The organism is Roseibium aquae (assembly GCF_008711285.1).
In the GTDB taxonomy this organism is placed as follows: domain Bacteria; phylum Pseudomonadota; class Alphaproteobacteria; order Rhizobiales; family Stappiaceae; genus Roseibium; species Roseibium aquae.
Map to the genome: position 1 here is coordinate 57672 of NZ_VXDC01000010.1, position 56967 is coordinate 114638.

55 protein-coding genes and 2 pseudogenes (2 of these 57 running past the window's edge) are annotated in these 56967 nt (G+C 62.7%); 20 read left to right on the forward strand and 37 right to left on the reverse strand.

Annotation, left to right across the window (positions count from 1 at the left end; translation table 11 throughout):
- The 3 genes from F0184_RS15975 to F0184_RS15985 form a co-directional block, all read right to left on the reverse strand.
- On the reverse strand, positions 1–2907 hold the 5' portion of the coding sequence (locus F0184_RS15975) for an alpha-2-macroglobulin family protein (protein WP_150497210.1). It extends 2616 nt beyond the left edge of the window; the window shows 2907 of its 5523 coding nt (coding positions 1–2907); its start codon is at positions 2905–2907; the stop codon falls past the left edge of the window.
- A gap of 116 nt (positions 2908–3023) precedes the next feature.
- Positions 3024–3665 carry a ParA family partition ATPase gene (gene parA, locus F0184_RS15980; protein ID WP_150497211.1) on the reverse strand — a complete coding sequence of 214 codons (642 nt, stop codon included), beginning with the start codon at positions 3663–3665 and terminating at the stop codon, positions 3024–3026.
- Between the two features lie 91 nt (positions 3666–3756).
- Entirely contained in the window at positions 3757–4416 is a 660-nt protein-coding gene (locus F0184_RS15985) for a TetR/AcrR family transcriptional regulator (RefSeq protein ID WP_150497212.1), read from the reverse strand.
- Positions 4417–4539: 123 nt separating this feature from the next.
- Between F0184_RS15985 and F0184_RS15990 the strand changes: the two genes are divergently transcribed.
- Together F0184_RS15990 and F0184_RS15995 are read left to right on the forward strand one after the other, a co-directional pair.
- Positions 4540–4809: a hypothetical protein gene (locus tag F0184_RS15990; RefSeq protein WP_150497213.1), complete on the forward strand. Its 270-nt coding sequence runs from the start codon at positions 4540–4542 to the stop codon at positions 4807–4809.
- Positions 4810–4819: 10 nt separating this feature from the next.
- On the forward strand, positions 4820–5131 hold the full coding sequence (locus F0184_RS15995) for a hypothetical protein (protein ID WP_150497214.1): 312 nt from the start codon (positions 4820–4822) through the stop codon (positions 5129–5131).
- Positions 5132–5244: 113 nt separating this feature from the next.
- Here the strand turns inward: F0184_RS15995 and F0184_RS16000 are convergent, their stop codons facing one another.
- The 13 genes from F0184_RS16000 to F0184_RS16060 form a co-directional block, all read right to left on the reverse strand.
- Positions 5245–6426, reverse strand: coding sequence for a lytic murein transglycosylase (locus F0184_RS16000; protein WP_150497294.1), 1182 nt, complete (start codon positions 6424–6426; stop codon positions 5245–5247).
- A 248-nt stretch (positions 6427–6674) separates the two neighbouring features.
- Entirely contained in the window at positions 6675–8012 is a 1338-nt protein-coding gene (gene phnE, locus F0184_RS16005; RefSeq protein ID WP_150497215.1) for a phosphonate ABC transporter, permease protein PhnE, read from the reverse strand.
- A gap of 12 nt (positions 8013–8024) precedes the next feature.
- The gene (gene phnE, locus F0184_RS16010) at positions 8025–8873 is read right to left on the reverse strand and encodes a phosphonate ABC transporter, permease protein PhnE (RefSeq protein ID WP_150497216.1); all 849 of its coding nucleotides are present in this window, start codon (positions 8871–8873) and stop codon (positions 8025–8027) included.
- An 80-nt stretch (positions 8874–8953) separates the two neighbouring features.
- The gene (phnD, locus tag F0184_RS16015) at positions 8954–9868 is read right to left on the reverse strand and encodes a phosphonate ABC transporter substrate-binding protein (RefSeq protein ID WP_150497217.1); all 915 of its coding nucleotides are present in this window, start codon (positions 9866–9868) and stop codon (positions 8954–8956) included.
- A 57-nt stretch (positions 9869–9925) separates the two neighbouring features.
- Entirely contained in the window at positions 9926–10756 is an 831-nt protein-coding gene (gene phnC / locus F0184_RS16020; RefSeq protein ID WP_150497218.1) for a phosphonate ABC transporter ATP-binding protein, read from the reverse strand.
- Positions 10757–11348: 592 nt separating this feature from the next.
- Positions 11349–11759, reverse strand: coding sequence for a DUF4345 domain-containing protein (locus tag F0184_RS16025; RefSeq protein ID WP_150497219.1), 411 nt, complete (start codon positions 11757–11759; stop codon positions 11349–11351).
- Positions 11760–11812: 53 nt separating this feature from the next.
- Positions 11813–12739 carry a formylglycine-generating enzyme family protein gene (locus F0184_RS16030; protein WP_244299247.1) on the reverse strand — a complete coding sequence of 309 codons (927 nt, stop codon included), beginning with the start codon at positions 12737–12739 and terminating at the stop codon, positions 11813–11815.
- Positions 12729–13565: a type 1 glutamine amidotransferase domain-containing protein gene (locus F0184_RS16035; RefSeq protein ID WP_150497221.1), complete on the reverse strand. Its 837-nt coding sequence runs from the start codon at positions 13563–13565 to the stop codon at positions 12729–12731. The genes F0184_RS16030 and F0184_RS16035 overlap by 11 nt, the downstream gene beginning before the upstream one ends.
- 99 nt (positions 13566–13664) lie before the next feature.
- Positions 13665–14171 (reverse strand): hypothetical protein, encoded by a 507-nt coding sequence (locus F0184_RS16040; protein ID WP_150497222.1) that lies wholly within the window; start codon positions 14169–14171, stop codon positions 13665–13667.
- A 39-nt stretch (positions 14172–14210) separates the two neighbouring features.
- Entirely contained in the window at positions 14211–15044 is an 834-nt protein-coding gene (locus tag F0184_RS16045) for a type 1 glutamine amidotransferase domain-containing protein (protein WP_150497223.1), read from the reverse strand.
- Between the two features lie 62 nt (positions 15045–15106).
- The gene (locus F0184_RS16050) at positions 15107–16882 is read right to left on the reverse strand and encodes an arylsulfatase (RefSeq protein ID WP_150497224.1); all 1776 of its coding nucleotides are present in this window, start codon (positions 16880–16882) and stop codon (positions 15107–15109) included.
- 56 nt (positions 16883–16938) lie between these two features.
- Positions 16939–17910 carry a hypothetical protein gene (locus F0184_RS16055; RefSeq protein ID WP_150497225.1) on the reverse strand — a complete coding sequence of 324 codons (972 nt, stop codon included), beginning with the start codon at positions 17908–17910 and terminating at the stop codon, positions 16939–16941.
- A gap of 114 nt (positions 17911–18024) precedes the next feature.
- Complete coding sequence (locus F0184_RS16060) at positions 18025–19089, reverse strand: AraC family transcriptional regulator (RefSeq protein WP_150497226.1); 1065 nt, start codon at positions 19087–19089, stop codon at positions 18025–18027.
- Positions 19090–19923: 834 nt separating this feature from the next.
- Between F0184_RS16060 and F0184_RS16065 the strand changes: the two genes are divergently transcribed.
- Positions 19924–20550 carry an LbetaH domain-containing protein gene (locus F0184_RS16065; protein ID WP_150497227.1) on the forward strand — a complete coding sequence of 209 codons (627 nt, stop codon included), beginning with the start codon at positions 19924–19926 and terminating at the stop codon, positions 20548–20550.
- 94 nt (positions 20551–20644) lie between these two features.
- On the opposite strand, the gene F0184_RS16070 is transcribed toward F0184_RS16065, so the two are convergent.
- Together F0184_RS16070 and F0184_RS16075 are read right to left on the reverse strand one after the other, a co-directional pair.
- Positions 20645–21484 (reverse strand): class II glutamine amidotransferase, encoded by an 840-nt coding sequence (locus F0184_RS16070; protein WP_244299248.1) that lies wholly within the window; start codon positions 21482–21484, stop codon positions 20645–20647.
- Entirely contained in the window at positions 21427–22908 is a 1482-nt protein-coding gene (locus F0184_RS16075) for an aminotransferase class V-fold PLP-dependent enzyme (protein ID WP_150497228.1), read from the reverse strand. The genes F0184_RS16070 and F0184_RS16075 overlap by 58 nt, the downstream gene beginning before the upstream one ends.
- A gap of 105 nt (positions 22909–23013) precedes the next feature.
- On the opposite strand from F0184_RS16075, the gene F0184_RS16080 reads away from it, so the two are divergent.
- Both F0184_RS16080 and F0184_RS16085 read left to right on the forward strand, forming a co-directional pair.
- Entirely contained in the window at positions 23014–23475 is a 462-nt protein-coding gene (locus F0184_RS16080) for an Lrp/AsnC family transcriptional regulator (protein ID WP_150497229.1), read from the forward strand.
- Positions 23476–23725: 250 nt separating this feature from the next.
- Positions 23726–24565, forward strand: coding sequence for a response regulator (locus F0184_RS16085; RefSeq protein WP_150497230.1), 840 nt, complete (start codon positions 23726–23728; stop codon positions 24563–24565).
- Positions 24566–24628: 63 nt separating this feature from the next.
- Here F0184_RS16085 and F0184_RS16090 read toward each other — a convergent pair whose 3' ends face one another.
- Both F0184_RS16090 and F0184_RS16095 read right to left on the reverse strand, forming a co-directional pair.
- Positions 24629–25750 carry a Gfo/Idh/MocA family protein gene (locus F0184_RS16090; RefSeq protein ID WP_150497231.1) on the reverse strand — a complete coding sequence of 374 codons (1122 nt, stop codon included), beginning with the start codon at positions 25748–25750 and terminating at the stop codon, positions 24629–24631.
- A gap of 10 nt (positions 25751–25760) precedes the next feature.
- Positions 25761–26498 (reverse strand): GntR family transcriptional regulator, encoded by a 738-nt coding sequence (locus F0184_RS16095; protein ID WP_150497232.1) that lies wholly within the window; start codon positions 26496–26498, stop codon positions 25761–25763.
- Between the two features lie 103 nt (positions 26499–26601).
- Between F0184_RS16095 and F0184_RS16100 the strand changes: the two genes are divergently transcribed.
- From F0184_RS16100 to metG, 5 genes and pseudogenes are all read left to right on the forward strand, one after another.
- The gene (locus tag F0184_RS16100) at positions 26602–27756 is read left to right on the forward strand and encodes an LLM class flavin-dependent oxidoreductase (protein ID WP_150497233.1); all 1155 of its coding nucleotides are present in this window, start codon (positions 26602–26604) and stop codon (positions 27754–27756) included.
- Entirely contained in the window at positions 27756–28646 is an 891-nt protein-coding gene (locus F0184_RS16105; protein WP_150497234.1) for an aldo/keto reductase, read from the forward strand. Before F0184_RS16100 ends, F0184_RS16105 begins: the two co-directional genes overlap by 1 nt.
- Positions 28646–29161 carry a flavin reductase family protein gene (locus F0184_RS16110; protein ID WP_150497235.1) on the forward strand — a complete coding sequence of 172 codons (516 nt, stop codon included), beginning with the start codon at positions 28646–28648 and terminating at the stop codon, positions 29159–29161. Before F0184_RS16105 ends, F0184_RS16110 begins: the two co-directional genes overlap by 1 nt.
- A gap of 106 nt (positions 29162–29267) precedes the next feature.
- Entirely contained in the window at positions 29268–30263 is a 996-nt protein-coding gene (locus tag F0184_RS16115) for a YeiH family protein (protein WP_150497236.1), read from the forward strand.
- A 176-nt stretch (positions 30264–30439) separates the two neighbouring features.
- Positions 30440–31978 (forward strand): annotated as a pseudogene (gene metG, locus F0184_RS16120) (methionine--tRNA ligase); the annotation flags it as partial.
- Positions 31979–32098: 120 nt separating this feature from the next.
- Here metG and F0184_RS20690 read toward each other — a convergent pair.
- From F0184_RS20690 to F0184_RS16135, 3 genes and pseudogenes are all read right to left on the reverse strand, one after another.
- A pseudogene (locus F0184_RS20690) lies at positions 32099–32266 on the reverse strand (alkaline phosphatase PhoX); the annotation flags it as partial.
- Positions 32267–32418: 152 nt separating this feature from the next.
- Positions 32419–32700 (reverse strand): c-type cytochrome, encoded by a 282-nt coding sequence (locus F0184_RS16130; RefSeq protein ID WP_150497238.1) that lies wholly within the window; start codon positions 32698–32700, stop codon positions 32419–32421.
- Between the two features lie 127 nt (positions 32701–32827).
- Positions 32828–34885, reverse strand: a complete 2058-nt coding sequence (locus tag F0184_RS16135) for a PhoX family protein (RefSeq protein WP_150497239.1) — start codon at positions 34883–34885, stop codon at positions 32828–32830.
- A 480-nt stretch (positions 34886–35365) separates the two neighbouring features.
- Between F0184_RS16135 and F0184_RS16140 the strand changes: the two genes are divergently transcribed.
- A complete protein-coding gene (locus tag F0184_RS16140; RefSeq protein WP_150497296.1) occupies positions 35366–35803 on the forward strand; it encodes a glyoxalase superfamily protein in 438 nt (145 codons plus the stop codon).
- Positions 35804–35985: 182 nt separating this feature from the next.
- Here F0184_RS16140 and F0184_RS16145 read toward each other — a convergent pair whose 3' ends face one another.
- The 7 genes from F0184_RS16145 to F0184_RS16175 all read right to left on the reverse strand — a co-directional run bounded on the left by F0184_RS16145 (position 35986) and on the right by F0184_RS16175 (position 42559).
- Positions 35986–36612, reverse strand: coding sequence for a LysE family translocator (locus F0184_RS16145; RefSeq protein ID WP_150497240.1), 627 nt, complete (start codon positions 36610–36612; stop codon positions 35986–35988).
- A 131-nt stretch (positions 36613–36743) separates the two neighbouring features.
- Entirely contained in the window at positions 36744–37703 is a 960-nt protein-coding gene (locus F0184_RS16150; protein ID WP_172972133.1) for a serine hydrolase domain-containing protein, read from the reverse strand.
- An 88-nt stretch (positions 37704–37791) separates the two neighbouring features.
- A complete protein-coding gene (locus tag F0184_RS16155; RefSeq protein WP_150497242.1) occupies positions 37792–38415 on the reverse strand; it encodes an ATP-binding cassette domain-containing protein in 624 nt (207 codons plus the stop codon).
- Positions 38409–39140, reverse strand: coding sequence for an ATP-binding cassette domain-containing protein (locus F0184_RS16160; RefSeq protein ID WP_150497243.1), 732 nt, complete (start codon positions 39138–39140; stop codon positions 38409–38411). The genes F0184_RS16155 and F0184_RS16160 overlap by 7 nt, the downstream gene beginning before the upstream one ends.
- Complete coding sequence (locus F0184_RS16165) at positions 39140–40009, reverse strand: ABC transporter permease (RefSeq protein WP_208998518.1); 870 nt, start codon at positions 40007–40009, stop codon at positions 39140–39142. Before F0184_RS16165 ends, F0184_RS16160 begins: the two co-directional genes overlap by 1 nt.
- Entirely contained in the window at positions 40002–40994 is a 993-nt protein-coding gene (locus F0184_RS16170; RefSeq protein WP_206668359.1) for an ABC transporter permease, read from the reverse strand. Before F0184_RS16170 ends, F0184_RS16165 begins: the two co-directional genes overlap by 8 nt.
- Positions 40991–42559 carry an ABC transporter substrate-binding protein gene (locus F0184_RS16175; RefSeq protein ID WP_150497244.1) on the reverse strand — a complete coding sequence of 523 codons (1569 nt, stop codon included), beginning with the start codon at positions 42557–42559 and terminating at the stop codon, positions 40991–40993. The genes F0184_RS16170 and F0184_RS16175 overlap by 4 nt, the downstream gene beginning before the upstream one ends.
- Positions 42560–42681: 122 nt before the next feature.
- Here F0184_RS16175 and nikR point away from each other — a divergent pair, with 122 nt between their 5' ends.
- The gene (gene nikR / locus F0184_RS16180) at positions 42682–43143 is read left to right on the forward strand and encodes a nickel-responsive transcriptional regulator NikR (protein ID WP_150497245.1); all 462 of its coding nucleotides are present in this window, start codon (positions 42682–42684) and stop codon (positions 43141–43143) included.
- An 84-nt stretch (positions 43144–43227) separates the two neighbouring features.
- Here nikR and F0184_RS16185 read toward each other — a convergent pair whose 3' ends face one another.
- Positions 43228–44391: a GntR family transcriptional regulator gene (locus F0184_RS16185; protein ID WP_206668360.1), complete on the reverse strand. Its 1164-nt coding sequence runs from the start codon at positions 44389–44391 to the stop codon at positions 43228–43230.
- A 107-nt stretch (positions 44392–44498) separates the two neighbouring features.
- Here F0184_RS16185 and F0184_RS16190 point away from each other — a divergent pair, with 107 nt between their 5' ends.
- From F0184_RS16190 to F0184_RS16215, 6 genes are read left to right on the forward strand one after another with little or no spacing between them, the layout of a single operon-like run.
- Positions 44499–45242: an SDR family oxidoreductase gene (locus F0184_RS16190; protein ID WP_150497246.1), complete on the forward strand. Its 744-nt coding sequence runs from the start codon at positions 44499–44501 to the stop codon at positions 45240–45242.
- Positions 45243–45244: 2 nt separating this feature from the next.
- Positions 45245–46327: an Ldh family oxidoreductase gene (locus F0184_RS16195; protein WP_172972142.1), complete on the forward strand. Its 1083-nt coding sequence runs from the start codon at positions 45245–45247 to the stop codon at positions 46325–46327.
- A 53-nt stretch (positions 46328–46380) separates the two neighbouring features.
- Positions 46381–47370 (forward strand): C4-dicarboxylate TRAP transporter substrate-binding protein, encoded by a 990-nt coding sequence (locus F0184_RS16200; protein WP_150497247.1) that lies wholly within the window; start codon positions 46381–46383, stop codon positions 47368–47370.
- Between the two features lie 18 nt (positions 47371–47388).
- Positions 47389–47883 (forward strand): TRAP transporter small permease, encoded by a 495-nt coding sequence (locus F0184_RS16205; protein ID WP_150497248.1) that lies wholly within the window; start codon positions 47389–47391, stop codon positions 47881–47883.
- Between the two features lie 4 nt (positions 47884–47887).
- On the forward strand, positions 47888–49171 hold the full coding sequence (locus F0184_RS16210; RefSeq protein WP_150497249.1) for a TRAP transporter large permease: 1284 nt from the start codon (positions 47888–47890) through the stop codon (positions 49169–49171).
- Between the two features lie 60 nt (positions 49172–49231).
- Positions 49232–49414 carry a hypothetical protein gene (locus F0184_RS16215; RefSeq protein WP_150497250.1) on the forward strand — a complete coding sequence of 61 codons (183 nt, stop codon included), beginning with the start codon at positions 49232–49234 and terminating at the stop codon, positions 49412–49414.
- 107 nt (positions 49415–49521) lie between these two features.
- Here the strand turns inward: F0184_RS16215 and F0184_RS16220 are convergent, their stop codons facing one another.
- Positions 49522–50103, reverse strand: a complete 582-nt coding sequence (locus F0184_RS16220) for a hypothetical protein (protein ID WP_188656279.1) — start codon at positions 50101–50103, stop codon at positions 49522–49524.
- A gap of 66 nt (positions 50104–50169) precedes the next feature.
- Between F0184_RS16220 and F0184_RS16225 the strand changes: the two genes are divergently transcribed.
- Together F0184_RS16225 and F0184_RS16230 are read left to right on the forward strand one after the other, a co-directional pair.
- Positions 50170–50706, forward strand: a complete 537-nt coding sequence (locus F0184_RS16225) for a Crp/Fnr family transcriptional regulator (protein WP_172972134.1) — start codon at positions 50170–50172, stop codon at positions 50704–50706.
- Entirely contained in the window at positions 50703–51023 is a 321-nt protein-coding gene (locus tag F0184_RS16230) for a YnfA family protein (RefSeq protein ID WP_150497252.1), read from the forward strand. The genes F0184_RS16225 and F0184_RS16230 overlap by 4 nt, the downstream gene beginning before the upstream one ends.
- 154 nt (positions 51024–51177) lie before the next feature.
- Here the strand turns inward: F0184_RS16230 and atzF are convergent, their stop codons facing one another.
- The 5 genes in view from atzF to F0184_RS20595 are tightly spaced (at most 10 nt apart) and all read right to left on the reverse strand, a layout consistent with a single transcriptional unit that may run on beyond the window.
- Positions 51178–53001, reverse strand: coding sequence for an allophanate hydrolase (gene atzF, locus F0184_RS16235; RefSeq protein WP_150497253.1), 1824 nt, complete (start codon positions 52999–53001; stop codon positions 51178–51180).
- Between the two features lie 10 nt (positions 53002–53011).
- Entirely contained in the window at positions 53012–54664 is a 1653-nt protein-coding gene (locus tag F0184_RS16240) for a dipeptide ABC transporter ATP-binding protein (protein WP_150497254.1), read from the reverse strand.
- Between the two features lies 1 nt (position 54665).
- Complete coding sequence (locus F0184_RS16245; protein ID WP_150497255.1) at positions 54666–55544, reverse strand: ABC transporter permease; 879 nt, start codon at positions 55542–55544, stop codon at positions 54666–54668.
- A complete protein-coding gene (locus tag F0184_RS20590) occupies positions 55541–56566 on the reverse strand; it encodes an ABC transporter permease (RefSeq protein WP_172972135.1) in 1026 nt (341 codons plus the stop codon). Before F0184_RS20590 ends, F0184_RS16245 begins: the two co-directional genes overlap by 4 nt.
- A gap of 3 nt (positions 56567–56569) precedes the next feature.
- Positions 56570–56967, reverse strand: the final stretch of a protein-coding gene (locus tag F0184_RS20595; RefSeq protein ID WP_172972136.1) for an ABC transporter substrate-binding protein. 1210 nt of this gene lie beyond the right edge of the window; the window shows 398 of its 1608 coding nt (coding positions 1211–1608); the start codon falls outside the window, past its right edge — the gene reads right to left on this strand; the stop codon is at positions 56570–56572.

The following is a 56967-nucleotide window of genomic DNA, read 5'->3' on the forward strand; positions in this document are numbered from 1 at the left end:
ATAGTCCGGCGTCTCCGATGTTGCGCTGGCGCCGTACCAACCGGCCGAAAACTCAACTTGGGTGATGGCGCCGAACGCTTCCGACATCACCTCAAGCCGATACTCGCCCCAGTCGACCGGGACACTGAGGGTCGCGGGGCCCTCCGCCGAGACGGTCAAGGTTCCGCTGTCGACGCGGCGCGCGCTGGTGACCGGTTCATACCGCCATTCTCCGCCCGTGCGGTACCATTGATAGCGGCGGTCGAGCCGTGACAAGGACCAGGACAACCCCTCGGCCGCGCGCCGCGCGCCATCCGGTGTGACTGCGATGATCTGGAACGACGCGGGGCCGCCCTCGTCGACACCGCCCTCAAAGGCCGGCTTCACGCCAATACGGGGGCCATCCGCCTTGACCGGGATGTCAAGGCTCCGCTCGACATAGCGGCCTCCGGCCTCCACCAGACGGGTCACAATGACGGCGTCATAAAGCGCGGTCGTCTCCAGAAGACCGGGAACGGGAACGGAAAACGCCAGGTTTCCGGCGGCATCGGTCCGCAGGTCTCCAGGTAGGGCCGCCCGGATCGGGTAGGTGTCATCGCCAAGCAATCCGACCTGATAACCGGGATGGCCGGGAAGCTGCCGGGTTGGGTTTACGAGCACCTCGCCCTCCAGCCGCTGATCGCCAGCCGGCGACCCGTACAAAAACCGGGCTGACAACGACACCTCGACCGGTGGCGAGGCGGTCAGGCGGTCAGAATCGGCTTCGAGCGCATAGTCGACCCGCTCGGGCTGATAGTCCTCGACGAGGAAGGTCTCTTGCGCCAGCGGCGGTGTATCGGGGTCGGTGTGGACGGCAAAGGACCAGATCCCTTGCTGAGCGCCGGGCTCCAGGTCCAGATCGTGGAAGTGACTGCCGAGCCCGCCATCCTGGACCGTGACCCGGGCATGCTCCACGCCATCCGGACGGGTGATGAGCAAGGTCAGCGGCAGGTTCTCTTGGGCAACCGCCTTGTCGGTGCGCAAAAGCGCCTGGATGTGCACGGTGTCTCCGGCCTTGTAGATCCCCCTGTCCGTCCATGCGAAGACATCGAGCGGACCTGGAGCGGGACGCCCGTCGACGCCGCGGTCGGAGAGATCGAAGGCCGGTTTGCCAAGATCGAGAAAACTGTAATCGCCCTCCCCGGTTTCGGCCACGAGCAGCGAAGGCGCCATGCCTCCGCCCCCCCGGGTCAGCCCGCGAGCAAAGACCGCGGTTCCCTGATCATCCGTCCGCTGCTCGCCCAGGATTTCATTGTTCAACGCCACAAGGCGGACCGTCACACCCGGAACGGCGGCCGCCGTGGTCAGCGACCGGACATTGGCCGTCAAACCGTCTTGGGCCGAGATCGCCGATAGCCCAAGATCGGACACCAGGAACCATTGGGTGGCCTGCGGCCCCCAGCGGTTTTCGGTGTCGAGCTTCGACCGGGCAGTCATGGCATAAATACCGGGTCTAAGATCAAACCCCATGCCGGAAACAGGAATCGCGGTCGTGATGTCCTCATTCAGCCGGTTCCCGGTCTCGATTACGCCCGACCAGACCTTTTCACCGAGGCTCTCATCGATCTGATCCGCCTCGTAGCTCCTCAATTGGCTCAAAAACCGGTTGTCCCGGACCGCGTCCGCCAGCGACCGGTCGCCGATGCGATAGACGCCGAGATCGACCTCATTGGTGTTGACCGTCCGGATCGGGATCGTCGGCTCGCCGCCGGCCGGCAGGACATAGGCCCGGCCAATGAACTGGGCAGCGGGCGCGCGATCGCGCACGTAGATCGACAACCGGGCCGAGTTTTCCAGGCGCTCGCCATCGGCTGCAGGCAGACCGCTGCGGGCCGTCACACTGTACCGCGCCCCGTGAACCACTCCATCAATGCAGATTTGCGCGTCCTCGGATTCGATCGACAGACTGCCCTGCCCGACAGCGGTCACATAGGCGCTCAGATCCGTCCCGCGCGGCAATTCCTGCGAAAACACCAGACAGATCCGCGGTGCGGCGGCATCCGAATCCACCTGATGATCGACGATCCGGAAGCCATGTTCGGCGATCATCCGGCCGTAACGCCGCCGACGCTCCGGATCCTCCTGCAGCGCAAGAGAGGCCCGTAGCGCTTTGATCGCCGGCTTCCAGTTTTCCTGAACCGCAAGGCTTTCGGAAATCCGGTCAAGGCCAATCGCCCGCTCATTTTCAGAAATCGCACGCAGATAGGCCGAAATCGACGCCAGTACCGTCTCATCGCGTTTGGTTTGACGGTCCATCCAATCGTTCGGATTCTGGGCCTGCAGGCTACTGGTCAGTTGGAGCCATGCGGCAAAATCATTCGGAACGAGCACGATCAGACGGCGGAAATCGGTCTCCGCCAAGGCCGCATTCCCCGCGCGCAGCGCCTGCATTCCTGCTTCGCGCAATTGGCCGGCCGTTTCCGCACCGATTTGCGTGGTCTGCTGGATCCGGGCCGCGAAGGTCTTTGCCTGATCGATCAGACCGGGTTCTAGAAACGCCAGTTCGGCTTGACGGTCGGCTTCAGCGGTCACACGCGGCGCCTGAACCTCGACAACCCGACCGGCAATCGCCCCCTGAAAGCTTTGAAGCTGCCCGAAGTCGGACTTCAGAAAACACCATCCGGCGGAGGTGTTGTAGGTGAAGGCCCGGCATTGGCTGTCTTCCAGGCAAACCGCCTTGCATGAGTCGAGATCAACATCCTGAACGGTCCGGTAGTCGGAGCCGAAATAATCGGCATTCTCGATGGTCACGATCCGCCGGTCTTGCGCACCCGCGCCAGCTGTTGCGCCAAGAGCGAACGCGGCGGCAAGGCCTGCGCGCAAAAGAGCGCGTGGTGCCCTCAGCCAAAGGGTTTCGGCGCAGCTTTTCAGGGTAAAACCGCCGGGCATGACCTTGTCCTCCACTTCGTACCATGCAGCACCCGCTCAGCGGAACATGCAACCATGACACAGACAAGGCAATATTCGGCAATCGTCAGACCGGCGTGTTTCTACGTAGGGCTGATCTATCCGATCCGGCGTGTCAGTTCCTCGATCAGGGTGGCCATTTCGGCGGCCGCCTTGCTGGAAGGCGCCGCCTCCATCACTGTTTGGCCATTGCCCATGGAGGCCGCGTAGCCGGTGCGATTGCCCAGGCGGGCGGTGAGCGCATCATACCCGGACTGTGCGATGGCTGCGGCCATTTCCTGGGTCAGGGACGCGCGGGGCGGCACCCTGTTCAAAACCAAAAGGGCCGGTGTGCTTTCGCGGGCGGCCAGATCGATGGTTTGTTTGGTTGCCCACAGATCGACCGGGGTCGGCTGGATCGGCACGATGACATAGTCGGCCGCGTCAATCGCGGGTTTGGCATCGGTGTCCGTCTTTGGCGGGGTGTCCACCACCACGAAACCGTGGTCGCGCGCCAGTGACCGGGCCTCCCGGCGCGACCCCCAGCCCGAGGCGGTTCTGAAGGCAAGACCGGTCGCGTCTTCCCCCAGGCTGTCTTCGCGCGCTTCGAACCAGGTCCCGAGCGATCCTTGGGGGTCGACGTCGAGGATCGCGACCGGCAGGCCGCTCATCCGGCCGAGGGCGACCGCGATATGCGCGGCGAGCGTGGTCTTTCCCGAACCGCCCTTTTGTTGCGCCACTGTCAGTATACGCCCGGCCATCCCGTCCCCCTCGCATTTTGGTCTTTCAATCGCGACATCGATATTGCGACGCAGCAAGATGAATGACAACCGAAGTTTTTCGAACCGGTGTCTAACCGGAGGATGACGCGTGTGACCCGATGTCCGCCAGCGTGTCCGCGTCCGCCAGGCGCAGAAAGCTGCGTTCCACAAGGTCGGACAGATCCCGCCCGAAACACGAGTCCTCCAGAATTTCCGGCGCGGTCAAGACGGAAACGCGGATCGCCCCGGACAGTCCGGCGCTGACGATGTGAAGCTGGGAATCCGTCAGCTTTCGATACCGGTCCGGTTCCCTTGCCGCCAACATGTCCTGAAGCAGGCGCAAGAGCCGCACCTGACCGCGTTGGGCTCGAACGATCAGTTTCGTCGCATCCCGGTCATTGATCATATTGAGGATCATCCGCCGCCGGGTCCGGCTGCGGCCGCCAAAGGCGTTCAAGTGGAAGTCAATGAGCTGGCGGACGAGTTCCCGGCCGGTCGTGCCCTCCGACGCCTCGAGCATGGCAAGGGCAGCTGCCTCCTGACGCTCCATTTCCCGCATCGCCAATCCATGCAGGATTGCCCGCTTGTTCGGGAAATACCTGTAGAGCGTGCCAATCGAAAATCCGGCCCGGTCGGCGATGTGGTTGGTCGTGACCGTGTTGGATTCGCCCGACTGCAAAAGCTGAGCTGTCGCCTCGTAGAAGTGGTCGAGGGTTTGCCGGGCACGCTGTTGCTTCGGCTGTTTTCTCATGATCTTCAATACTTTGGCGGCGAGAGCCTTGAACAGGAAGCAAATCTGGAAAGCGAGTTGATCGCTCAGCCTCTGATCGTCAGTCTCAGAGTCTACTGTTTTTTTGGTCCGGAGACAATTTCGATGAGACTACCCGTGATTTCCCTAGCCGTTCTGCTGCCCGCCGCCGCTTTCGCCGGACCGCCCGAGGCCGAGACCTGTGCAGCCAAACTCACGCCGGACGGCCAGAAGATCTATGCCGTCACGGCGCCGCGGGTGGCGCCGGGCGTGGACCTCAGAGAAGTCATGACCGCCGAGGTCAGAAAACTTGTCATGTCGGGTGAAATGAGCCGGGACACGGCAAAAAAGAACGCTCCGGCAGCCGGCAGCTGTTTGCAACACCTCAACCAGTGAGGAGGCATTGATGGGACATCCCTTTCGTTTAGGCCTTGTCCGCATTCTGGCCGGTTTCGGCATTCTTGGGGCATCCCTTGGCATCGTGCCCGCTCCGGCGGAGGCGACGGTGATCTACTGCACCGGGGGACCCGGTGTGCCAAAAGGGTGTGTGGTGCGCCCGACGGCAACCGTGATCTACTGCACCCGGCCCGGCTTTCCGGCCGGTTGCGTGGTCAGACCGGCCGCGGGCCCGGTCGTGGTCGCACCGGGCGCCCCCGCGGCAACCAGCACGCCGACCAACCGCAATGGCGGCGTCAACCGGCTCGGCGTGCGCCGCTGACGTGAACACAACGCACTCGGGCGTCCAGACCCAAGGCCGGCTTGGCGCCCGGATTCTGAAGTGCTGGCCGGCGGCTTCACCATCGCGGCGCTCCCGCCCCTCACGGTCGAACGTTACCGCCCGCCGAGCGCATAATAAACGTTCCAGGACGGGCGGCCTGTCACCGGCATGCCGAACTTTTCTTCCGCAGCCCGGATCCCCGCGCGCGTCATCGGACCGACCTTGCCGTCCGGCTCCCCGACATTGAAGCCGTTCTGGTTCAGAAGCTTCTGCAGTTCGAAGCGCTGCGCGCGGGACAGTCCCGGATTGTCGGTCGGCCAGGGCGTTACGAAGGGCCCGCGGCCGGCGACAAGTTCCGACAGAAGTACGATGGCAAGCGCATAGGACGTGGAGGCATTGTAGGTCCGGATGGCGTGAAAGTTCCGCGTAACCAGAAAAGCCGGTCCATTAGCGCCGGCCGGCCGGATCAATCCGGCCTCCAGAGCGCCGGAAAGACGGGAGCCGTCGATCTTCGCAAGGCCCCGCCGGTTCCAGGTATCCAGGGACGCATAGTCACGGCGGCCTTCCGGGCCGGAATACCCGTCTGGCACCTTGACCTCCATGCCCCAAGGGCGCGTGTTCCGCCATCCGGCATCCTTCAGGAAATTAGCCGTGGACCCAAGCGCATCGGGGATCGAGTTGACCAGGTCCTTGCGGCCATCCCCGTCGAAGTCGACCGCGAGTGCTGCATAGGTCGTTGGCATGAACTGGGTCTGGCCAAAGGCCCCGGCCCAGGACCCTTGGAATGCCTCAACAGGGACATCCCCGCGCGATGCGATTTGGAGGGTCTTGATCAGTTCGCCGCGGAAATAGTTGGAACGCCGTCCCCCGGCGCACACAAGATTTGCCAGCGCATGGGGAGTGTAGAAATCGCCGCGGACCTGTCCGAAGTCGCTTTCGATTCCCCAGACAGCGAGCACCACATGTTTGTCGACGCCATATCTCTGTTCGACCGCGCTCAAGGTGCGTGCGTGTTGCCGCATCAATTGCCGTCCATCCTCGATGCGCTTGGGATCAACAAGAAAAGCCATGTAGTCCCAGATCGGTATCTGGTACTCGGGCTGGCTGGTCGAGAACCGGATCACCTTTTCGTCATACCTAGCCCCGTCGAGCATCCGGCTGGCGACGGATGGGTTCACGCCGGCCGAAACTGCCTCCTGCTTGAGCCGGGACACGCAGCTTTCGATGGCGAGGGCCGGGAGCGGCAGAAGGGCAATGCAAACGCTGACCCATGCCATCAGAACGGTCCGGTTCATCCCAAGTCCAACCATGCGCATCATCAGCCCCCCAAAGACGAATCTCAAGTTCGAGACTTTGCCATCGTAGACCGGCTGAATTGCGGCAAAAAGGCCGCGCCCCCCGATATCAAACGGAAACGGAGCGTCCGCCTTGCCCGTTGACCAGATAGACAGATGGACCACGAAAACAGCCGACATTTTCCCTGAGAAAAAACCCCGGAGGCGCCGCCCCCGGGGTTTTTGCAAGGCTTTTCAAAATGAACCGGTTACTTGCCTTCAATCAACTTGCGGCGCAGCCAGCTCGACAGTTGGTCCATCGCGATCACGACCACGATGGTCATGATGATGATGTAGGTCGTGTTTTCCCAGTCCCTGGAGGTCTTCATCGTTTCGACCAGAACAAGGCCGATCCCCCCCGCGCCCAGTGCGCCGATCACGGTGGCCGAGCGGGTGTTCGATTCCAGGAAGTAGAGCACCTGGGAGACAAAGACCGGCAGGATCTGGGGAATGACGCCAAACCGGTAGCGCTGCAACTGGCTGGCCCCGGTTGCCCGGACCCCTTCCACCTGCTTGTTGTCGATGTTTTCCAGGGCCTCGGAAAACAGCTTGCCGAGGGAGCCTGTGTCGGTGAAGGCGATCGCCAATGCGCCGGTCAGCGGTCCAAGACCAAAGGCGCGGATGAAGATCAGCGACCAGATCAGCATGTCGATGCCGCGCAGGAAGTCGAACAGACGCCGGGTGGTGAACCGCAGGATCAGGGAGGGCGTGAAATTCTTGGCCGCCAGAAACGCCAGCGGCAAGCCGAAAGCAGCCGCTGTGATCGTGCCGAGCACCGCCATCATGATGGTTTCGAACAGCGCGACGAAGACATGGCCATGCTGCCAATCCGGGTTCTCGAGAAACTCGTTCACGATGAACCAGAGATTGGAGGTCTGCGGATCCAGCCGATCCCCGCTCAACGCCAGGGCGTAAAGCTGGCCGATCGACATGCCATGGAGCTGCGAATTAAACGGAAACCAGAAATTCTCCCAGCCGCCGAAGTAGTTATGCACCTCGATCTTGGTTCGGGTCACCTGAACCCGCCGGTCGAGAGAGGGCCGCGCATCCAGCTTCCGCGGATCATCGCGCAGCCATTCCGGCACCGGACCGGGTGGCAACTGCGTTTCAACGCCGTCGGCCACCGCCGTGGACACGATGGTGCCATAGCCGGGAACGGTGAAGCGCGCGGTTTGCCCGGCGATTTCGACCAGATAGCCCTGACCCAGATCGACTTCGATCCGCTCGCCATCAACCACCACCCAGTCGGGATAGTCATCGGGGGCGTAGGTCGCCGTGCGTTCCCCCTCGATCGCGACATCAACTTCGTCGCGGCGGAAATCCTTGACCACGTGAACCTTATAGGCGACCGAGTCCGTGGCCAGAATAACAGCCCGGTCGGGTTGGGCCCGCTCAAGAAGCTCCGGCACCCCAAAGGCGAACCACGTGTAAGTGAGATAAGCAATCACGGCCAGCGGTGCGGCAATGGTGATCCATGCCCGGCGCTGAACACGCTCAAAGACGCGCTCGTGGTCGATGACGGGGGCATCAAGTGTGTCGATCGCCATGTCGGAAGCTCCTCAATGCGCCCGGTCGGATCCGACCAGCTTGCCCCGCAGATAGGACGAGACTTGATCGATGATCATGATGGTTATGAACAAGAGGACGAAAATAGCGGCGGTTTCATCGCCCGCGCCCTGCCCCCAGCCGATGGTCCTGCGCAATTCCTGACCGATGCCGCCGGCCCCAACGAACCCCAGAATGGCCGAGGCACGCACGTTGATCTCAAGCCGGAGCAGGAAATAACTCAGATAATTGGGAGCGACCTGCGGCATCACCCCGTAGCGGATCCGCTGCAACCAGTTGGCACCGCACGCGCTCAAACCCTCGATGGGCTTGCGATCAATGTTCTCGTTGACTTCCGAGAACAGCTTGCCGAGCGCCCCGGCGGTGTGAAGCGCCACCGCGATCATGGCCGGCACCGGGCTCGACCCGAGAATGAAGATGAGAAACAGCGCGATGATCAGTTCGGGAAAGGCCCTCGTGATATCCATCAGGCGCCGGGTGACCGGGATCAGAGGCCCCCAGCTGTCGACATTGCGCGACGAGGCCATGGCCAGGACAACGGCCAGCGCGCCGCCGATCAGTGTCGCCACCGCGGCGATGTTCAAGGTTTCCAGCATGGCGGGAAGGAACCCGGCCATGATGCCGAAAAACGCCGGCCCGGACTGCCACGCCTCGACGACGATTTCACTGGGATAATCGAAAAACTGGGAAAGTCCCTGGAAGAAGCCGCCGGAATTCATTGAGTTGGATTTCGAATATCCCGAAACCACGACACCAATGACGAGCAGCACGCCGATCAGCGAATAGAGCTGACGGCGCTTGCGCAAGGACATGATCTCTTGCTCGAGGGCAGCAACGGCCATGAAAACAACCTTTAAGGATTTGCCGAGGCATCAAAAACGCGGGCCGGTCGCCCGGCCCGCGCCTATTTCAACACTTAAGCTCAGTTCTTGGCTTTACGTGCCGCGATGATGCTCTCGTATTCGCTGTGGTTGATCGGCGCCAGACCGAGCACTTCGCCAGCCATGAAGCTGTAGGCGCATTCCTTGTCCATGAAGCCGAGCGAAGCCAGCATGGCGGTCATGTCGAGCTTCACGCGCTCCGGCAGGGTCTTGGACAGAACAATCGGGCCTTCCGGGATCACCGGGGACTTCCAGATTTCGACCAGCTCGGTCATGTCGACCAGACCGGCATCGGAGGCCTTGCGCAGGGCACCGGAATTGTAGCCGTCTTCCCAGGCGCCCAGACCATCGGCCCAGGTCACGCCGGCGTCGATGTCGCCATTGGCGACAGCGATGATCGTTTGCTCGTGACCGCCGGTGAACACCACGTCGCCGAAATACTCACCCGGTGTCATGGAATAGCCGAGTTTCGGGATTTCGATGGACGGGATCAGGTAGCCGGACGTGGAATTGGGGTCGCCGAAGCCGAAAACCTTGCCTTTCATGTCTTCCAGCGAGTTGATTTCGCGGTCAACGCGGGCAAAACCGATCGAGTGGTAGCCGTAGCTGCCATCGACATTGATCTTGACCAGAACCGGCTCAACAGCGTCCGGGTTGGTCATGTAGACCTTGGCATAGGCCGAAGCGCCGAGCCAGGCCATGTCCAGGTTGCCGCCGAGCAGACCTTCGATCACGCCGTTATAGTCGGCCGGGGCGAAAAGCTTGGTCGGAACGCCGAGGAGCTTTTCCGTCTTTTCGCGCAGGCACTCGTTGGAGCGCAGACGGTCGGAGGCATTTTCGCCGCCCAGAATGCCGATCCGGAATTCGGTGATGTCTTGCGCCTGGACGCCGGATGCGGCACCGAGAGCGATCATGCTAACGGCTGTCAGCGCAGCCAGCTTGGATACAACGTTCATTGGGACACTCCCCATGTGTTCACTAGGATGGACAGAGCTAAAGAGCGGCACCGGCGATCAGCCGGATACCGCGGCCGCTGGTGCCATCACACCGGCGGGATTCGTTTGGCCATTGCCTTCGATGGACGTCGAGGTCGCGGCTTCGTTGAAACTTTCGTCAGCGCCATAGATCTCGCGCGCGACGTCCGTCGAAAGCTCGGAGGGCGGACCATCGAACACGATCAGTCCGTCGCGCATGCCGATGACGCGGTCGCAATAGGTGCGCGCGGTGTCGAGCGTATGAAGGTTGCAAAGCACGATCTTGTTGTCGCGCTCGTGAATTTCCCGAAGCGAATCCATCACGATTTTGGCGTTCATCGGATCGAGCGAGGCGATCGGCTCATCGGCCAGGATCATGTGCGGGTCTTGCATCAGCGCCCGGGCGATGGCGACGCGCTGCTGCTGACCGCCTGACAATTCCTCCGCCCGCTTGGTCGCTTCTTGCGCAATTCCGAGACGGTCGAGCGCTGAAAGCGCGGCCGCGACATCGTCCTTGCTGAAAATGTTGAAGAGGCTCTTCAACGTGCCGTGCCCGTTCAGGCGGCCGAGCATCACATTGGTGACGACATCCAGCCTGGGGACAAGATTGAACTGCTGGAAGACCATCGCGCAGTCGCGCTGCCACCGGCGCTTGGTCGCCCCCTTCAGCGCCAGGATATCCTCACCCTTGAAGATGATCCGGCCGGAGGTTGCGGGCGTGAGACGGTTGATCATCCGCAAAAGCGTGGATTTGCCAGCCCCCGAGCGTCCGATCACGCCAACCATCTGCGGCTGCTCGACCGTGAAACTCACTTTGTTAACGGCTGTACGCGCGCCAAAAGTTTTTGTGACCTTGTCAAATTGAATCACAAGCCGACCCTGTCAGTTGTTGTGCTTAGTTGGCCGACAGGAGCCACGGATTTGTTACAGGTGCATGACAAGCGGCCGGAAAGCTTTTGACAGTTTGATGACTAATTGATATCAAAACAAATAAATATATGAATTTATTAGATTTATTGTTTTGCCAGCTAATCTATAAATCAACTCATCCAATTTCAATTGTGTGGCGCGCAAAAACGGATGGCCCAACGCGCAGGAACGGATGGCACCGGTTCAAACCGTATTTGAAGGATGGTTAAAACCGATCCGGCCTCTCAACTTCTTCAAAGCCGCGGGATATAGAACCAATTAAATGCGACGTGCTCTAAAACTGCGGACAAAGTTTGAGGACGGATCGAAATCAAAAACAGAACTGGCTCAAAGCCTTATATTCAAAGGCCCGAAACGCGGGATCCCAGTTCCCACCACAGGACGGATAAAACCCTGACCTCCGGTGATTTCGCCACGAAAACCCGCCAGGAACTGGCCCCAGGGAACGAGTGACCTGCCCCCCCAGCCCTGTTCCCCGGCTTGAAGCCGCATAAGGGCTGTCTTGAAAGCGCTTTTCGTCTGGCCAGGCGGATCAGGTCGGGGCTTCGCTTTTCCGGCCGCGCGCGAGAACGATGAGCAACAGCGCCGCCACTGCCAGCACAATTTCAGCGGGAAGATACAAAAGCAGCAATGGCCCGGGCCAACCGTCAAGTATGAGGCTCAGCACCCGGCCTAAGGCAATGCCAGTCACAAAAACGAACACGGTCCATAGGGCCGCGGTCCGCAGGCTGGGCCACAGGACGCCCGCCAGCCAGAAGCATATCATGCCAAGATAGAGGCCCATGACAGCCCTGAAAACATGCCGCGTGGCAAGGTCAGGATCGCTGATACCGTAGAGCCAGGGCAGACTTTTCCCGGGAACCGCGCCATAGGTCAAGGCAATCGGCACAAGGCCGATGCCCATGGCCATAAGGAATATTCTCTGCGCCTGATCAATCGACATCAGCCTAGTCCTTTTCCCTGGTTTCACACGCGGGTATTTGCCGAACGGTGAAGTCAGCCCGGTTCATCGGTGCCCTCTTTGCTGCGCACAATGCGAAACCCGATATGCGCGGTGCTGAAATCCACCTCGAGGCTTTCGCGGGCCGCCGCACGGTATCTGCGGCAGTAATCTTCACTGCAAAGATACGACCCGCCCTTGATGGTGAACCGCGGCACGGCCTGCGCGAACGGCGTGTCTGTCCACTCCCAGACATTCCCGATCATGTCGTAGGCGCCGGTCAGCCCCGGCTCGAAGCAGCCGACGGGCGCGGTTCCGTCGAAACCGTCGCGGCGCGAGTTGAAGACCGGGAAGAAGCCGGTCCAGATGTTGGCGCGCATCCCGCCGTCGGGGGCGCGGACACCCGATTCCGGGTCCATGGGATCGAAGAGGCCGAGGCTGGCGGCGTATTCCCACTCGACCTCCGTCGGGATGCGTCCCCCCGCCCATTCGGCATAGGCCTTCGCATCGTTCAGGGTCACATGCACCACCGGATGCAGCGCGCGTCCTTCGAGGTCGGAGCCCGCGCCGTCGGGCGTGCGCCAGGTCGCCCCGGCGTCGAGGGACCACCAGGACAGGAAGACCTCGGGCGTATCGCTTTCGCTGAACCGGGCCGAGCCGCCATTTCGCTCCGCTTCGGTGACATAGCCCGTGTCCGCGACGAAGGCCGCGAACTGGCTGTTGGTCACCTCATGGGCCTGAAGCTGGAAGGGCGAGACAAGGACCTTCCTGGGAGGTCCTTCTTCGGGAAAGACCGGATCGACCCCCATCATGAACCCGCCGCCGGGAATGTCGACGAAGCCGCCAAGCCGGCTTTCGTCCAAAGCGCAAGCCCGGTCTGTTGTCGACGCCGGCACGACATAGGGCCAAAGGAAAGCAGAGGTGGCAGCAAAAAAAGCTGCCGCCACGCCGCCGCCCAGCAGGAGTTTGATCCTAGTTCGCACTTTGCCTGTCCGCGAGGAGTTCAAGTATCCGATGGGCGGTCTCATAACCGCTGTTCTGGTTCTGGCCGGTCACGAGGTTGCCGTCGACCACCGTATGTGTCGCAAAGAAGTCCCGCCATCCAGTCTCGGCTTCAAACACGGCGTTCGCCGCCCGCATCTCGGTTTCGGGATGCTTTGGCGTGATCTCTATGCCGAGCTCCGCGACCTGCTTGTCTGTCACCCCCGTGACCCGGCGCCCTTCAATCAGCGGTGAGCCGTCAACGTCCTCAGCGTTCACCAAGCCAAGCGCGCCATGGCAGACCGAGCCAAGAATGGCGCCATTGGCATTGGCGCGGGTGACCACCTCGGCCAGTGCCGCGCTCTGCGCCAGGTCATAGGCAGCCCCCCAGCCACCGGCCATGAAGATGACGTCATAGGCGTCCGGGTCGACTTCAGTGATGGCAAGAGAGTCCCGCAACATCTGCATGGCCGCGGGATCGTCCTTGAAACGCAAGTCCTCGGGCGTTGCCAGCGGCCAACTCATCGACCACGGCTCGACCGGGATCTCGCCCCCCTTTATCGAGGCGATATCGACGTCAAGTCCCGCTTCGCGGAAGACGTAGTAGGGAACACTCATTTCCGAACCGAACACACCGGTGGCCCGGCCCGTCTCCCCCAGCGTGCCGTGACTTGTCGTAACAATCAGGGCCCGATGGCCGGCAAGACCGAACTCCGGCACGTCATAATGCGGGTGGAACCCCATTGCGTTCAGCGCAGGCGGCAAGCCGAAATAGACGGCGGCGGCCAATACCGCGAGCGTGCCCACCGTGTATTTAATCCAGGACATCTTGGCGTTCCTTCAAATGGATGATCCGACTGAAGTCGGCCATAAAAAAGCTCCGGCCGCCTTGATCACTGTCACGAAACCTGATTGTTTCGCGGCCTTTCAATGAAGGGCGTATTTCATCGCTGCCAGTCCGATACCGACACCCCCCGCGAAAAGAGCCCCGCCGATCGGCAGCCACCAACTGTGCCGGATCACCCATCCGACCCGGGCGCCGACCAAAATCAGGATCGCAATGCAGAACGCCTGGGACAGCAGGGTCGCAGTGTTCATGGTCAGCCACCCGAGCCCTCCGGCGATGAAGAGTGCCGTTGGCACATTCGCGACGATCAGCGTGGGGTGGCTGTGCTGCCAGGCGCCCTGAAAGGCCGTCAGGGTCAACATGCGCTCGCCTGTCTCTATGGCATGAGACAGAAGCGCCGCGAAGGCCCTGGCGAGCGTTACCGCCAGAACCGATCCGAACAACACCAAGGCCGGCTCGAAAGGAGCCTCGGGCGGGTCGCCCAAGGCCATCAACAGGCTCAGCACCAGAATCGATCCGTAGATCAGGCCGAAAGCCGCTCTTTCCACCGTCGGCCAGGCAATACAGGTCGGGTATGGGATGTTCATCCTCAGGCTCCTCCGGTGGTCCGAAGCGTCACCACTGGATCAGAGGTTTCGTTGCGTTGCCATTTTCTCCAGGATGCGGTGCGCGGTTTCATAGCCGCTGTTCTGGTTCTGGCCGGTGATCAGATTGCCGTCGATCGTGGTGTGCGTTGCGAACGGATCCCGGAAGGCATGCTGGCATTCGAACAGGGCGCCGAGCTTGCGCAATTCCTCTTCCGGGTGCTTGGGCGTGATCGCAATGCCGAACGTGTTGATCTGGTTGTTGGTCACGCCGGTCACGCGGCGTCCCTTGACCAACGGATCGCCATCAAGGCCCTTTGCGCCGCACAGGCCCAAAGCACCGTGACAGACCGAGCCCAGGATCTTGCCGGCCGCATTCGCCCGGGTGACGAAATCGGCCAGCTCGTCGCTCTGCATCAGGTCGTAGGCCGCGCCCCAGCCGCCGGCCATGAAAATCACGTCATAATCGTTCGGATCGAGGTCGGCGATAGCTTTGGAGTGCTTGAGGTCGTGCATCGCTTTCTCGTCGGCCATGAAGCGCTTGTCGTCATCGGACGCCAGCGGCCAGGACCAGGACCCGGGCTGGATCGGGATTTCACCGCCTTTGGGGGAGGCCATATCCACTTGGAGCCCCGCGTTGACGAAGGCGTAATAGGGCACCGTGAACTCCGACCCGAAGGCACCTGTCGCCTTGTTGGACGGGTCGAGGCGGTTGTGGTTTGTGCACACCACCAGGGCGCGGCGCCCCTTCAGGTCAAAATCGGGGATGGTGTAATGCCGGTGAATGCCCAACAGGCGCAAGAAGGCCGGCAAGTAGAGGTAAGTGAGAAGGGCCAGGCCGGCCAGAATGAGAAGGGTGATGATGATCCAGGTCATGACATGTCTCCGGGTCTAGGTTTTCAGGCAATGCCCTCTGCCGGGTGTGTGAAATCTCAAGGTCAGTGGGCCGGGCGGCGCAAGAGCATGCGGATGATGCGGACCAGCGCGTAAAGACCGATCACCAGCAACAGGACCAGACCGGCCGCATAGGGCCAATAGGCGCCGATGGATCGCTCCAGAAGGTTCGCAAAGAGCTGCTTTTCGGCGTAGTCTTCACGGCCGAGTTCGAACACGCCGGTCTCTTCGGTGTAAGCCGCGTATTCGGCCCGCATGTCTGCGAAAAGGTCCGGGTTTTCACTGGAAAGATCCTTGGTCTCACCCGGATCGACCGACAGATCGTAAAGCCGCCAGGTGAAGTCGCCACGGGGCAGCGCGGTGCGCACCAGCTTCCAGTTTCCACGGTAGAGCGCCGCATTGCCGCTCACCTCGAAACCGAAGCTTTCGTCCGGGCTGCGGATCTCGTCCGCTTCACCTGCGAGTACAGGCAGGATGCTTTGCCCGTAAAACGCGCCCGGGTCGTAGGTCACGCCGGCCGCGTCCAGCAAAGTCGGCATCAGATCGGCGACGTGAACCGGGGCGTGCTGGACGCCGGTGGCATTGACACCCGGGCCGGCGATGACCAGCGGCACGCGTAAGCCGCCTTCACTGGAATAGAATTTGTAGAGGTTGAACGGCGACGCGGAAACCGAAGCCCATTCCGGACCGATGGCGGTGAGGCTGCCGGGCAAGCCCAAGTTTTCGGGCGAGGTGTCATAGCCCTCCAGACCGCGAACCGTGTCTAGCAAGAGGTTCACAAGCGGATTGTCGAGCGACGTTACACCGGATTCCGGACCGTTGTCGGACGTCACGACGACAATCGTGTTCTCAAGCCGGCCGGTTGCCTGAAGATGATCAAGAAGGCGTCCGATATGGAAATCGGCCGCTTCGGTCATGCCGGCGTTCACCTGCATCTTCCGCGCTTCCACCGCCTTTTCTTCCGGCGATAGATCGTCCCAGGCGCGGTGGTCCGGGTGCACAGGAGCCAAGGTCGTGGACGGGGGCACAAGACCGAGCTCGATGGTGCGTTGCAAGCGCTCTTGGCGCATCACGTCCCACCCGGCATCGAAGACACCATTGTACTTGTCGATGAATTCGGCGGGCACCTGAACCGGAATGTGGATGGCCTGAAGCGACAGGAACCCGAAGAACGGCTGATCCGCATCGCCCTCGTCGATGTACCGGATCATCTGGTCGACCAGATTGCGCGAGGAGTAAAAATCCTCGGGCAAACGGACCGGTTCTCCGTTCTCATACCAAGAGACTTCCGGGTAACCCGGCAGATAATGCGAGTGATCGTAGTTGCTGCCGCCGGTGGAATCCATCACATAGGAGCGGTCGAACCCAAACCGGTCGGGCAAATTCGCGCCTTTTGCACCAATGCCCCATTTGCCCGTGACATAGGTATGGTATCCCGCGTCCGACAACAGCGTTGCGAGCGTCGCTTGATCGTCATCCCACACCATGGAGTAGCCGGGCAGCGCGCGCTGGTCGGGCGTCACCGTTTCCACCAGCGTGCCCATTCCCACTTGATGGTTGTCCATACCGGTCATCAGCATGGCGCGGCTTGGCCCGCAGAAGGGAGACGAATAGTACCGGGAGAAAAGCGTGCCCGATTGCGCAAGAGCGTCGATGCGAGGTGTGCGGGCATCGGCACCGTAGGCCCCGAAGCCGGTGAAGCCGACATCGTCGAACAGCACCACCAAGATGTTTGGGCGGGCATCCTGCGCCTGCGCCGGAAGCACCATCAACGCTGTCATCGCAAACGCGCCAAGCGCGGTCCGGACCGATCCGATCATGTCTGATACCTTCTGTTCTTCATGGTTTCAAAACGCGCCTGCGCATTCGAGAAACACTATTTTTTCGGAAAGACCGCGATCCTCGTCGCAGGATTAAGGTCGCCGTTCGGGTCGATGAAGATCCCATCTGGAAACGAGACGGAAATGGGCGTGTCGGCGGTGTCGAGACACAAGAGATGGTTGTTGTCACCATCCCCCAGATCGGCGAGCGCGGTGGGCGTGATCTCGCGTTGCGCTCCCTCCGTGCCGCCTACGGTCACGCTGTAGAGATTGCGCTCTGCTTCGCCGGGCTCTTCGCCGTTTTCCAGCGTGACGCCGCCTGCCCAGACCACCCGCACGGCCTGCTGGATGCCCTCCGACGGACAGTCAGTGCCGTCGGTGCGGCGCAGGCCTAACCCTTGATCCTGAGCAGCCGGATTTACGATTTCTGCCATTACCAAGCTGGGACCTGCTGCAAGGGGGGTCACGTCAACCGCAGCGCCTTTGAAGTCCAATGCTCCATCGATGGAATGAATGTGTCCGACAATCTCGACCCGGACCGGTGGATCCTTGTCCGCGTCGCCAAATTCTCCAATCAGAAGCACCGTGCGCAACTCACCAGCGTCGGTTGCAGGCAGGAGTGTCACGCAGTGCATTGTCCCCGTTGCACCGGAAGCGGTCGTGACCCGGAAGTCGCCACCCTGCAAGGTCGAGTGGTCAATTTCCGTTGAGAAAATCACAGGCATCCCGTCTTTACCGGGAGCGCCGCGGCAAATGAGCCTGGATAGAAACGGCAAGGCGTTGTCGAGCCCGAAGAAAGCCGACAGAAGCTCAGCCGATTGGCCATCAGTCTGCCGAGGCAGTGCCATGTCCGCCGTGGTATCGGTCAGATCCGTGCTGGTCACGTCAGCCAAGACCTGAGGTACGCCGAGAAAAGGGGCGCAGACGACGAGCGCGGTCAGCTTCCAAAAGGCCTGGCCGCGGCTGGGCCCGCTCAAGGCGCCTTTGCTTGCGCCGTCCTCCAATGGAATGCCCGAAATGCCTGACATGAGTGTTCCACACGCTTTACCCGGCGGTTCAATCCGCAAGTTTTTCATGCGCTTTGTAGCGCGCTTATGTGGAACTACGGACGCTGTTCGGGATCACCTGCGGCCAGAGGGCATTCATTTTCGGTCAGAGCTGGTCTTGGCCTGTACCGCGTCCCGGAAGCCTTTCGGCGTGTTCCCGGTCCAGCGTTTAAAACTGCGGGCAAAGTTCGAAGAGGACTCGAATCCGAGTGCCCCCGCTATCGCCTTAATGGGTTGCATGGTGCCTGAAAGGAGGTGCCGCGCGCGTTGCTCGCGGACCTGATCCAGGAGTTTTCGATAGGAGGTGCCGGACCGCTCCAGCTGCCGGCGTAAACCGCGCTCGGAATACCCCAACTCTGCCGCAACATCCGAGAGCGGTACCGTCAAGGACGGCGTGCCCTCCAGGATCGCCATGACCTGAGTGACGGGTGTCGCCTGGAAGGCCATTTCCTGCGCGAATGCTTCGCAAAGGCCAAGAAACCGCGCATGATTGATTGGGTCGGAACCTGGGAGAGACAGATCCAACAGGGCCTCTGGAAAGATGATCCTGTTTTCGGCGGTCTCGAAGCGGATAGGGAAGCCGATCTTCGCTTCCATGCCTGTCCAGCCATCGGGCGCGTTCACCGCCATCTCGGCACGGATCGCAGCGTGGTCGGCCCGCAGCATTGCCTTGAGCAATCCGTTGATCGCGACGATGGCACTGCCGATCCCGAAATACTCGATGTCTTCGAACGAAAACTTTGATCGCAGGCGAATGGTTGCTTCGCCCGTTTGGAGACCTGTTTCACCTGTCAACAAGCACACTTCGAATGCCGGGAAGTTTAGGAAAAAAAACCTGACCAGAATATCGAGTCCGTCTTTGAAACGTGCCGCATTCATGGCTGTGTAGGCGGGAATTCCGATGTAGGTGGGCTGGAACTGCAGAGCCAGTTTGATCCCTAGATGGGGGTCACCGGTCTGTTCGATCGCATTCAGAAAAAGCCGGCGCAAAGGCTGAAAGCCGCATCGGAAGTGCGGATCGCTCAGACGCGTCTCTTCAAGGCCCGTTTCCGCGAGCAATGCATGCGCCGGGTACCCTTCTTCGCGAAGCGTTCGGAAGACGAAGCCCGGGTAGTTCATCGGCAGGGCCGGCTCTTCCGGGGTAAAGGATTTAGGCGGCATTCAAGATCGCTCCGTCCTATGAAAGCTGAGTTTGACGGTATTCGTGGTCTCGGACAGAGGCCCAGCATATGAATTGTATCGGCCAGCTGGCTTCTAAAAATCGCGGCTCCACCCGAACTTTATACCAACGCTTCATTCCTCGCTCGACAGAAAACCTGCTCCACCGGATCTTTGAGACCGCTGGTTTTGAGATCAAGATCATGGACAGATTTGGGTGTCCCCCGCGAATGTGTCTTGGTGCCCTTGCTCGCCATGACGGAAGCCGGCGAACGGATCAAGGACGGGTCCAACTCGAATAACATCTAAGACCCCGGGGCAGCAGCACGGAAGGAACTGGCCTGACAACACTGGACCGGTTGAGAGCCCGGATTCGTGTAAATTGAGGTATGGAACACGGTCCCTCGGTTCCCACCACGGAACGTGGTGGAACCCCAGCTTCCATTGGGTTTACATTGAAAAGCCGCAAGAAACGCGGCCCAGGGAACCGGGGCCCAACTCCCCTGCCCTGTTTCCGGCTTTAAGCCGCATAAGGGCTGTCTTGAAAGCGCTTTTTCATCCGGCCAGGCGACAATCAGGCACGCGGTGCCAACCGAACCTGCGCAAGGAGTATTTCAACGGCGCGTTAAATACCCCTCAAATCCGCACAAAACCGCCAACTCCCGAAAATTCCCGGATAATCCCGCTTAAGCCTTAAGGCCAGTCGTTCCTGCGCGTTACAACGCCGCCGAAAAGCGCTCCGGACCGGTGTCATGGAACTGTCATCCCGCCGCCATGATTCCAGAGCCGGAAAAGGTTAAGACGGCGCTTTCAATCCACATGACACGAGCAAGGCGCATGAAATCTCCGTCCGAAAAACCCGCCCTTTCCGAAACGCCTTCGATCCACCCCGACGCGCTCGTCCTGGACTGCGAGCTTGGCCGATGGACCGAGGTCGGGGCCTTCACCGAAATGCGCCAGTCCTCGATGGACGACTACTCCTACATCGTGCAGGGGGGAGACGTGGTCTGGACGACCATCGGGAAGTTTTGCTCGATCGCCCGGAATGTGCGGCTCAATCCCGGCAATCATCCGACCTGGCGCGCCTCGCAGCATCATTTCACCTACCGGGCTGCAGCCTATGATCTGGGCGAGGACGACGATGCGTTCTTCAACTGGCGGAAGAAGGACTGGGTCACGCTCGGCCACGATGTGTGGGTTGGCCATGGGGTGACGGTTCTGGCCGGGGTCACGGTCGGCACCGGCGCGATCCTTGCCGCAGGCGCTGTCGTCGCGAAGGATGTCGCGCCCTATACGATCGTGGGCGGCGTGGCGGCGCGGGAAATCAAACGCAGGTTCACCCGGCAGCAGGCCGACGCCCTCCTGAAAATGGCCTGGTGGAACTGGAGCCATGGCGAGTTGAAGGAACGTTTGCCGGATTTCCGCACCCTCGGCATTGACGCCTTCATTGAAAAATACGCGTGATCCCGCGGCGCAGGGGGCACTGTCGGCCTATAAGACCCGGCCAATGCGAGGCGGGGTGTTGCCCGCCGTGCAGGCCAAGGCGGGGCTTTCCCGGTCAGGCCGGACAGAGCCCGAGGTCGAGCCCGAGCATGTCCACCCCTGTCGCCGTGACCCGGATGGCCGTTCCGGGCGGCACTTCGCACCAGGCATCGCGAACCTCGTCAAAGGGCTCGGAAACGATACAGATGCCGTCGTCGAAGGTTCGGTAGAACAGCGTTGGCGCGAGGTGGTCCGAGGCGTAGCGGGCCGCAAAGATCTCGTGGCCGTTGGACCAGCAGGCCGCAAAACGCATCGCGGGCAAACCGCCGGCCTGTTCGGCCAGCCTCTGGGCTTTGGCAACGGCCCGCACCATTCCTCCGACCGGGTCGTCCTGCAAACCCTGGCTGAGCGCGATCAGGAACAGAGCCTCGCTGTCCGTGTTGCCCACCCGGTGGCGATACAGCGCATCCGGGATTTCCGCATCCAGCTTCTTGCGGATCCGCTCATATCCGCCGATCTGGCCATTGTGCATGAACGACCAGGGACCAACCGCGAAGGGATGGCAGTTGTCCTGGGTCGTGGCGGTGCCCGTCGAGGCCCGCACATGGGCCAGGAACAACCGCGCGCGCACATGATGCGCGATCTGGCGGAGATTCGCATCCGACCAGGCCGGCCGTATATCCTTGTAGATGCAGGGCGCCTCCCGTTCGCCATACCAGGCGACGCCAAAGCCGTCCGCGTTGATCGCCGTCTTGCAGGCAAGTGCGTTCCGGCTCTGATCGATCAGGGAATGCACCGGATCGAGGATCAGTTCCTCGAGATATCTCGGCCTGCCGAGCCAGGCTGCCCAGCGGCATATCAGGCAGCCTGCCCGAGTGGCTTGAAGCGGGCCGTCGCATGGTCGCAGGCGTACCACTCACACATCGGATAGGGATTTGCGGCGAGTTCATCAACGGCTTGAATGATGTGCCCGGCCTTCTCATCCGTCAAAAGCACACTCAGGTTCAGCCGGGTCCAGCCCGGCTTTTGTGTTTCTTCTCCCGACAGGATCGCCGTCCGCAACTGGCTGGACATTCCGCGGTCGAGACCCAGCAACCGGTGAGCATAGGGACCGGCGCAGGCGCATCCGCCGCGCGCCTGGATCCCGTAGAGGTCGGATAACATGCGGGTCACAAGCTGCTGGTGAATGTATCCGCCGGTCCGCGGATCGCGAAGGCGCAAGGAAAAGACCGGAACGGTGACCGGGGCCGCCGGGTTGCCGAGAATCTCGATACTCGGATTGCCCCGCCACCGGTCCAGCGCGCGGGTGCGCAACTCGGTGTGGCGCCGATCCATTTCCGGCTGACCGATGACATCCTTGACCAGAAAACAAAGCGCCGCCCGAATATCGCCAATGACATTCGGCGTTCCCGCTTCCTCACGCGCGCAAAGACTGTCCGTGTAGTCATGCCCCCAGGGCGACACGAAACGCACGGTTCCACCCCCAGGCTGGACCGGAGTTTCCCGCTCGACCGCAGCCTTGCGGACGATCAGGATGCCCGATGCGCCCGGCCCGCCAATAAACTTGTGCGGGGATACGATCACCGCGTCTTTCTGCGCATCGGTGCCGGCTTTCATCTCGATCGGCTGATAGGGCCCGCTGCCCGCACAGTCCCAGACGCTTTTGGCGCCGTACCGGTTCAAAAGCCGGGTCACCGCGTCGGCATCCGTTATAATGCCGGTAACGTTCGACATCAGCGAGAACGCGCCAACGACCAGCCGGCCGCGCGCGGCACCCGCAAGGTGGGCTTCCAGTTCGGCAAGATCCGGGCCACCACTTGCGGCCTCACCGATCTCGATCACTTCGGCGCCGCTTTCCCGCCAGGGCAGAATGTTGGAGTGGTGCTCGTAGGGACCGATCAGTACCAGCGGTTTGCCACCGCGTGCGGCTTCCCCGCTCACCCCCAGCAAGTGCACCAGACGGTTGATGCCCGCCGTTGCTCCCGATCCGCCAAAGATCGTAGCATAGCCGGCATCCGCACCCGTCAATCGGGCAATCACCGCGCGGGCCGCAGCCCGCATCCGCGTCATTTTTCCCCCGACATACGAGGCTTCGGTGTGGCTGTTGGCATAAAAGGGCAGGACCTGGCTCATGACGAAGTCCTCGACCTGCCGCAAAGCCCTGCCGGATGCCACATAATCGGCATAAACAAGCGGTTTGGGACCGAAGGCCCCATCGACCATGACCCCCTCCCCGATCAGACCCTGGCGCAGATCGTTCAAGAGATCCCCACGGTCGAGATTTCGTTGAAACTGCTCAAAAACCGCAAGTGTATTGTCGTCGACAGCGTGGTCTATCATTAACCGCCCTTTCCCATTGATATGGCAATGATATGACCCACGACTGTCAACAATCTTCACTTAATTCCTTCACATACACCTATGTTTTGTGTCATTTGATCGTAAATGAAACAGAAACTAGATCAAATAGACCGCGCCCTTGTCAGGGCGCTCCAGCGGGATTCGCGGCTCTCCCAACGGGAGCTGGCGGATAAGGTCGGGTTATCGCAAAATGCGTGCTGGCGCCGGTTGAAGGCCCTCGACGCGCTTGGCGTGATCAAATCCCACACGATCCGGCTCGATCCGGCCGAGTTCGGCCTTGATCTCACCGTGTTCATGATGGTCCGCACGAGGCATCATTCCAAGGAGTGGCTGGACCGATTCCGCGGCGAAATCCTTGCGATCCCGAACATCATCGATTTCTACCGGATCACCGGCGACTATGACTACATGCTCAAGGTCGTCGCCGAGGACATGAATGCCTTCGACCGGATTTATCAGCGCATCATTGCCAAAGTCGATCTGGAAACGGTGACATCCTACATGACGATGGAAGCCATCGCCGACGCGAGGGACATTCCTGTATGACGGACAGAAGCCCAAGACAAAGAAAAACCTCGATCAACGACAAACTGAAACATTCAGAGAGTCGAAAATACAAAAAAGCAATAAAACATAAATCAAGTCGATATTTTTGAAAACGTATGCAGGTTTTTACTTCCGAAACTCTTAAATGCAGATCATCGATGTAATCGAAAATTTACGGGTTAAACCCTAATTTCTTTCGGATGATAGATTTGCGCGGCGGTCACTCTCCACCGCGCATATGGGCACAAAAATGATCCACAAAGCCATTCGGGCCCTCGTTGCAGATGACTGCAAGACGGCCCGCGATGTCCTCAAGGAGGGCATCAACACTCACCGTTCAAAACGCTACATCCAGATTGACAGCGCCGAAAACGGATCGTTGGCGCTCGAGCTTTTGCGCAGCAAACAGGTCGACATCGCCTTTATCGACATCAATATGCCCGGATTGAGCGGTCCCGAAGTCGTTGCCGCTTTGCATGGCACCCCGTCAAGTAATTGTCTGGTGGTGGCCGTTTCAGGAAATCTCGATCAGAAGTCGGAGGCAGTCCTCAAGCGGTTTAATGCTTATCACTTCATGCAAAAACCCTTTTCGAAGGACGATGTCGCCGAGATTGTTGCGACCTACGTTACAATGACAACGACATTTCCAATCCTGATCGTCGACGATTCCGCCACTATGCGGAAACTTGCCCGCAAGGTCCTGGAAAAGAGCCGGTTCGATTTCGAGATTGCGGAGGCCGATAGCGCGGGAGCTGCGTTGCGCGCACTCGGTTCCGGCAAATACAAGTTGGCATTGACGGACTTTCACATGCCCGGGGTCGACGGGCTAGAACTTGCAGGCTCCATTCGTGATCTATCGAGCAAGATCGGCATCTTCATGATGTCGACAAACGATACGACCTATCTGGAACGATCGGCGGCTTTTGTGGGCATTTCCGGTTTCCTGAAAAAACCGTTCAACGCAGGCGACATTGACGTCCTGATGCATTCCTATCTGGAACTCGACACACCGAAATTCGGTAAAGTCCGCGACATGTTCAGCTTCCTCGAACGCGAACGCACTTCCGAACGCAGGGGAGCGGCCGCGTAGTCCGGCCCCGCCCACCCCAGACGTTCTTCGGAAGGGCCAGCGCGCCGCAGGCCCTGCCCAATCTCAGGCAACCGACGACAGGGTGAGCGGGTTGAGCGCGACGGCCTGCCCGGTTTGCATCGACGTCTGGGCCGCAAGCCCCATGGCGACCGCGCGCCGGCCATCCTCCAGGCTGACTTCGGGCCGGGTCCGCGCCCCGCGCACCAGCTCCAGAAAACGCTGGTGCTGGTAAAAGGTGGACCCGTTGTGGTCGCCCGCATCCAGAAGGTGGGGATCGACCGGAACGGCGATCTGTTTCGGACCTTTCGGATGGCGCGGTGAGACGATCACCTGGGGAACCGGCGGCTCTCCCAGATCGCGTGGCCAGAACCGTCCCGGGCCGGGTACCAGGGCCTCGATCTTGCCCTTTGGACCGACAGCGCTGACCTCTTCCTGGTAGCGGGAGCCTTCAGCGAACATGCAGAGCTCGAGCATGGCCCGGGCTCCACTTTCAAAGTCCACCAGCACATATCCGTGGTCCATGATATCGGGCACTTCACCGTCATAGATCTCGTTCTTGTGGTTGGTTGCCTGCCCGCCGGACGCCATCACCCGCACCGGTTCCGATTTCAGGATGAGCCGCATGAGATCGAAGAAATGGCAGCACTTCTCGACGAATGTTCCGCCCGAGGTGCGGTTGAACCGGTTCCATGCGCCGACCTTGTCGAGAAACGGAAAGCGGTGCTCCCGGATGGTGAGCATGGCCACCCCGCCGGTCACCTCCTCGCATTGCGCGATGAGGGCGGCGATCGGCGGCATATACCGGTATTCCATCGCGACCCAGACCGGGGCGGGATAAGCGGCGGCGAACCCGGACAGCCGGTGTTCCTCTTCCGCCAAAATGTAAAGCGGCTTTTCCACCATGAGCGGCAGCGGGCGCTTGGCCCGGATCGCTTCCATCTGGGCGACATGGCAATGGTTTGGACTGGCGATCAACAGACAGTCCAGATCGGGAACGTCCAGCAGATCATCCAGGGAGCTGGCGAGCTGGGCAGCGGGGGCAATGGCCTGAGCCTGGGCCGCCATGCCGGGATCCGGCTCGAAAATCGCCGAAACATGGGCATTGTCGAGCAGTGCGATGTTCCGCAAATGCTCGTGGCCCATCATGCCACAGCCGATCACGCCGTAATTTACCCTTGCGGACATCCATGTCTCCCTAATTCAGGCGCTGGATATAGAGCGCCCGGTCCGTATCGAACCATGTCTTCGAAAACTCCACGGCCTCGGCGCCGTCCGACCAGCTCAGCCGCTCGATGTAACCGGCATGGGCCCCGTGCGCCTTGCCGAACCGGTCGGGCGCCCAGTCCGGAACCTGACCGATCCCGACGCGGTCCTCGGCCCGCGAAATCAGAAAGCCGAGCTGTTTGCGATAAAAGTGATAGAGCGATTCCGAGAGTTGCTCGCGGCGGATTTCCCCGGCCTGGCCATCGAGCCAGATCTCTTCCACCGCAACGGGCTGATCATTCAGGAACCGCAAACGCCGGATACGTGTTCCCCATGCGCTCACACCGAACGCCCCGATCCCGAACCCGACCAATCGCGCCGGCTTGTCGAGCCGGGTCACGTCCAGGATCTCTGCGGTCGGCAATCCGCCCCCGGAGTGCAATTCCAATCTGAACATGCCGTAGACGCTGTCGGTCGGGCCGCCTTGCCGGATATAGTTGCCCGACCCTTGAACGCGCTCCAGTAGGCCTTTGCGCGTCAGTTCCGCAAGCGCCTTGCGCAAGGTTCCAACCGAAATATCGAGGTCGGCCGCCATATCGCGTTCCGGCGGCAAACGCTCCCCGTCAATCAACCGGCCGGCCGCGATATCTCGGATCAGCAGCTCGCTGATCTGAATGTAGAGGGGCAATGCGTTGGGATTGTTCCCCGCCTGTTTCCCAGCCGGTTTCATTGGGTGAGGCAACCTGTCACGACTCAAATTGATACACTATTGATTTACATCATGGCGGGTGTTACGCAAGAGAAAATCGAGAAGCAAGTCGCGGAGGAACGCCATGACCGTCGTACCGGTCACATCACCGGATCTGGAGGGAGCCGAAGTCTCCTGGTTCGCAGCGCTTTGCTCGGACGATTATCAGTTTCTCGGTGTGCCGGAAGGCCACCTCCGGTCGTCCTGGGAGCATTGCTCCAACATCGTGAAGACCGCGGAACGTCAAGGCTTCCGCAACATTCTATGCCCCTCCTCCTATCAGGTCGGCCAGGACACCTTGAGTTTTGTGGCCGGCTGCGCCCCGATCACCGAAACCATCAACCTGCTGGCCGCCGTTCGCTGCGGCGAAATGCAGCCGATCATGCTCGCGCGTACCATCGCCACGCTCGATCACATGCTCAAGGGGCGGCTGACGGTCAACATCATCTCCTCCGACTTCCCAGGAGAGCAGGCCGAAAGCGGCTACCGCTATCAGCGGTCGCGCGAAGTCGTCGAAATCCTCAAACAGGCCTGGACCCGGGACGAGATCTCCTACCAGGGCGAGGTGTATCGTTTCGATGGCCTGACCACCGATCCGGCGAAGCCCTATCAGACCGGTGGCCCGCTGCTGTATTTCGGCGGCTATTCGCCTCCCGCATTGGAGTTGTGCGGGCAGCATTGCGACGTCTATCTGATGTGGCCGGAGCGCATGGAGGAACTGGCCGGCCGGATGCAGGCCGTCCATGCCGTCGCCGAGCGCTATGACCGCACGCTGGACTATGGCCTGCGCGTCCACATGATCGTGCGCGACACCGAACAGGAGGCGCGCGAATACGCCGACTATATCGTCTCGAAACTGGATGACGATCAGGGAAAGGCCATCCGCGAGCGCGCCCTCGACGCCAAATCGCTCGGCGTTAGCCACCAGGCCAAGAACCGCGAAATCGCCGATGATGACGGCTATATCGAATCGGGCCTATGGACCGGTGTCGGGCGAGCCCGCTCCGGCTGCGGCGCGGCGCTCGTCGGATCGACGGACCAGATCCTTTCGAAGATCGAGCAATACCAGAAAATGGGTATCCGGGCCTTCATCTTCTCCGGCTACCCGCATCTTGAGGAAGCCGAGCATTTCGGAACCCGCGTGATGCCCGAGCTGAAAACCGTCTCTCTCCCGCATGCTTATGGCCGGGTTCCAGCCGCGACCCCGGCAACCCCGCTTGGAAATGGAGTCCGCCGCTGATGGAGCGCGTAAAGCTTTCGCCAGACCTGGAACTGAGCCGACTGATCTATGGCATGTGGCGGCTTGGAGATGACAGCGATACATCGGCCGGCCATGTGGCCGCCAAGATCAAGGCCTGCCTCGACCAGGGCATCACCACGTTCGATCAGGCCGATATCTACGGCGGTTACACCGCAGAGGGGCTAATGGGAGCCGCCTTGAAGGCCGACCCGGGCCTGCGGTCTAAAATGGAAATCGTGACCAAATGCGGCATCGTCGCGCCGATGGGGGTCTATGCGACCGCCAGCGTGAAACACTACGACACGTCCCGGGCCCATATCGAAGCCTGCGTGGACAGGTCCCTGTCCGAAATGGGGATCGAGCGGATCGATCTGCTTTTGATCCACCGTCCGGATCCATTCATGGACCATCATGAGACCGCGGCCGCCCTCGATGGCCTGGTCTCCAGCGGCAAGGTCAAGACCGTAGGTGTCTCGAACTTCCGGCCCTGGGATTTCGAGCTTCTTCAATCGGTGATGTCCACCCAGCTCGTAACGAACCAGATCGAGATCAGCCTGGCCCATCTGTCGCCATTCACCAATGGCGATGTCGCCTTCCACCAGCGCCTCGGGCGGCATGTGATGGCCTGGTCGCCGCTGGGCGGCGGTTCCCTGATGACCGGCGAGGGCCCTGTCCAGCACATTCTCGATGAGATCACCAACGACCAGGGCGCCGATCGCGCGGCCGTCGCCGTTGCGTTTCTGCTTGCTCACCCGGCGGGGATCCTGCCGGTTCTGGGCACGAACAATCTCGACCGGATCAAGATGATCGCCGACGCCGCGAAAGTGACGCTCGATCGGCAAACCTGGTTCCGCCTCTATGAGGCCGGCCTTGGACACGAGGTGCCTTGATGACCATGCAGACCACCAACCATCCCGTCACCTTCCACCCCGATCCGGACAACACCAGGCTTCTGCGCGATGCCTTCGGCCGGTTTCCGACCGGTGTGACCATCGTTACCGCCGCCTCGCAAAATGGTCCGGTCGGCATCACCGCCAACAGCTTTTCGTCCGTATCGCTGGACCCGCCTCTCGTGATGTGGGCGCCCGATAAGGGATCCCGCAGGTTCCCCTATTTCGAAAGCGCGGAACACTATGCCATCCATGTTCTCAGTCACGAACAGGATGCGCTTTGTCACGGCTTTGCACGTAACGCGCACGCCTTCGACGACTTGCAGCTGACCGAAAACCGGCATGGTGTTCCACTGATCGAGCATTGCCTTGCGCGCTTCGAGTGCCAGCGGGTCGCGGCCTATGAAGGGGGCGACCATCTGATCGTGCTGGGACGCGTGATCCGGGCGGAAATGCGTGACGGCGACGCGTTGACCTTCTTTGCCGGGAAGCTCGGTCAAACCGCGCCGAAGTGAGGAGACCCGGGCGCCAGGCTCTGATAGGGCAGGCCATTTCAACGGGCTGGCCGGTGATATAGCATGAACGAGCCGCGCCGGCTTTTTCCAATCCCTGTAGGATCCAATGGCCGCCACTGCACTGGAAAAATTCCGGCTTCTCTTCCCCGGTCTGGTGATTGCCGGCCTTGTCGCAGTTGCCGCGCAGTTTCTGAACGAGCATTACGGTGCCCCGGCCATGCTGATGGCCATCTTGCTGGGCATGCCGCTGAACTTCCTGTCGGAGGAAACCCGGACGGCAGCCGGCGTGGACTTTGCCGCCAAGAGCCTGTTGCGGATCGGCGTGGCGCTTCTAGGCGTGCGCATCAGCATCGATATGGTTCAGACCCTCGGGCTGCCGATGCTGGCATTGATTGCCAGCGGGGTCGTTGCGACAATCGGGTTTTCGCTCCTGGTCGGCGGCCTTTTCGGCAAGGACCGCTTGTTTTCGTTTCTTTCGGGGGGGGCGGTGGCGATCTGCGGTGCCTCGGCGGCCATGGCCATCGGCTCGATCCTGCCCAAGCGCCCGAATGCCGATCGCGACCTCGCCTTCACCGTGATTACCGTCACGGTGCTGTCGACAGTGGCGATGATTTTCTATCCCGTCATCGCCGGCGCGCTGCGCCTGGATCCGGAAGCCACCGGCGTTTTTCTGGGCGGCACGATCCACGATGTCGCCCAGGTGGTCGGCGCCGGCTTTTCGATCTCCGAAGACACCGGGGACCTGTCCACCCTGGTCAAGCTGATCCGGGTCACCCTTCTGGCTCCGGTCGTTTTTGTTGCTGCGTTGATCCTTCGGAGATCGGTCGAGCCGGGCGCCAAGCGCCCGCCTTTGTTGCCCGGCTTCGTGATCGCGTTCCTGTTGCTGGCCGCGCTGAATTCCCTCGCCCTGATCCCGGCCTCCGTGCAGGAGGTTGCAAGCCAGATCTCCCGCTGGGCGCTTCTCGCCGCCATCGCCGCGGTCGGGATGAAGACGTCGATCCCGAAGATCCTGGAGGTCGGCGGGCCCTCGATCTGGCTGGTGGTCGTCCAGACCGCGTTCCTCGCGGCTTTCGTTCTGACCGGGATTTGGCTGCTGGGTTGAAGCGGCTTGCGAAACCGCCCCTGGATGCCGCGCGGGCGCATCGCGGGAGGGCTTTTCTTACCGGCGGGACTGTGAAATACACCGGGGGCGGCGGGACACCCCTGTCCATTGCCAATGCGCCCGCGCAGGCCCATCTTGTGTGAGCGTTTCCTCGGCGTTTTCCGAACCGAAAGTCAGAAATGAAGAGCTACATCACGACCCCGATCTATTACGTGAACGGCGCCCCGCATATCGGACACGCCTACACGTCGATTGTCGCCGACATCATGAAGCGGAACCGCACGGCACTGGGGATGGAGATGATGCTATCGACCGGCGTCGACGAGCATGGTCAAAAAAACCAGGAAGCCGCAAGGGATCTTGGGATGCAGATCGAGCCCTACCTCGACATGCGTTGCGACGAATTCCGCAAGGTGTTCGATCTTCTGGACGTGGACTACGATTATTTCGTGAGGACCAGCCGGGAAGGCCACAAGAAAGCCGTCGCTCACATGGAGCAAACGATTTTCGACAAGGGCCTGATCGTCAAGCACGCCTATACCGGGATCTATTGCAAGGGATGCGAAGAGTTCAAGAAGGAAAGCGATCTCACGGAGGACGGGCAATGTCCGCTGCACCCGACCATGAAGGTCGAGCAGACTGACGAGACCAACTACTTCCTGAAGATGGAACCGTTCCGGCAGAAGCTGCTCGATCATATCGAGGCCAACCCGGATTTCGTTCACCCGGCCGCGTTCCGCAACGAATTGAAGCAAATGCTCTCCGAACCCCTGGAAGACCTGTGCATCTCGCGTCCGAAAGAGCGGGTGACACTCGGGGTCGACCTGCCCTTTGATCCGGATTTCGTGACCTATGTGTGGTTCGACGCCCTGGCGAACTACCTGACCAATATCGGTTGGCCGGAGGACGGCTATCAGGACTGGTGGGCAGCCTGTGAGCATCTGATCGGCAAGGACATTTTGAAACCGCACGGGGTCTACTGGCCGATCATGCTGATGGCCGCCGGCCTGCCCCTGCCCAAGCGGCTCAACGTTCACAGCCATTGGACCGGTGCGGGCGGTGTCAAGATGTCCAAGTCGATCGGCAATGTCGTGGACCCGCACGAAGTGGTCGAAATGATGGGCGTCGATGCCTTGCGCTGGTACCTCGCCCGCCACATGCGCGCCGACAGCGACAGCCAGATCTCGGTTGAATTGATCCGCCAGACCTATAACAGCGAGCTTGGAAACAAGATCGGCAATCTCCTGTCCCGTGTCGCGAAGTTCTCGAACAAGAACTTCGATGGCAAGGTGCCCGTGCCCGGCCCGCTGACGGAAGAGGACGAAACGCTGCGCCGGACGGTGATGCAAGCCGTGTCCGGCCTGGCCGGCGAAGTTGCCATGCCGGACATTCCGGCGCGCGTGCACGTGCTGGTGACGGCCGCCGAGGCGATGAACGAGTACATCGATCATCAGGCGCCATGGTCCTTGTTCAAGACCGAGGAGACCCGGGAGCGGTGTGCCACCGTTCTTTATGTGACGCTGGATTGCCAGCGGGTCCTGTTCGAGGCGCTTGCCCAGATCATTCCGACCTCGGCCGCCAAGGCACTTGCCATGCTCAATGCCCCGGAGGTTGCCGTTCCCTGGACACCTCAACTGGACAAACTCGCTGGCGGGACACAGCTCGGTGACATCCTTGCCCTGTTCCCAAGGGTCAATGCCCCCGAAGCGGCCTGATCGGCCAGCCCGGCCCGCGCATTAGATAAACAAAGACCGCGGATGTCGCCATCCGCGGTCTGTTTGTTTGAACGCACCTGTGTGCAGCCGCCCGGATTGAACGGCTGCAATAGAAATTCGTTAGCCGACCTTGGCGTTGTCGTCGCGCTTGACGGCAACGATTGCAGAGCGCGGCAGGCTGCCTTCTCCGTCCGGGAAAGGCTTGCCCGGATGTTGGATGCCAACAAACATGGTGCGCTTGTCGGAAGACCAGGTCAGGCCGGTCACTTCAGAGCCATTCCCGGTCCGATTGACTCGGCACGCTTCAGTTTCACCGGGAAACGGCCCGCACCATTCCAGTTGCAAGGCATCTTTTCGTGGCTGGATAGATCGCCAAGAGGTCCAATTTTACCGGGCGACATTCTCGCGCATCGAGCGTTTTGCTTGAAACGCCCGCTGGTCTAGGATCTTGAAAGCCGCGCCAGATACGCCGTGATCGCGGCGATTTCTTCACTTGTGAGCGCGAAGGTCGGCATCATGCCGGGGCCGGCCCGCACGGCGCTGGTGACGGTGCCGAGGCTCAGCCCGCCAATATCTCCGACTTCGCTTTCCCGCGCCGTCGGTCCATGGCACTCCCGGCAATGCTTCGCATAGAGTTTGGCCCCGAGGCCGGCCTGATCAGACGCGTGCGCCACCGGGGCAAAAGCCAAGGCAAACAGGCAAAAAACGATCAACCGGCTCATGGCATGGATCCGTTTTCAGGGCGGCAGGTCCTGACCTTGCCCTTCCTCAGGACGGCAGACAACGCTGCCCGCTCATGCAAGAAGGCGTGCCCGGAGGCACGCCTTCCACGAATTCGGGCATCCGGCGTCAGGTGCCTATGAAGCCGCCGTCGTCCTTGGTGATGACCACCGTGGCACACCGCGGGACCGTGCCGTCGTAGTCGGGGAAGCCCGAGCCGAAATCGCCCGCCGCGAACTGCTCTGCCGAGGCATGGGCGCCGGGGTGCTGGAAGTTGATGAACATCGTCTTGCCGTCCGGCGTGGCGACGACGCCCGTGGTTTCCTGCCCCCAGGGTCCGGTCAGGAAGCGCTTGATCTCGCCCGTGGCCGGGTTTGCGGCGAGCATGCCGTTCATGCCGAAGTCCTTCAGCGGGCCTTCATAGTCCGGCCCGAGATCGCCCATGTCCGTCTGGATCCAGAGACGCGAATCGCCGTCGCACCACAGCCCGTCCGGGCAGGCGAAGATGCTGTCGTCGTTCAGCGCGCCGCCGGTGGCGAGCGCCGAGTTCCGCGCGTTTCCGGCGAGCACGAACAGGTCCCACTCGAACGACGCCTTGGTGTGGTCGTTGTTCTCGTAGTTCCAGCGCACGATCTGGCCGAAGTTGTTCTCGGCGCGCGGGTTGACCGCGTCCGTCTGCGCCTGCGTCCGGCGCGAGTTGTTGGTCAGCGCGAAGAAGAGCGTGCCGGTGTTGGGATCGACGGTGCCCCATTCCGGGCGGTCCATCTTGGTCGCGCCGACATGGTCGCCCGCAAGACGGGTGTTGACCAGGATGTCGGCCAGATCGGCGAAACCGTTGGCCGGCGTAAGCCCGTTGCGGCCCGGCGCCAGCGCTAGCCACTCGCCGGTGCCGTCGTCGTTGAACTTCGCTACATAGAGCGTGCCGCTGTCGAGGATCGAGCCATCCGTATCGCCCGGCACGAACACGTCGTCGGAGACGAACTTGTAGATGTATTCGAAGCGTGCGTCGTCGCCGGAGTAGCAGACGACCGGCGCGCCCTCGACGACCGGAGCGAAGACCACGCCCTCATGGGCGAAGCGGCCCAGATGGGTGCGCTTGACCGGGGTGCTCTCGGGGTCGAACGGGTCGATCTCGACCATCCAGCCATAGGTGTTGGGCTCGTTGCGGTAGTCCTCGGCGGCCGAGGCGCCGCGCGTGGTCGCGTCCCAGCGGACGTACTCGTCGGCGCCCGACTTGGCCTTGTGCCAGCCGTAGCGGCCGCCGTTCGGGTTGGTCGAGACGCCGTAGCGGGCATGCTCGCGCGGCAGGTCGGGCTTCTGGTCGAGCTCGGTGGTGTTCGAGAAATAGCCGGCCCAGTTCTCCTCGGCGGCGAGGTAGGTGTTCCACGGCGTCACGCCATGGGCGCAGTTGTTGACCGTGCCGCGGGTCGCCGTGCCATCGGGGCTGTACTTGGTGCGCACGAGCGACGAGCCGCGGACCGGGCCGCCGATCTCCATCGGGGTGTTCGCGGTGATCCGGCGGTTGTGCGGGTCGGCGACGATGGCCCACTGGCCGTCGGACTGCTTTGCGGTGCGGTAGACCGAGATGCCGTGGGAGGCGATCTCCATGCGCACCTCGTCGTCGTCGCGCATGCCATCGGCGTCGTAGACGACGCTGCGCTTGTCATGCGCCACGCCCTTGTAGCCTTCCTTCTCGGCGTGCAGGAAGCGCGGCTCGATATATTCGTGGTTCAGGACGAGCAGGCCATCCTCGGAGGAGCCTTCGATCGGGAAATAGTGGATCCCGTCGTGGCACTGGCCGATCTGGTGCTCCCTTTCGGCGCCGGTGTTGGCGCCGGGGCGATAGGCAGGCATGTCGCCAGAGATCGGCTCGCCGAGCGCACCAAGGATCTGGAAGCTGTAGCCCTCGGGCACGACCACGGTGTCCTCGAAGCTCACCGGCACCGCGGTGAACCCGATCAGCGACGAGGTGGACTGGGCAAGCGCCGCCTTGCCGGTCAGCGTGCCGCCTATCAGGCCGGTGGCGACGGTGGCGAGCCCTCCCATCAGGAAGCCGCGGCGCGCGACGCGGGCCTCCATCACGTCGTAGAAGTTGCGGTTGTCGGAGTTGTTGCACTGCGGCTCGTCGCCATGCTCATAGCCCATTGCCTCGGTATAATCGGGGTAATCTTGCTCGAGATCTTTCATCTCTGGCTCCCTGTAATGTGTCGGAAACGCGACTTCTTCAATCGCTGTGTTTTCGTTAGCAACATGTTGTGACACCGCCATGACCAGAACCGGCGACATCTTGCCACCGTTCGTGAATATTTGATTAGCCCGCGAATTTTTCTGTGTTTGCGCGCGCCCGGCGCATCTTGCACCGCGCCGCAGCGGCATCCGGCTTGCCCGCCCGCCTTTGGAAAACACGCCGAACCGGAGCCCTGGTCAGTTGCCCAAGATGTCGTTACCCGTTGGATTTAATGCCTGCCCCCCGAAGCCGAACAGGGATCAAGCCCCTTGACAAGGCGATCTGGATTACCCATCTCGTACCCGGCTGCAGACGCCTGCCTTCCGCATAATCCGGTGAAGTTCTGCCAGCGACACGCTTGTATGCACCCGCGCGGAGCGCGGATGGCAACGCGGAACCCATCCACCTTGTTTGCCCGCGCCAAAGTGGAGCGACAAGACATGTCGATCTCAAGAATATCCATGCCCACCGTCACGGCAGCGAAATCGCAAGCCAAACGGCTGAGGGCAAGCCTTCAAGCCGACGGGACGGCCATCAGCCATGCCAAGGCGTTGGAATTGGTCGCCGCCCAACATGGCTACCGGGACTGGAACACGCTGCACGCGGCGATCTCCCGTGCAGGAACCGTTCTGCCCGGGCTTGGAGACGAAGTGGAAGGCCGGTATCTGGGCCATGCTTTCAAGGCAACTGTCGTGGGCGCCGAAGCAAGCCGCCCAGGCTGGACCCGATTGTCGTTCGACCTCGAGCGGCCGGTGAACGTATCGAAGTTCGCCAGCTTCTCGGTGTTGCGCAAGCGGATCGCCGGCACGCTCGGGCCGGACGGCAGGACCCGCGAACACACCTCCGATGGCGTTCCGCACATTTCTCTGTCCATCTAAAAGCCTGCCTCTACCGAACCAGGTATCCCCCGCAAGCCAGAAGCCTGCGGGGGTCATTCGGGGGAAAATTGCGGTAGCGCCAAGCGGGTGGCCCTGCGGAGCAAGCCGGCCGTTGGCTTTGAGCAAGGCCTGCAACATGGAGATGGCAAGCGCTCCCGCTCCCAAATTGGCCGGCTGGAAAGCTATCGCTCAGTCAACAGCAAACGGGCGGCAAGCCCGGCGAACACCAAGGATGCCGCCCGGTTGAGCGCCCGGTGGGCCCAGTCGGCCTTGCGCAGAAACCCGCCAATTGTGCCGCCAAACAGTGCGACCGCCCCAAAAACCATCACGGTGGCCGCAATGAAAACAACCCCGAGCAGGCCGATCTGAAGCGCGACCGATCCATGTGCCGGGTCGGCGAATTGCGGCAGAAACGCCAGGAAGAAGATTGCCACCTTCGGGTTGGTCACATTCATGACAATGCCGCGCCTGTACAGCGCCGCAAGCGGCAATTTGGGTGCCGCCCCATTGCCGATCCCCGTGGCCCCGGCCCGCCAGGCACCAATGGCCAGGTAGAGCAGATAGCCCGCACCAAGGACTTTGAGCGCGGTGAAGGCGGCGGCGGAGGTTTCAAAAATCGCGGCAACACCGAGCGCAACGGCTGCCGTGTGGACCAGCAGGCCGCTGCACAGGCCAAGCGTCACGACAAAGCCCGCCATCCTGCCATGAAGCGCGGACTGGGTCAGAACGAATAGATTGTCAGGTCCCGGTGCAGCGCCCAGTGCCAGCGCCGCCACGAAAAACACGCTCAAAACGTCGATTGGAATCACGCAACCTCCAGCAAGACAAAGTCGTTTTTGGTCCCCAAAGTAAAAGGCTCGATCCTCAGAAAAGCCACGCGGGAGCAAGAAGCGGGGCGTTGGCCTGAATGACCGGGATCCGCAGCGGCGAAACCGGCGGCCTATCGCCGGTTTGCCTGATCCCAGGCCCAATCGGTGATGGCATCCTCGGCCGCGACCAGTTCGACCGCCACAAGGCCGCTTGCCAGATCCATGCACGCATCTGAAGAATAGCCCAGATCGCCGCCCGAATGCCCCGCGATGCCGTCCTCGATCTCGATGCCCATACCATACCTCTCTCCGGCAGGATCGGCCATCATCGCAGTGAGCAGATCGTCTGGCAGAAGACTGCGTTCGGCAAACAGCGCCCGGTAGAAGCGGGCGACATCCCGGGCGGAGGCGATAACCCCTCCATCTCCCAAACCGGCGCCGGAATAATAGCGGCGCACCAGACTGGCGGCCGAATGGCCCTGGCCGAAGGGAGGCGGAAGCGGACGGCTGCCAAAGACGAAGCTATCGGTCAGCCCCGCCGGCTCGAATACCTCTGCCTCCAGCACCGCCGCGTAGGACAAGCCGGTCGCACGCTCCAGTATCGCGCCCAGAAGCACGTAGTTCGTGTTCGAATAGTCGAACCGCTCGCCGGGAGCAAACAACGCCGGACGTCCACCGGCGGCGCGCAGCGCACCGTCAGTTGTCTGAACGACCGCCGGATCTTCCAGCACCGCGTCCAGCCACGCATCGTCCATGTAGTCGGGCAAGCCGCTCGTCATGGTCAGAAGGTGGCGCAGGCGCACGCCCGGCAAGCCGCCGAACAGGTCTGTGGTCGACGGCGGAACAAGACGCGCGACCTCGTCGTCCAGTCCGAACGCCCCGCGCTGCACCAGCCGGAGCACGGCCACGGCGGTAAAGGTCTTGCCGAGGGAGGCGATGGCAAACGGTGTGTCGGCCGCCGCGCCCGATCCTGCCTCGACGACGGCGAAGGTATCGCCCTGCCCGATCAGCCTGACAAACGGATCCGCTTTCAACGGTCCGGCAGAGCCGAACGCCAAAAGCCAAACCATCAAGAGCGTTGCAAAACGCATCACCGCCACCCTGTTTTTCTGACTTGCCATCTACGAACCGGACTTCCGCAGCCGTCAATGGCCTTGTGACGCCCCCCGGGAACCTTTTTCACGCAATCCCGGCAGGAGCGAATTTGCCGTGCTGAAGTTGCATGACCAGATCCGCATGCCGTCTCAAAAAGCCGTAGTTGTGGCTGATCACCAAGATCCCCATTCCGCGCCGGGCGAGCGCTCTCAAGGCGGTCATCATGTCTTCGGCGGAAAGCGCGTCCAAGGGCGCGGTGATCTCGTCGCAGATCAGATAGCGGGTCGTTGGCAGGACGAGGCGGGCAAGCGACACCCGCGCCAGTTCACCGCCCGAGAGTTCACGCGGAAATCGGTCCCGCCATTCGGGACGGATCCCGAGTGCTTCCAGCATTCCCTGATCGGGAGCGCCGCCGTTTTCCAGAATTCGCCCCACCCGCCAGCGCGGGTCGATGGACAGTTCCGAAGCCTGCGGGGCGTATTGCACAGGACACGGCCGGCCCGGACCAAAGCCGACTGGCGCGCCATCAGCCTCGATATGCCCTGACAACGGCGCAAGATGACCCGCAAGAATGCGCCCGAGCGTCGACTTGCCGGTGCCGGATGGTCCCACCAGTCCTGCAATCTGCCCAGGTGCCAGGAAGAGATCGGCATGGTCCAGCACTTTGACAGCACCGAAGCGATGGGTGATCGCGGTGGCTTTCAGCACGATGCCCCCACCTCCTGCGCCTGCCAGAGCCTGCGGGAGAACGGGTGGGCGAGCGCTGCGCCATCCCCGGAAAAGGCCTTGCCCGGCGCGGTCTCGACCGGGCGGCCAGCCTCCAGCACAGTGACGGTCCGGGAAACCGACGAAAGGCGCGGCAGGTCATGGCTGATGACGATGATCCCGTAGCCCTCGGCCGCCAGGTCCGCCATCAGCGCCATGATGCGGTCCGCGCTGGCCGCATCCAGACCCGATGTCGGCTCATCCGCAATGAGCCATCGCGCGCTGGTGGCAAGTGCCGTGGCAAGGCAGGCCCGCCGGGCCATCCCCCCCGACAGTTCATGCGGCCATGCGTCAAGGACGCGAGGCGCCAAACCGAGGCGGGAGAGAAGGTCGGGCGCATCCACCGATGTGCCCCCAAGCCGGGCAAAACGGGCCAGCTGGGTTCCGATGCGCGCAAGCGGGTCAAGGGCATCCAGGCCCTGCGGCGCCAGCGCGACCGTTTGAGGCGCGGGGATTTTACCGCCGACGGTTATCCTTCCCGTTGCCTCGGCATTTCGCGGCAAGGTGCCGGCGATCGCGGCGGCGATCAGGCTTTTCCCGGCCCCCGATGCGCCGCAAAGCCCGGTGACGGCACCGGATGGCGCGGCCAGGTCGAGGTGCTCAAGGACGGTGAGCATCGGTGCCCTGTGGCGCCGGAACCGGACACATAGATCTTCGATTTCCAGCATTAGGCTCCCCCGTCCACCGGATCGGCGGCGCGGCGAAGCGACTCGCCAAAGACTTCGAAAGAGAGCGCCAGAAAAACGAGGCCTAGACCGGGAAACACGGCTACCCACCAGTGGCCAGCCATCAGGCCGCGCAGCGAATCGGCGAGCATCACCCCAATCGAGGGCAGATGCGGCTCGATGCCCAGACCGATGAAGGACAGACCCGCCTCATGCAGGATCGCATGCGGGAAGATCAAGACGAAACCCACGACCACTTGGGGCAGCAAATGGGGCGCAAGGTGATACCGGGCCACCCAGAACCGGGAGCGGCCCAGGGCGCGCGAGATCCGCACGTAGTCGGCGGCCGCGACGGTCTGGGCCTCATGCCGCAGAACACGGCAGAGCCGGGGCCAATGTGTCAGCGCAACACCCAGAATGACCCCGGACATCCCGCCGCCCGCCGCATAGGCCACCATCAGAACCAGCACGAAATGCGGCAGCCCCAAAGCCAGTTCGGTCAACACTCCGACCGCGCGTTCGGCCAGCCGGCTGAAGGTCGCGGCGAGTGCCAGCGTCACGGCAATCAGGGTAGAAATCGCGGCTGCGGCAAGGCCCACCTGAGCGCTCACGGCGAGCGCGGTCAGCGTGCGGGCAAGAACGTCGCGGCCCAGCAGGTCGGTGCCGAAGGGGGCCGCCAACGAGGGACCGAGCCCACGCGCCGCGGGGTTCAGATGAAGCGGGTCGAGAGGCAGAAACGGGGCAGCGGTCACCAGGGCCAGAATTCCCGCGACAACCGCCCCGCGCCGAACAAGCTGGCGTCTGGCCGCACCGCGCCGCACAGGCATGTCCTGCGGCGCACCGGCGCACTGTTGCATGATGGTTTCAGTCATGGCGCGCCTCCGGCCGCAGACGCGGGTCGAGCACGCGCGCGGCGACATCGGCCAGAAGATTGCCAATGAAAACGAACAGCAGGGTCGCCAGCGCGATACCCATCAGCAACGGCGCATCCGCGCCCAATGCGGCCTGAACCGTCGCCTGCCCCAGCCCCGGCCATGCGAACACGGTTTCGGCCAGCACCGATCCGCCAAACAGTTCGCCGGCGCCTGCAAGATGAACCGTCAAAGCGGGCCCAAGGGCATGGCGCAGCCCGGGCCCGAAGGCCAGCCAGACCCGTCCGGCCCCATGCGCTGCCAGATGGCTGCCGGCCGGGCTGTCGAGGAAGGCCACAAGGCGCTGGCGGGTATGAAGGATCAGCGGCGAAATGCCGACGACCGACACGGCCACGACCGGCAGGACCAGATGTTGCAAACGGTCGGCAAGACCCACCTCTGCCGCGGTCAGGCCCGGCGGTGCCGCGCAGCAGGCCGGAAGCAGACCGAGGCCAACGGCGAAGATCGCGATCAGCAGCAGCGCGATCCAGAAACCCGGACTGGCCGCCAGAACGACCGCGACACCCCGGATGATCCGGTCGGGCCAGCGCCCGCGTGTCGCCGCGGCGATCAGGCCCAGCGCGGTCCCGGCCGCGAAGGAGAACAAGAACGCCGCACCGACAAGCGTCAGCGAAGCTGGAAACCGGTCCGCTATGACCTGTGTGACCGGGGCATTGAAGGTGATCGAATCGCCCAGATCGCCGGACAGCGCGTTGCCTGCCCACACCAGGAAACGTTCATGCGCCGGCGCATCGAGCCCCCATACCGCCGCTATGGCCTCGCGCTGTTCCGGCCCGACCAAGGCAACGCGCGCGCCGACATAGGCCTGCACTGGATCGATGGGCGCGAGCGACACCAGCGTGAAGAGGCCCACCGACGCAAGCGGCACGAGCCACAAGAGCCGCACCGCCCGGTCATAGAGCAAAGGAACCAGCCAGCCTTTCACTGGCAGGTCCAGCGCCAGTCTTGCAGGTTCCAGGTGATCGGAAACCCGTGTCCATGCGGGTGAATCTGGCTCGCTCCGGTGTCGAGGCACTCGGAGACCCAATAGCTATGCTCAAGATTCACAAGCCAGGCCCAGGCGGCATCCCCCCGGGCGCCAAACCCGGTGGATCCGTCCCATTGGGCCGCCTGCCACATCGGGAGCGATGCCTCGAAACTGTTCGCCGCCTCGGCGGCCTCCAGATACGCATCGACCGTCGGGTTCGAATAAAAGCCGGTATTCACCCACCCCAGCCCCGCGTTCGAGGAATGGTAGAGGCTGTATATCTCGAGCGGATCGTGGGCGCCCCATCCGAAGACCACGGCGTTGGCGTGCATCATGACCTCGATCTCGTCCCAGCTCCGTCCGGAGGGCTTGGCATCGATGCCGATCGCCTGCAGTTGTTGCGCGGCCCCAAGGGCAAGCGCCTGCCGGGTGCTGTCGGAGGCCGGATACACAATGGTGAACTCCGCCCTGAGATCGCCGCGCTCCACAATGCCGTCACCGTTTGCGTCCTGCCAGCCGGCGGCCTCCAGAACGGCCGCCGCCGCGATCGGGTCGGCACCTGGCAGATATCCGGCTGGATTGTCCCAGGGCAGCCCGTCGGCCGGACCATAGGCCGGCCGGCCATGTCCGGCGAGCGCCAACTGCACGAGGGCCTCCCGATCCAGCGCCAGGTTCACGGCCCGGCGGATCGCCGGATCGGCGGTCACATCGTTGCCGATGGGATGTCCGGCATCCGTGGTCTGCCCCTCGTCCGGCACCATCGGGAACATCACCCCCCTGTTGTCAACAGTCTCCACATGCAGCACCCGCATGCCGGCGGGAGCCCAATCCGCCTGGATCGGCGGCACCGCGACCAGATGCGCCTCGCCCGTTCGGGCCAGGGAGAGATTCGTTTCTTCCCCGCCAAAGACGAAACTGACGCGCTCGAAAGGGCTGGCTCCGCCATGCCAGTGGGGATTCGGCTCCACTACCAGCTGCTCTCCCTCGCGCCATTCGACCATACGGAACGGACCAGCCCCCAGCGGTTCGCGGGAATAGGTCTCGCCATAGGCGGAAGCGGGCACGATGCCCAGAGAAGCGAGGTGGCTGATAAATGTGATCCGTGGCTGGCGAAGGTGCAGTTCGACCGTGTTGGGGCCGGTGGCCCGGGCTTGCGCCAAAACGCTCAGATCAGCCAGTCCGCCTGCGTCACGCGCGGTGTTGAAGGTGAAGGCGACATCCTCGGCGGTCAGCGCCGTGCCATCAGAAAAGCGCGCATCTTCGCGCAGCACGATCCGCCAGGTCAGCCGGTCCTCCGACAATTCCCAGAACGTGGCGAGATCGCCTTCCAGTTCCAGACCGGCACCGCGCCGCAGGAGCGTTGCCTGAAAAAGCGGATTGCCATAGCGGCCCCAGCCCATGATCGGATCAAAGCCGGCGTCCGGTTCGCCGCCGACCGCGAGCACTAGGGAGCGCGCCTCGGCAGGGACCGGTTGAACGGCCGCGAGGGACAGGGCGATGGCGGCGAGGGGAATGTATTTCATGACGACTGCTAGTATGAATTTCTTATTATTTTTTCATACCTAAGATGCAGTTTTTGTCAATCGGTGATTGCCTGGGGCGCGAGTTCACCCGATGCTGAGAGAAAATCCGCAAGAGATTCATCATGAAACGCATAACAATCACTCTGGATGACAGCCTGCTGGCCGAGATCGATTCCCACATGGAGGTCTGCGGTGCGACCAACAGGTCGGAAGCGATCCGCGATCTGGTCGCGCGCAGTCTCAGCCCGAAGGCACCCCGGGATGCCCAGTGCATTGGCGTGGCAAGCTACGCGCTTGATCCGGGCATGCGCGATCTGGGGCTAAAGGTTCCGAAGGTGCGCCAGGACCACCACAACCGGGTCGCGGCCGCCCTGTCGGTTCCGGTTGATCATTCCAGTTCCCTTGAGGTCACGGTCCTGAAGGGGCCTGTCGGCGACGTCGAGGCAATCGCCAACACCCTGTTTCTGGAGCGGGGGGTCAAGCATGGCCGGCTGACGCTCGTCCCGCTTGCGGAAGATGGCACGGCGCACAGCCACGGCGACGGCCACATGCACCGTCACCTGCAAATCGCCGACCGTTTCTGAGCGCCCCCTGCCGGCACCGGGTCACACCGGGTGCAGGGCGGAATTCAGATGCAAAGCGGGGGCCTTGCCGAAACGGCCCAAGCCCTAGCCGTTGAGGGGCTGAAGATAGGAGACCGGCGCGGGCTGAAAGTTCCTGGAAACGGCGGCGATCCGGTGGATGGCCCGGTCGAGGGACGACTTCAGATGATCTTCCAGAGCCCGCGCGGCCCCTTCCTCGTTGCCGCCCACCACATGCTCGAGAATGGTGATATGCTCCGGAAGGAAGGGTTCCACAGGATAAAGCTGCGGTGCGCACTCATAAAGAAAGCTATGGGCGATCAACAGCGACTGATAGTGCCGCAACGTCTCCATCAGGATGCCATTTCCGCAAAACCCTAGAAGCGTCACGTGAATCTCGGTCTCCAGGCGGTCCAGTGCGGCGCCGTCAAGCTCGGAGGAGCTGCCCAGCGCCTCCAAGTGAACGTCCAGAAGCCCCTGCGCCAGGTCTTTGGGAATGCGCGGAAAGGCGTTGACGAGCGCAGCCGGCTCCAGAACCCAGCGGAGTTCGTAGAGTTCACCGACATGGTCCGGGGTCAAACCCGGCGCGATCCAGTGACCGCGCCCGTCCTTGCGAAGGATGCCACGCTGGTTGAGCCGCGCGATCACGTCACGGGCCACCGTCCGGCTGACGCCATAGGCCCGTGCCAGTTCAGCCTCGATCACCCGCCAGGAGGCGAAGGCGGTCCGGGCAACGATCGTGCTTTCGATTTCGTCGTAAATCCCTTCCCAACTGGCCGCTGCCTCGAGCGGGCCACCGTCGAAGGCGCCGACGGGACCTCCCCCTTTTCGCCCCCCCTGACCGGCGACCAGGATCGCGGCTTCGCGGGCGCCCGGCGCGACGACAAATCCGCGCCGGCCCGCCGGGTCCAGCAGCCCCTCCCCGACAAGCACGGACAAGGCCTGGCGCGCCGGCGGGCGGCTGATCCCGAACCGGCTGGCCACCCGTGTCTCCATCAGCCGCGCCCCGGGAGGCAGCACGCCGGATGCAATTTCCTCGGTCAGGATCCGATGCACCCTTTCGTGCAGGCGCAATCGCGCGCCGGATTTGGTCAGCGCGTCCATCTCCCGCATGTCCCCTGCCCGGTCCGCTTCCCCGCCGCGATCCCGCGTCCCGTCAATCGCCCTCATGGTCAAATCTGTCCCTGCCTTCAGCCCGCGGATCCCTGTTTCATTTTCGCCGAGCCGGGTCCGATTTGAAAGACGGGCCATCGATTTTCCCAAAAGGAGAAAACTGAACCGCTTGCAACCCCTCGTAAAAACGTCTAGTGTGTACAAAGTACGATTTAGTGTTACCCAAAACTCAAGGAACGAAAAGCATGGCGCCTCGGATTGCCGGCAGGACGGCGGTGGTGACCGGCGCGGGCCAGGGGATCGGCCGGGCAGCCGCGCTGGCACTGGCCGCCGCCGGCGCGAATGTTCTGGCCACCAGCCGGACGAGGGCAAAGCTCGACGATCTGCCCGGCCTGGACGCGCGGATCGAAGTCGCCGCCCTTGACGTCACCGACCAAGCCGCTATCGACCGGCTTCTGGAGCCGGACCAGGTCGTGGATATCCTCGTCAACGCGGCGGGTTGGGTGCACACCGGAAGCCTGCTCGAATGCTCGGCCGACGATTGGGCAAAAAGCTTCGACCAGAACGCCACATCAATATACCGGACCGCGCGGGCAGTGCTTCCCGGCATGCTGGAGCGCGGCCGCGGGGTCATCATCAATGTCGCCTCCGTGGCCTCCAGCGTGACCGGCGTCCCCAATCGGGCGGCCTACGGAGCCTCCAAGGCGGCGGTGATCGGCCTGACAAAGTCGATTGCCCGCGACTATATCGACCGCGGCATCCGCTGCATTGCTGTCTGCCCGGGCACCACCTTGTCGCCCTCCTTGGAGGAGCGGATCGCGGATGCGCCCGACCCGGCGGCGATGCGGGCCGCCTTTGTCGCACGGCAACCCATGGGCCGGCTGGGCCGCCCCGAGGAAATGGCCGCGCTGATCGTCCATCTTGCCTCGGACGAGGCGGCCTTTACCACCGGCGCCGTCTATGTCGCGGATGGGGGGCAAACGCTGTGAACCTGCCGCCACCCGGGCTCAGTCTGCCGCATGTGCCCGCCGCCGGTCTGGCGGATTTCTCCGTATCCGTTCTGGCTGCGGTCGGTGTTTGCGCCGCGAGCCGGAAAGCTGCGACCGCCGCGATGCTGCACGGGTCGCGGCTGGGTATCGACAGCCACGGGATCCGGCTGCTGCCGCACTATGTCGAGGCGTTTTCGGGGGGGCGTCTGAACAAGGCTCCGACCCTGCACCTGACAAACGGTTTCGGCGCGGTCGCGACGCTGGACGCGGGCGACGCCCATGGCGCGCACGCCACCTATGAGGGGATGGAACACGCGGTCCGGCTCGCGGAGCGGTACGGCATCGGGGCGGTCGCGATCCGCCGCAGCTCCCATTTCGGTCCAGCCGGCGCTTTCGCGGTGAAGGCGAGCGAGCGGGGATGCATCGGCATCGTCATGGGCAATTCGGACAGTTTTGTCCGGCTCCACGAGGGCGCCGAACGGTTTCACGGGACCAATCCGATCGCGATGGCCGCCCCATCTGGCGGTCGCCATCCCTGGCTGCTCGACATGGCCACCAGCGCCGTTCCCTTCAACCGGGTTCAGCTGTATCGCAGTCTTGGGCGCGATTTGCCCGCCGGGGTGGCATCCGATGAGGCGGGCCGGGACACGAAGGATCCGGATCTGGCGGAGATGCTGGCGCCTCTGGGCGGTGCTTTCGGTTTCAAGGGAGCGGCCCTTGCCGGGATGGCGGAAATTCTCAGCGCCGGCCTGTCGGGTGCCCGGTTCAGCCCGGAAATTCCGCCCATGGGCGGCCCGGACTACACCACGCCGCGCAATCTTGGGGCCTTCGTCCTGGCAATTCGCCCCGATGCCTTTCTGCCCCAAGGCGACTTCGAAGCGGGCATGGCGCGCTATCTGGCGGCCCTGCGCGCGTCCCGCCCCGCGATCGGCGCAAGCGTGCTTGCACCCGGGGACCGGGAATGGGCGGAGGCCGACAGCCGTGCCGCACGGGGGATCCCGATCGACCGGGACACCCAGATCGCCTTTCACGCGCTGTCGCAAACCTACGGAATAGCGCTTCCGGCGGGATTGACCGCCGGCTGAGCAAACGCAGACCGCGGGAGGAGGACCCGCGGACCAACGGAGGAGGAAGAAACATGAGCAAACATAAGAGCGTGATCGCGGCCGTCGCGGCGGTTGTCACCGGCCTGGGGGTGGCCGCCCCCGCTACCGCGCAGGACTACACATTGCGCTTCAACCATGTTCTGGGGCCGAGCGAACCCTATCATCAAGGCTTCACCCAATGGGCGGAGCGGGTCGCCGAGCGCTCCGATGGCCGGCTGAAAATCGACGTGTTCCACAGCGCCCAACTTGGTGTCGAGGAAGACATCATCGAGCAAATGCGCCAAGGCGCCAATGTCGGCCAGAACACCGACGCGGCCCGACTGGGCAACTATGTGCCCAGCATCGCTGTCGTGAACGGACCTTATTTCGCCGAAAGCCTTGAGGACGTCGCCAAGCTCGCGGACACGCCCAGCATGCAGGCCTGGCAGGAGGAACTCGCGAAGGACCACGGCCTGAAGGTGGTCTGTTTCGACTGGGTCCAGGGGTACCGGCACTTCTTCACCAATACCCCGATCACCGCGCCGGACGACCTGGACGGCCTGCGTATTCGCACCCCGCCGGCGCCCATCTGGCAGGAATCGATCAGCGCGCTCGGGGCGGCCCCCACGGCCATGGCCTTCGGCGACATGTATCCAGGTCTTCAGCAGCGCGCCATTGACGGGGTGGAACTGGTCTACAACAACATTCCCGCCGGGCGCTTCTATGAGGTCCTGTCGCATGTTTCGGAAACCGGACACATCATGCTGGTGAACTTCCAGGTGGTGTCAAACGCCTGGTTCGAGGGCCTCCCCGAGGACCTGCAGGCAATCCTTGTCGAGGAATGCAAGACCGCCGGCCAGGAAACCTCGGCCGCGATCCTGGAGTCCGAACAAAAGGTGAAGGCGGATCTCGTGGCCAAGGGAATGACCGTGGTCGAGGGGGTCGACATGGCCGCCTTCCGGGCCGCGGGTGAAAATGCCTACGAGGCCTTGAACCTCGGCGATGCCCGCCGTCAGGTTCTTTCGGAGATGGGCAAGGAATAGGGACGGGAATACCATCCGATGCGACAACTGCACCAATGGCTCGGCCGTCTTGAGGCGGTTGTCGCCGGAAGCTTTCTCCTGACCATGGTTGTCCTGATCTTCATCGGCGGTATCGCGCGGCTATTGCGCGTGCCGCAGAACTGGACGATCGACATCGCAACCTGCCTGTTCGCATGGGCCTGTTTTCTCGCCGCCGACATCGCCTGGCGGCGGGATGCCCTGATGTCCATCGATCTTCTCACAGCGCGCCTTTCCCCGGCCTTGCGGCGCGGATTGGCGACCGTCAACCTGTGTCTGATCGCCGGGTTTCTGGCCTACGTGATCTGGGCCGGCATCCGCCTGTCCTGGGTGAGCCGGGCGAGATCGTTTCAGGGCATCCCGGAAATCAGCTATGCGTTGGTGACCATGAGCCTGCCGGCAGGCGCCGCGCTCCTGCTGATGACCACCGGTTTCAAGCTTTACGATCTGTGGAGCCGGGACAACCGGCCAGGTCCCGGCGGAAAGGTGGCGTGAGCGCATGCTGATCGTGGCCTTGACCTTTGTCTTCCTTCTCGTGATCGGCATGCCGGTTGCTTTCGCCATCGCCATTTCCGGCGCCACCTATTTCCTGCAGCATCCGGAACTGCCGCTCACCATCCCGGTGCAGGTCACCGTGTCCCAGACCCAGAATTTCGCGCTGCTGGCCGTGCCCCTGTTCATCATCGCCGGCAATTTCCTCAATCATTCCGGGATCACCGAGCGGCTCCTGACCTTGGCATCGGTGCTGACCGGCCGGTTGCGCGGAGGGCTTGCCCAAGTGTCCCTCACCCTGTCGGCGCTGATGGGGGGTGTTTCGGGCTCGGCGATCGCCGATGCGGCCATGCAGTCCCGAATGATCGGCGAGGCCATGGTCAACCGCGGCATGTCGCGCGGGTTCGTCGCCGGTGTCCTGTCCTTCGGCTCCATCTTGACGCCATTGATCCCGCCAGGCATCGGCATGATCCTTTATGGCACCATCGGCCAGGTCTCGATCGGCCGCCTGTTCGCGGCAGGGATCGTTCCGGCGCTGCTGTTGTGGCTCGCTCTTGCCGTCACGGTTTCCCTGACCGCCCGGCGCAGGGGCTACCCGGCCGAAAGGGACACCCGTCCAACCGCGCGCGAGTTCACCCAGGCCCTGCGCGGCGGGATCTTCGCCCTGCTCTTCCCGGTGATTTTGCTGCTGGGCCTGCGCATGGGCGTGTTCACCCCCTCGGAGATCGGCGCCTTTGCCGTGATCTATGCCATCTTCGTCGGCATCGCGATCCACCGCAAACTGAACCGCGCCTCATTCATCGAGGCGGTGGAAGGCAGTCTTGCCGATGTCGGAGCAATTATGTTCCTGATCGCCCTGTCCGCCATCTTCACCTATGGCATCGTGCTGGACCGGGTGCCCGAGGTGGTGTCACGGTGGATCCTCTCGCTGACCGACAATCTCCATCTGGTCATGGTTCTGGTGGTTCTGATCGTGATCGCGGCCGGCCTTCTCGTCGATGCCACCGTTCTGATCATCATGCTGACCCCGATCTTTCTGCCGCTCGCCCGGCAACTCGGCGCGGACCCGGTGCATTTCGGCATCGTCTTCATCGTTGCCGCGACGATCGGCAACTTCACCCCGCCTGTGGGCGCGGCCATGTATGCGGTGTGCTCAATCATCAAGGTCGGGGTCGGCAGCTACAGCCGGGAATCGCTTCCCTTCATTCTCGCCGTGACCCTGGTGGCCCTGGTCCTGGTTTTCGTGCCGGGGGTGGTGCTGTTCTTGCCGGAAGCGCTCTTCGCGCGCTGACAACGCGCCTCCTGGCCCCTAGCCGGGGAATCCGTTGGATTGTCACGGATTAAGGCGTCCGTGCGTGAGCCAGTGCAATCTGTGTCCACCGTGACCGGCGGCGAGCCGCCGCAGAGCGACGCCGAACGGGGCGGGCGCGAGGATGGCGCGAAGGGTCGCCACGATTTCGCCGCCCCGGCCGAGACAATCTTGTGCGCGCTTTTTCTGGCGGCGAAATGGACGATCTGGAAGGCATGGTTGTGATGCCATAAAGCCGCTTCACAAGCAGGCTGTGCAGCTCGGCGAGCGCCAGGGTGGCAAGGGTCAGTGCGGCGCGCGTGCGGATCAAAAGCGGCTGCGTGAGGCGGCCCTCATTCGCAGTTGTTGTGGCGGCGCCACATCGCCGGATTGTGGCCTTCGGGCACAGTCGTGCACGGATCGGCCGCACCGTAGCCCCGCAGGTCGTTGTAGCGCGCGATCTGGTCCGCCGTCAGCAGTGGAGGCGTTTCAAGGTGACGCGAGAGATGGATGAAGCGCAGTTCCGCCCGAGCGTCAGCGGCGGTGTCGATCAGGGTCCGCAACCGCTCGGGCGTCAGATCGCCTGTGCGGAAGGCTGCTTCGATGGCCGCCTCTGCCGCGATGAGGCGTTCGCCCGCCGCCTGCGCCTCGGTCTGCATGGCGGCAAAGATCGCTTCGATGGCGGTGCCCTGCCCGGGCGACAGGCCGATCCGGTCTTTCAGTTCCAGAAGATGCGCCGGCCCCGGCACACCGTTGAGTTCCGCCGCAAGCGCAAGGCCCCAGCCACGCCCTGCCCGTAAATCCTCGATATCCCCTGGCGACAGGCTCTTGATCTCACGGCCTTCCATCCCGGCATAGGGGGAATGGCGCTGATGCTGGGCAACCGCACCGAGGGGCATGGCCACTACGAGACACACGAGCGCGAGACGGATCATCCAGAAACTCCAGTAGTTTTCTTTCCTCTCTCGCATCTGGTGGCGGCGATGCATATGATGGGGATCATGTCCGACCTGTTCGAGCCTTTTTTTGTCGATGCGGCCGCGCGCGAATTCGCCGCTGGAGATCTGCTGTTCCGCGCCGGTGATCCGGTGGTGTCAATGATCCTGCTCCGAGCCGGAAGTGCCAATCTGGTCCGCCATACGAGGCATGGGCTGAGGATGATCCTGCAGCGCGCCGGGCCTGGGCGGATCCTGGCAGAGGCGTCCGCTTGGTCGGACGCCTATCATTGCGATGCGGTGGCGGCGGAGCCGTGCGTGGCGGCGCTCCTGCCGCGCCACGTATTCGTGGCGCGTCTGAGGTCCGACCCCGACCTTGCAGAGCTCTGGGCGAGGAACTTGGCGCGCAGCGTGCAGGCGGCGCGCCTGCGCGCCGAAATCCGGTCGTTGCCGAAGGTTGCGGAGCGTCTCGACGCCTGGCTTGCCGAAGGCCACAGCCTGCCGGACAAGGGCCGCTGGCAGGAGGTGGCCGCCGAACTGGGCGTCACCCGGGAGGCGCTCTATCGCGAATTGTCGCGTCGGCGCTCGGAGAAACCTGCATGACCTTCATCTGGTTCTGGATCGCGGCGCTCGCGGAAATCGCGGGATGCTTCGCCTTCTGGGCCTGGGCCCGGCTGGACAAGTCGGCGCTCTGGTTGATTCCGGGCATTGCAAGTCTCGCGCTCTTCGCGTTCGTCTTGACGCGCGCGGACAGCGCGCTGGCGGGGCGTGCCTATGCCGCCTATGGCGGCGTCTACATCGCGAGCTCGATGCTGTGGATGTGGCTGATCGAGGGGCACCGGCCCGACCGCTGGGACACCATTGGCCTCGCCCTCTGCCTCATCGGCAGCGCGGTGATCCTCCTGCCGCAGCGCGGCTGAAGGGTGCACCCGCCGCGCGGGAAGCGTCCGGAGCTGAAGCCCCTCGGCATGGCCCACGCGTTGTTCAGGCCGGCCTGCATGCCGCCGGAGGCGTATCGCAGACCGGCGGTGTCCACTGTTCGGACCCTGGCTCAGGAGAAAAGACCGGAGGTCTTCAGGCCAGCACTTTTGTGTCCCGATCCAGAAAGCTTCTCCAGCCGCCAAAGACACTGATATCTTCGCCATGTCGTTTGCCGCTTGCCTCGCAAAGGAAGCCCTTCACCTGTGATCCGTCCTCGATCTCGACGGTACCGATCACGAGCGGCGCGGGGATACCGGCGATAAAATCGCCCACAGCGTCCTTCGGGATCGCCCAGACTTCCAGTGCGATGGAAGTGCCGTGTTCATCGTCGCACCGGCACAGGCCAGGACGGGCGGGAGGTCCCCCTGGCAAGGCAAAAAGAGCGTAGCAGGGAGCCGTCCGTGTGGCCCTCAAGAACCGCGCGCCGCGTGATGTCAGTTCATGGTTGAGCGGCAATCCGGACATGTGGGCTCCACAGACAGCAAGCGCCATCTCGCTTGCGGACACGGGCCAGGGCGCTGGGTCGGGCAGATCAGGGGTTATCATCCCCGTCGCCCCAAGCATCGGGCAGCGGGCCTGGGTTAGGCGCTGGCCCTGCGCGGCAATCACGCCATCCGCGCCCGCTGGCGCGATAAAGGTGACGCTGCCAGGGCGTCCGTCCCGGCGGCGGCCGGTTGGCACCGCCAAGGCGCAAAGGTCCAGCAGGTTGACGAAATTTGTGTAGGTCCCGAGGTTGGAATTGGGGGTGATCGGATCTTCATCAAGCTCGGCGCGTGTTGCGAAGGTCGGGATCGTCGGGACACACAGCATATCCGTAGCGTGGAGGATTGGCGCGCAGGCGCGGCGCAAATCGGCCAGCCGGTACAGGCCTTTGAAGGCATCCACCGCGCTCTGAGTCTCGGCTTTTGCGATGATGGCACGGGTCACGGGATGAATGGAGTCCGGCTCGGTCATCATCAGATCTTCGATGGCTGCATAGCGCTCGGCGATCCATGCGCCGTCATAGAGCATCCGTGCAACGTCATAAAAGGGCGAGAAGTCGACCCGGTCGATCCGGGCACCGCCCTCGGCCAGCGTCGTCAGGGTCGCCTCGAAATCCGCCGCCTGCGCATCGTCGCCAAAGAAAATCAGGCTGGCGGCATCCGGCGCGGTGATGCGCGGCGCGGGTGCCGGGACCGGCATCGCGGCGGCCGGCATGGGGCGGGAATAGGCATCGGCCGGATCAAAGGCAGTGGCGGTACGCAACACGTCAAAAGCGTCCGCGACGGTGAGCGCGAAGATCGAGATCGTGTCAAGTGTCCGGCAGGCGGGCACCACACCGCTGGCCGACAGCGCGCCGAGGCTCGGCTTCAGCCCGACGATCCCGTTCAGCGCAGCGGGCACCCGACCGGACCCCGCGGTATCGGTGCCGAGCGCAAAGGGCACAATGCCGTGCGCCACCACAACGGCCGACCCCGAGGACGATCCGCCCGGCACGATCTCCGCGTCCAGTGCATTGCGCGGGACGCCGTAGGGGGACCGCACGCCAACAAGACCCGTGGCGAACTGGTCGAGATTCGTCTTGCCGATGGGAATGGCACCGGCGGCGCGCAAACGGGCCACGACAAAGGCATCCTCGGCCGCGGTATAGGCATAGTTCGGGCACGCGGCGGTCGTGGGCATGCCGGCCACGTCGATATTGTCCTTGACCGCAAAAGGCATCCCCCAAAGCGGACGGGCCGGATCATACGGCCCGAGGGCAGCAGCCTGCGCTGACAGCTGTTCGGAGCTGGCAAGGTGGATGAAAATCGCCGGATCATCCACGGCTGCCAATCGGGCGAGAGCTTCGATCATGACCTCCGCGGGCGCCACGCCCGCCGCGTAGGCATCGCGCAGTGCGTCGAGGGTGAAGGGTAGATCGCTGAGTGGTGGTATCATGGGTCGTCTCTTATTGGGCGGCTGGTTGGTCCGTCATGGGAGCAGCGAGCACGGGCGGCCTTGGTGCGGCGGCCAGAAGATTACGCGTATAGGGGTGGCTTGGTGTGTCCATGACCTGCGCGGTGGGGCCCTGCTCGACGATCTCACCGCCTTGCATGACAATTACGTGGTCACACAGCAGGCGCACCACGTTCAGATCATGGCTGACGAAGAGGTACGTCATACCCAGCCGTGCCCGCAAGTCGGCCAAAAGGTTCAGCACCACAGCTTGTATGGACACATCAAGCGCGGCTGTCGGTTCATCCAGAATGAGGAATTTCGGATCGAGCGCAATGGCCCGCGCAATCCCCACCCGCGCCTTCTGCCCGCCCGAAAGCTGATGAGGAAAGCGATCGAGCAAGGGCAGCGGCAGGCCGCACAGGGTCGCCAGTTCCTCTATCCGCGCTGTCAAACGGGCGCCGCGCAGATCGCTCATCCGAAGGATCGGATCGGCGATGGTCTGCCGGGCGGAATGGCGGGGATTCAGGCTGTCAGTGGCGTCCTGGAACACCATCTGGATCTGACTGCGCCGCTTGTCGCGCACGAACCTTTCCGCTGGGATATCCGCGATATCCACGCCTTCGAACAGGATATCGCCCGAGGTACGGTCCAGCAGACGGACCAGGATCGAAGACGTGGTTGACTTGCCACACCCACTCTCGCCAACCAGGCCGACGCTTTGCCCCTCCCGGATGGTGAAGGAGATGCCCTTGACCGCGTGGACCGGGCCGGACTTGCCCGGGTAGGTCTTGACCAGATCGCGCACCTGCACCAGCGTGCGCTCGCCCGGCGCGTGCCCCGGCAGTGGGGTGCGCGCCTTGGCTGGCAAAAGGTCCCGCAGCCCCAAACCGGGGCGCGGCGTCGCGTCCACCAGCCGTGCGGTATAGGGATGCTGCGGCGCCGCGAACACGGCCGCCGCAATCCCCGTCTCCACGATCTCGCCGTCCTTCATAACTGCCAGCCGGTCGCAGTATTCCGCCGCCAGCCCCAGATCGTGGGTAATGAGGATCGAGGACATGCCGCGCGCGCGGATCAGATCCCGCGACAGATCCATCACCGTTTTCTGCGTGGTGATGTCGAGCCCGGTGGTCGGCTCGTCCGCGATCAGCAGCTTTGGGTCGCATGCGAGGGCTATGGCGATCACGATGCGCTGGCACATGCCGCCCGACAGCTCGAAGGGGTAAGCATCGTAGCGTGCCGCGGGGTCGTTGATGCGAACGTCCGCCAGCGCCTTGATGGCCTTGGCGCGGGCGTCCTGTCTTGTGGCGCGGCCATGCTGGCGCAGGACGTCCTCAATCTGGTGGCCGACTTTCCGGATCGGGTTGAGAGCCGCGCGCGGGTTCTGGAATATCATCGAGATCTCGCGCCCGCGGATGTCGCGCATGTCCCGTTCACTGGCCGCGCGCAGGTCTACTCCGCCATAGGTGACGTCACCCGCGCGGATCGTCCCGCCCGCATCGAGGATCCGCAAGAGGGCGTAGGACGTCACCGATTTTCCCGACCCGCTCTCGCCCACGATCCCAAGCGTTTCGCCGCGTCCCAGATCGAAGCTGATCCCGCGCACCGCGTTCACCTCGCCCCGCCGCGTGCGGAAGCTGACCGACAGATTTGTCACACTCAACATGTCAGGTTCTCCGCCTGGGATCGACAAGGTCGCGCAGACCGTCGCCCATCAGGTTGAAGGTGAAGACCGCAAGCATCAGCCACAGCCCCGGAAACAACGCGACCCACCAATGGCCTGAAATGATGTAATTGGCGCCTTCCGCGACCATGATCCCCCATTCAGGCGTGGGCGGGCGCACGCCAAGCCCGATGAACGAGAGGCCCGCCGCGTTCAGGATCGCCCATCCCATGTTCAACGAGACCTGCACCATCATCGGCGGAAGGGCGTTGGGGAAAATGTGAAAGGCCAGCGTGCGGAAATGGGAGTTGCCGGAAAGGCGCGCGGCCAGGGCAAAACCGGCCTCGCGCCGGATATTGACCTCGGCGCGCACAAGGCGGGCGTAAAAGGGGATGTTGATCAGCGCCGTGGCATAGATGATGTTCTCGATCGAGTTTCCAAGGGCTGCGACGATCCCCATGGCCAGCACGAACAGCGGGAAGGCCATGATCGTGTCCAAGACCCGGTTCAGCGCCGCATCGATCCAGCCGCCCCAGTAGCCGGCGACGGCCCCCAGCACCGAACCGACCGCGAAGGAGATCGCCACGGCCAGCACCGAAATCATCAGGTCGAGCCGTGTTGCCACCACGACGCGGGAAAAGACGTCCCGTCCCAGACTGTCAGTGCCGAACCAATGCGTCCAATCCGGAGGTTGCAAGGCGTTCGCCGCATTTGTGGCCAGCGGATCATGCGGCACGATCAGCGCGCCGAAGAAGGCCTGGAGCAGGAAGAAGGCGAACAAGCCAAAGGACAGCATGGTCACCGGGTTCTCGCGCAGCACGTGAAGCAGATGCGCCCAAGCCCCATCGGGCTTGCGGCCCGGAATGTCGGTAGCGTCGGTCATTTGGTGTCGAACCCGATGCGCGGATCGATCAGCGCGTAGCTGAGGTCGATGATGAGGTTGAGGGTGACAAAGAGAAATGCCATCGCGAGCACGAAGCCCTGCACTGCGGCGTAGTCCGAAGCGACCAGCGCCTCGACCGCGTAGGACCCGATGCCGGGCCAGGCAAAGACTTTTTCCACAAGCACGTTGGCGCCGAGCACGAAGGAAAACACCATGCCCAGTGTGGTCACCACAGGCAGCAACGCGTTCCGCAAACCATAGCCGAACAGGACCTTGCTGCGCGACAGGCCGGCAGCCCGGGCAGTGCGGATATAGTCGGATGACAAGGCTTGCAGCATCGCCGCGCGGGTCATCCGCGCGATGGGGGCCAGCGTGAACAGGGCCAGCGTGATCGCGGGAAGCGCCAGTTGACGCAGGGCTGCGGCGAAGGTCTCGGGATCGCCCGCCAACAAGCTGTCGATCAGGAAGAAGCCGGTAACGCGCGGCGGCTCGAGATAGATGAAGTCGAGACGCCCCAAAGGCGACGGCGCCCAGCCCAGAAGATAGTAGAAGATGTAGACCAGCATGATGCCGGTGAAGAAAGTGGGCAGCGACACACCGGCGGTGACCAACAATCGGCACAGGTGATCGACCCACGACCCCTGCCGCACCGCCGCCAGGACGCCCAACGGTATGGCGATAAGGCAGGACAGCACCAGTGCCGAGAGGGTCAGTTCCAGCGAGGCGGGCAACCGCATGGCGAGGTCCGTCAGCACCGGTTGCCCCGTGCTGATGGACCGGCCGAGATCACCCTGCGCCAGATCGCCGACATACAGAAAAAACTGCGTCACCAGAGGCTTGTCGAGGCCCAGCGCCTCGCGCACCTGCTGGATGGATTGTTCATCCGCCATCGCTCCGGCGAAATAGACCGCCGGATCGCCGGGCAGCGCGCGGGTCAGGATGAAGCTGATCACGATGACCCCGATAATCACCGGCACTGTCTGCGCCAGCCGCATCCCGATCGCGCGCGTCCGCCCGGTCATGATTCACACCCCCTTCATGCGGCGCGGGTCGAGCTGGCGGTGAAACCAGAACTCGTAACCGGAGGCCCCGTTGACCGCCACGTTCAGCGCCGGCTGATAGAGCGGGATCCGCGGGAGGTCCTCGATCACGATCTCGAACATCCGCTTGACCAGCGGCGCCCACTCGGGATCGTCCATCGACATGTGCAAGCTGCGCTCGGTGAGCTCGTGCACCTCTTCATTGTCATAGTTGGAGGAGTTGAACAGGCGGTCTTTCTGATAGGCCCAGAAGAAGTAGTAGTCGGGCGTGTTCAGCCACCCGCCGAAATTCTCGAGGTGGAAATCGAGCGACTTTTCAACCAGCGCCACGGTACGCCAATTTGCGCCCGGGATGCGTTCGATGGTGGTGGTGATGCCGATCC

Bases quoted from the DNA above. Each gene is read 5' to 3' on its own strand.
- parA (WP_150497211.1), bottom strand. From the start codon at position 3,665: ATGGCCGGGCGTATACTGACAGTGGCGCAACAAAAGGGCGGTTCGGGA.
- F0184_RS15985 (WP_150497212.1), bottom strand. From the start codon at position 4,416: ATGAGAAAACAGCCGAAGCAACAGCGTGCCCGGCAAACCCTCGACCAC.
- F0184_RS15990 (WP_150497213.1), top strand. From the start codon at position 4,540: ATGAGACTACCCGTGATTTCCCTAGCCGTTCTGCTGCCCGCCGCCGCT.
- F0184_RS15995 (WP_150497214.1), top strand. From the start codon at position 4,820: ATGGGACATCCCTTTCGTTTAGGCCTTGTCCGCATTCTGGCCGGTTTC.
- F0184_RS16000 (WP_150497294.1), bottom strand. From the start codon at position 6,426: ATGAACCGGACCGTTCTGATGGCATGGGTCAGCGTTTGCATTGCCCTT.
- phnE (WP_150497215.1), bottom strand. From the start codon at position 8,012: ATGGCGATCGACACACTTGATGCCCCCGTCATCGACCACGAGCGCGTC.
- phnE (WP_150497216.1), bottom strand. From the start codon at position 8,873: ATGGCCGTTGCTGCCCTCGAGCAAGAGATCATGTCCTTGCGCAAGCGC.
- phnD (WP_150497217.1), bottom strand. From the start codon at position 9,868: ATGAACGTTGTATCCAAGCTGGCTGCGCTGACAGCCGTTAGCATGATC.
- F0184_RS16025 (WP_150497219.1), bottom strand. From the start codon at position 11,759: ATGTCGATTGATCAGGCGCAGAGAATATTCCTTATGGCCATGGGCATC.
- F0184_RS16035 (WP_150497221.1), bottom strand. From the start codon at position 13,565: ATGTCCTGGATTAAATACACGGTGGGCACGCTCGCGGTATTGGCCGCC.
- F0184_RS16040 (WP_150497222.1), bottom strand. From the start codon at position 14,171: ATGAACATCCCATACCCGACCTGTATTGCCTGGCCGACGGTGGAAAGA.
- F0184_RS16045 (WP_150497223.1), bottom strand. From the start codon at position 15,044: ATGACCTGGATCATCATCACCCTTCTCATTCTGGCCGGCCTGGCCCTT.
- F0184_RS16050 (WP_150497224.1), bottom strand. From the start codon at position 16,882: ATGATCGGATCGGTCCGGACCGCGCTTGGCGCGTTTGCGATGACAGCG.
- F0184_RS16055 (WP_150497225.1), bottom strand. From the start codon at position 17,910: ATGTCAGGCATTTCGGGCATTCCATTGGAGGACGGCGCAAGCAAAGGC.
- F0184_RS16060 (WP_150497226.1), bottom strand. From the start codon at position 19,089: ATGCCGCCTAAATCCTTTACCCCGGAAGAGCCGGCCCTGCCGATGAAC.
- F0184_RS16065 (WP_150497227.1), top strand. From the start codon at position 19,924: ATGAAATCTCCGTCCGAAAAACCCGCCCTTTCCGAAACGCCTTCGATC.
- F0184_RS16075 (WP_150497228.1), bottom strand. From the start codon at position 22,908: ATGATAGACCACGCTGTCGACGACAATACACTTGCGGTTTTTGAGCAG.
- F0184_RS16080 (WP_150497229.1), top strand. From the start codon at position 23,014: ATGAAACAGAAACTAGATCAAATAGACCGCGCCCTTGTCAGGGCGCTC.
- F0184_RS16085 (WP_150497230.1), top strand. From the start codon at position 23,726: ATGATCCACAAAGCCATTCGGGCCCTCGTTGCAGATGACTGCAAGACG.
- F0184_RS16090 (WP_150497231.1), bottom strand. From the start codon at position 25,750: ATGTCCGCAAGGGTAAATTACGGCGTGATCGGCTGTGGCATGATGGGC.
- F0184_RS16095 (WP_150497232.1), bottom strand. From the start codon at position 26,498: ATGAAACCGGCTGGGAAACAGGCGGGGAACAATCCCAACGCATTGCCC.
- F0184_RS16100 (WP_150497233.1), top strand. From the start codon at position 26,602: ATGACCGTCGTACCGGTCACATCACCGGATCTGGAGGGAGCCGAAGTC.
- F0184_RS16105 (WP_150497234.1), top strand. From the start codon at position 27,756: ATGGAGCGCGTAAAGCTTTCGCCAGACCTGGAACTGAGCCGACTGATC.
- F0184_RS16110 (WP_150497235.1), top strand. From the start codon at position 28,646: ATGACCATGCAGACCACCAACCATCCCGTCACCTTCCACCCCGATCCG.
- F0184_RS16115 (WP_150497236.1), top strand. From the start codon at position 29,268: ATGGCCGCCACTGCACTGGAAAAATTCCGGCTTCTCTTCCCCGGTCTG.
- F0184_RS16130 (WP_150497238.1), bottom strand. From the start codon at position 32,700: ATGAGCCGGTTGATCGTTTTTTGCCTGTTTGCCTTGGCTTTTGCCCCG.
- F0184_RS16135 (WP_150497239.1), bottom strand. From the start codon at position 34,885: ATGAAAGATCTCGAGCAAGATTACCCCGATTATACCGAGGCAATGGGC.
- F0184_RS16140 (WP_150497296.1), top strand. From the start codon at position 35,366: ATGTCGATCTCAAGAATATCCATGCCCACCGTCACGGCAGCGAAATCG.
- F0184_RS16150 (WP_172972133.1), bottom strand. From the start codon at position 37,703: ATGCGTTTTGCAACGCTCTTGATGGTTTGGCTTTTGGCGTTCGGCTCT.
- F0184_RS16160 (WP_150497243.1), bottom strand. From the start codon at position 39,140: ATGCTGGAAATCGAAGATCTATGTGTCCGGTTCCGGCGCCACAGGGCA.
- F0184_RS16165 (WP_208998518.1), bottom strand. From the start codon at position 40,009: ATGACTGAAACCATCATGCAACAGTGCGCCGGTGCGCCGCAGGACATG.
- F0184_RS16175 (WP_150497244.1), bottom strand. From the start codon at position 42,559: ATGAAATACATTCCCCTCGCCGCCATCGCCCTGTCCCTCGCGGCCGTT.
- nikR (WP_150497245.1), top strand. From the start codon at position 42,682: ATGAAACGCATAACAATCACTCTGGATGACAGCCTGCTGGCCGAGATC.
- F0184_RS16185 (WP_206668360.1), bottom strand. From the start codon at position 44,391: ATGGCCCGTCTTTCAAATCGGACCCGGCTCGGCGAAAATGAAACAGGG.
- F0184_RS16190 (WP_150497246.1), top strand. From the start codon at position 44,499: ATGGCGCCTCGGATTGCCGGCAGGACGGCGGTGGTGACCGGCGCGGGC.
- F0184_RS16200 (WP_150497247.1), top strand. From the start codon at position 46,381: ATGAGCAAACATAAGAGCGTGATCGCGGCCGTCGCGGCGGTTGTCACC.
- F0184_RS16205 (WP_150497248.1), top strand. From the start codon at position 47,389: ATGCGACAACTGCACCAATGGCTCGGCCGTCTTGAGGCGGTTGTCGCC.
- F0184_RS16210 (WP_150497249.1), top strand. From the start codon at position 47,888: ATGCTGATCGTGGCCTTGACCTTTGTCTTCCTTCTCGTGATCGGCATG.
- F0184_RS16220 (WP_188656279.1), bottom strand. From the start codon at position 50,103: ATGATCCGTCTCGCGCTCGTGTGTCTCGTAGTGGCCATGCCCCTCGGT.
- F0184_RS16225 (WP_172972134.1), top strand. From the start codon at position 50,170: ATGTCCGACCTGTTCGAGCCTTTTTTTGTCGATGCGGCCGCGCGCGAA.
- F0184_RS16230 (WP_150497252.1), top strand. From the start codon at position 50,703: ATGACCTTCATCTGGTTCTGGATCGCGGCGCTCGCGGAAATCGCGGGA.
- atzF (WP_150497253.1), bottom strand. From the start codon at position 53,001: ATGATACCACCACTCAGCGATCTACCCTTCACCCTCGACGCACTGCGC.
- F0184_RS16240 (WP_150497254.1), bottom strand. From the start codon at position 54,664: ATGTTGAGTGTGACAAATCTGTCGGTCAGCTTCCGCACGCGGCGGGGC.
- F0184_RS16245 (WP_150497255.1), bottom strand. From the start codon at position 55,544: ATGACCGACGCTACCGACATTCCGGGCCGCAAGCCCGATGGGGCTTGG.
- F0184_RS20590 (WP_172972135.1), bottom strand. From the start codon at position 56,566: ATGACCGGGCGGACGCGCGCGATCGGGATGCGGCTGGCGCAGACAGTG.